This window comes from Paenibacillus sp. J22FR83, from assembly GCF_059691955.1.
On sequence record NZ_JCAUAM010000025.1, the window covers coordinates 1 to 57,671 of the forward strand.

The following is a 57,671-nucleotide window of genomic DNA, read 5'->3' on the forward strand; positions in this document are numbered from 1 at the left end:
TTTACTTTCACGTTATTTGGAACTTTGTTAACCATTCGGAACCGCCGTATGCGGACCCGCATGTACGGTGGTGTGAGAGGTCAGGGGCTAGCCGCTCCTATCTACTCGATTATTCGAAAAGATGGGGCTCTGGGAGAATCTGATGAATTCCAGTTAAGTTTCGTAAAGTGCTAGTTGTGCTTAGAAATAGATGTAGGAAATCCAGTTAATGTTCTACCTGTCTTATTGCTGCTCAGCAAGATCCGTCAACTGATGGAACGTGCTTTGTAATGTCGGATATAGACTGCGGTAAACGTTATAATATGCTTCATATTTAAGCTGGCTAGTCGGATTGGGTTCTACGCGATCTGTGACTTTAATCCAATCTTCGCATAATTTCGTAATGTCGACTTGGCGTACACCTGATGCTGCCATGATAGCTGCCCCGTAAGCGGGGCCATCAGTCGAATTAACCGTAACGACAGGGATTCCGAAAATATCCGCGATCATTTGGCGCCAGAAAGGACTTCTAGCACCGCCGCCGTTAACGCGAAGTTCGGTCACTTCAATCCCGGATTCACGAATTAATTCCATGGAATCACGAAGTCCGAAGGTGATACCTTCTAGAACAGCGCGGGTCAAATGCGCTTTCTCGTGTCGGAGATTAAGCCCGATGAAAGCCCCGCGAGCTTTAGGATCAGGATGCGGCGTGCGTTCGCCAGATAGATAAGGAAGGAATACTAAACCTTCGCTTCCGAGTGGAGCTGCAGCGGCTTCTGCTGTGAGTATTTCATACACATCTTTGCCTTCTTGCTCAGCGCGTGCGAGCTCTTCACTGGCAAAGTGGTTGCGCCACCACTGGAATGATCCGCCTGCCGCGAGCATAACGCCCATGCGGTGCCATTTGCCTGGCACGCCGTGACAGAAGGAATGAAGCCGATACGCTTCATCCACTTGGTAGGTGTCGTCGTGTACGAAGACGACACCAGAAGTGCCGAGCGCCACCGAGGCGATGCCTTGGCGGACGACGCCAACACCTACGGCGCCGCAAGCTTGGTCGCCGCCGCCGACAACGATCGGCGTGCCCGGCGCTAAGCCTGTCAGCGCTGCTGCCTCCGGCAGCAGGTGCCCGGCAATGTCGCCGGACTCATAAAGCGGCGGCAGCCACTCGAGCGGGATCTCTAACCGCTCCGCGACGGTTTGAGACCAGCTGCGGTGGGCTACATCGAGCAGCAGCGTGCCGCTGGCGTCGGCCATGTCCATGCCGAACGCACCCGTCAGGCGCAGCCTGACGTAGTCCTTCGGCAGCAGCAGATGCCGAACGCGAGCGTAGTGCTCCGGCTCATGCTGCCGGAGCCATAGAAGCTTGGGCGCGGTGAAGCCGGTCAGCGCCCGATTGCCTGTGAGGCGACCGAGCTCGGCTTCGCCGACGGTCGCTTCGATGTAGGCGCACTGCTCCGCGGTGCGCTGATCGCACCAGAGCAGCGCAGGCCGGATGACCTGCTGCGCCTCGTCAAGGAAGACCGACCCGTGCATTTGGCCGGAGAAGCCAATCCCTGCCACTGCATCGCCGGATACGCCGGTGCTGGCTAACAGCCCTTGAATGCCTTCGATTGTGGCGTTCCACCAATCTTCAGGATGCTGTTCGGCCCAACCTGGCTGGGGTTGTTGCAGTGGATATTGAGCAGAATGTGAGCCGATAACCGAACCGGCTTCATCCACTAGAATACATTTGATTGCAGAAGTACCTAAATCTAAGCCCATAAAATAAGCCATGAGATCACCCTTTTGTCATGAAATATAGTCATTACTTCGATATTCTTTGTTTGTTTATTAAATATACAAAGATAACATACTCAATGTATTCGCTTATGGTTTCGAATATCCTTCTTTTCCAGTTGAATATTCCTATGAATTTTTACTGAGACGGGAATGATTAATATATGGACTTACTCCCGCTTATAAAGGTGGTAATACTTGTCTCAAAACTTTCCCTCGGGAAAAATAATTTCAGTGGAACATAAATGTTTACCTGTAGCATAAGATGGGGTTATGTAGTATACTACATATAAATGTTTCCCTAGAACAACATTATTGGTCTTGTGAAAGAAGGGTTAAGTTATGGATATTGCCAAAAAAGAACCGATTCAGGATGGGATCGGATGGCGCAAAGATGCCTCGACGCCAAGTCTGCCTGAAGTTCATCATAGTATGAAAGTGCCGAAGAAAGCAGGGTTTTTTCGGAAGTTACTAGCTTTCGTTGGGCCTGGATATCTGGTGGCCGTTGGATATATGGATCCAGGAAACTGGGCGACTGACTTGGCAGGCGGCTCACAATTCGGATATACGCTGCTTTCAGTTATTTTAATATCGAATCTCATGGCGATTCTCTTACAGGCTTTGTCCGGCCGTCTCGGTATTGTGACAGGCCGAGATTTGGCGCAAGCGTGCCGCGATCATTATAGCAAGCCAGTTTCCTATGTGCTTTGGTTTCTGTGTGAACTTGCTATCGCTGCCTGTGATCTAGCTGAGGTTATCGGAGCTGCGATTGCTCTGCAGTTACTGTTCGGGTTGCCACTCATTTACGGCGTGATTTTGACGGCATTAGATGTCATTCTGGTACTGATGCTTCAGAAGAAAGGCTTTCGCTATATTGAGGCGATGGTTATTAGTTTAATTGCACTTATTATGGTTTGTTTTATTATGGAACTTATTTTCTCGCAGCCTGAATTTGCAGCTGTAGCAGCTGGCTTCATTCCAACGACTGAAATTGTAACGAACCCAGCTATGTTATATATTGCTCTTGGTATTCTAGGAGCAACGGTTATGCCGCATAATCTGTATTTGCACTCATCCATCGTTCAGACACGCAAAATTGAGCCTACAATTGAAGCCAAACGCGAAGCGATCAAATTCTCCACGATTGATACATCGGTTGCCTTGATGCTAGCGCTATTCGTTAACGCGGCGATTCTTATCCTTTCGGCGGCGGCGTTTCATTCAGCTGGGAAAGAGGTTGCAGAAATTCAAGATGCGTATCATCTCCTTGGACCTATGTTGGGTACAGGAGCAGCCAGTATATTGTTTGCCGTTGCGCTCTTAGCATCCGGTCAGAATTCAACACTTACGGGTACACTGGCTGGACAGATCGTCATGGAAGGCTTTCTAAACATTCGATTAACACCTTGGTTGCGTCGATTAATTACTCGATTAATTGCTATCATTCCTGCAGTCATTGTCATCGGGATTTATGGGGAGAGCGGTGCGACAGATCTGCTTATTTTAAGTCAGGTAATTTTGTCCTTGCAATTATCATTTGCTGTAATTCCGTTAGTTACTTTTACATCGGATCGTAAAAAAATGGGCGTGCTCGTGATCCCGAAATGGATGGCTGTCTTGAGTTGGTTTGTGGCTATTTTAATCGCGGGATTGAATGCTTACCTGCTGTTTACTACTTTTTTTGGATAAAAAGGAATAGATAGGAACGGATTATAGTGAATCGGGGGAGCGATCCCTCGATTTTTCATTTACCTCTTTTTCTAAAGCTTAATCAATGGTATTATAGAGAATAGTGTTGAAATGGCAAGTGGTCTACATGCACTTCATTGAAGGGGGAAAGGGCTTTTGCTAAAGAGAACTTTAATCGGATTAGTACGTAGTCATGAAACGACAGGGGAAAAAGCTAGAGATCCTTTACTTAAAACTAGATATTTTAAGCTGCCGAAGGAGCAAGTTTGGGAAGAGGTAACGGCTGTATTAAAGAAAACGCCAGGGTACAAGCTATTGCATGAGGTCCCGAACGTAGGAGAAATTCTTGCTGAGCGCAAGACGGTTACTGGAAGAACCCAAGACGTAACGTTGACTTTATTTGCTATCAATCCGGTGAAAACGGCCGTTGATATTTATTCAGCTTCACGTGGTTCAATGGGGGATCTTGGATCCAATTACCGTACGATATTAGATATTTATAAACAATTAGATCGTAAACTTGCTTCATATAAAATTGATGGATAACAAAAACAGCAGGGAAGCTTGGCCTCCTTGCTGTTTTATTTGTGTGGCTTACACTAATTTTTTGACAGCTTCTACAGCTGCTTCATAGTTCGGGTGAGCTGTCATTTCGCCAAGGTACTCAACGTATTGAACCGTGTCATTAGCGTCGATTACGAAAATGGAGCGCATATCCAATTGAATTTCTTTGATCAATACGCCGTAAGCTTCGCCAAAGGATTTTGTTTTGTAGTCAGACAAAGTGATTACTTTGTCGATGCCTGCAGCGCCGCACCAGCGAGCTTGTGCGAAAGGAAGATCAACGCTGATTGTAAGTACAGCAACATTGTCGCCTAGGCTAGCTGCTTCTTCATTGAAACGACGTGTTTGTGCATCACAAACGCCTGTATCTAAGGAAGGAACTACGGAGATCAATTTCACTTTACCTGCGTAATCGGCAAGTGATACTTGCGTCATCAAATCTTTGTTGACTTTGAAATCAGGTGCTTTGTCACCTACTTTAATTTCGGGACCTACCAAAGTGATAGGATTGCTTTTCAGGGTAGCAACACCAGTACGTTCTTGTGCCATTGAATGATTTCCTCCTTTATTATCCATGCTAAATAACAACTTACTTATTATAAGCTTTTTGCAGATAAGTTGTCCAATCGTTGCTGCCACGCTATAATCGGAGTCAAGGAAAGCGTTTTGTTTCTTCATTAAGTAGTTATGTCGGGGGATTTATTCAAGTGGAATTAAGACAATTGCAATATTTTGTGAAGGTTGCTAGGAAGCAGCATGTGACACAGGCGGCGGAAGAATTGCACGTAGCGCAGTCTGCGGTTAGTCGGCAAATTCATTTGCTGGAAGAGGAACTCGGTGTTGATTTATTTGTGCAAAAAGGACGCAATTTACATCTGACCTCTGTTGGACATTTATTTCTAAGTCGAGTAGAAGGTATTCTTACAGATTTGGAACGTGCGGTTGGTGAGATCCATGAGTTTCTTGATCCAGAGGCTGGTGAGATTCGAATTGGTTTCCCTCATAGTCTTGTCATCAATTTACTTCCTGCAGTGGTTGCGGCTTTTAAGAAAAATCACCCCAATGTGAAGTTTAGGCTGCGCCAGGGTACATATACGTCATTAATCCGTGATGTTTCGAGAGGGGAAATCGATCTCGCATTTATTTCGCCCTTCCCGGAATCCCACGAGCACGTGACAGGTGAAATTCTTTTGACAGAAGAGTTGTATGCCATCATTCCTGCAAATCATATTCTGGCAGACTATACGTCAATTCGCCTTGAGCAGTTGAGGAACGAACCTTTCGTTATGTTTAGTGAAGAATATACGCTTCGAACGATCGTAATGGATGCTTGCCAAAGTGCAGGTTTCGTTCCTAAGATCGAGTTTGAAGGTGAGGAGACAGATACGATTCGAGGCCTGGTTGCCGCGGGGATGGGAGTTAGCCTGCTTCCGGCGATGGCGTTGTTGGAAGGTGGCCAAATGCAACCGGTTAAAATTCGCGTAACGGATCCTCAAGTTACACGGACAGTAGGATTGATTTGTCGTAAAGGTGTAAAGCTGCCTCTGGTAGCTGAAGTGTTTCGGCGCTTCTTATATGAATATTTTAAATGAGAAAAGCTCTCCCATCAGGTCGAGATGAACCTGAGTGGGAGAGCTTTCGTGTTTAATCGTCGTTATTACGACCATTGAATATCATCACGTACTTCAGAAGCTCGAGGACGGAGATCAAGGCAGCGGCTACGTAAGTTAGGGCGGCAGCATTCAACACCTTAGCTACGCCGCGCTCTTCCTCATTAGAGATGAACCCGTGTGCGACCATTTCATCACGTGCTCTTGAACTAGCGTTAAATTCGACAGGCAATGTTACTAATTGAAATGCTACTGCTGCGGCGAAGAAGATGATGCCGACACCCAATAGCCATGGAATCTGCTGAAAAAAGAAACCTGCTAGAATGAGGATTGGAGCTACGCCGGAAGCGAAGTTAACTACAGGAAACATCTTGTGTCTTGCGACAAGCATAGGGTAATGGACTTGATGCTGGATTGCGTGCCCTACTTCGTGACAGGCAACAGATACGGCTGAGATGGAACTCTGGAAGTAGACGGGCTCTGACAAACGTACAGTTCGAGCTGTTGGATCGTAATGGTCTGATAACGTCCCAGGCACAGCTTCAACGGGGACATCGTAAAGGCCATTCGCGTCTAACATCCGCCTTGCAGCTTCCGCTCCTGTCATTCGTGAGTAGACAGGTACGTTCGACCATTTGTTAAATGTTCCTCGTACTCGAAACGAAGCCCACATGGAGAGGGCAAATGCAATGATAATTAGGAAATCCATTGGGTGAAAAAACATAGGGCATTCCTCCGTATTTCAATTTATGAGAACGGATTTTTACCTAAAAGGACAATAAGTGCTTCGATGCAAGCGGCAGTTGGTTGTGTCAAGATATGATACAGTTTTTTCAGCTGCTTGGGCTTTAGTTGCTGAACAAGTGGGCTGAGTTCCTTGGCTTCCTTCATTAATTGTTCTAAGTGCAATTGAAGGGATGTGAGCTTATCTGTCACAGTGTCATCGGAGGTTACTTTACTCCATTGTTGTAAGTTTACTTTGATTTCCTCTAAGGTATATTTCTCGTTCTTCATAGATTCAATACGCCTCAGCCGGTGCAAAGTTTCATCACTGTATAAACGATAATTCGTATCTGATCTTCGTTCGGGTTCGATTAAGCTCAGCTTGGTGTAGTAATCAATGGTACGAGGGCTGACATCAGCAAGCTTAGCGAGCTCTCCGATTTTATAAAGCTTCTCATTCCCCATGCTAAATTCACCTCTACTCCATTGGTTTGAATTTCTTTCTTCTATATAACCATGATACCTGAAATTAAACCGTACAGTCAAACGTGATGCTTTAGAAACCTGACATTGGATATAAGTGTAAATATGGCGTTTTGGTACTGTATATGAGCCGAAACACGAATTATGCTTGTTTCATGTCAGCTTATTTTTCGTATTTTTCAATATTTTTACGAAATTCCTATTGTCAAACGAAAATTACCTGTATATAATGACATTAAGAGTTTCATTACATGTTACTTAATATAACATTAAAGGAAGTGGTCGTATGGTTAAGAAATTGTTGTTAGCTTTCGGCGTTATGTCATTACTGTTCCCTACACTCGCATTTGCAGCGGATGAGGCGACAGCACCGCAACTTCAAAGTGCAATTGATGCAGTATGGGTTATGTTAGCAGCAATCTTAGTCATCTTCATGCAAGCTGGTTTTGCACTTTTAGAAGCGGGGTCAACTAGAATGAAAAATGCCGGTCACGTAGCCGGTAAAACGATTTTAACTTTCGGGATATGTGCTATTGCTTTCTGGGCTGTAGGTTTTGGTTTCGCCTTCGGTGATGGTAATGCATTCTTTGGAGAAACGGGCTTCTTCGTAACAGGTTTAGAGGATCAAGCTGCAGCAGCGTTTGGATCTCTTTCCTTCTCCGATGTGCCAATCGGTATTAAATTCTTGTTCCAACTAGCATTTGCAGGTGTATCCCTTGCCATTGCTTGGGGCGGTTTTGCAGAAAGAGCGAAACTTCCAGTTTACTTTATTTTCGGAATTCTTTACACAGTCATTATCTATCCAATCGTAGCGCACTGGGTATGGGGCGGCGGCTGGTTGAGCAAATTGGGTATGCAAGATTTCGCAGGTTCAACTGTCGTTCATTTACAAGGTGCAACAGCAGCGTTAGTAGCAACTATCTTGCTTAAACCGCGTATTGGCAAATATAATAAAGATAAAACACCTAACTTGATTCCAGGTCATAACCAAGTATTGTCTGTTCTAGGTGTAATCATCCTATGGATTGGTTGGTTCGGATTCAACCCAGGTAGTACGCTTAGCGCAATGGGTGATGGCTTCTTCGGTTATATCGCATTAACAACGAATATGGCTGCTGCGGCAGGTGCTGTAGCTGCATTGATTATCTCTTGGATGTACTTCGGTAAAGCAGATATTCCTAGCATGTTGAATGGTGTTCTTGCGGCGCTAGTTGCTATTACAGCTGCTTGTGCGTTCGTAGACGCTTGGGCTGCAATCGTAATTGGTGCTGTAGCGGGTATTGTAACCTTCTTCACGGCACAATGGTTCGAAAGAGCTGGAATTGACGATCCGATCTATGCATTCTCCGTACACGGTATCGCTGGTATCTGGGGTACACTTTCCACTGGTTTGTTCGCAACGCCTGAACTTTCAGCGAAGGTTGGTATCGGTGGTGCAGGATTATTCTACGGCGGTGGTTTCCACCAATTAGGGATTCAAGCACTTGGTCTTGCTGGAGCTTTGGCATTCGTACTAGTTCTTTCCTTCATTATCCTAGGAATTCTTAAAGCTACAATTGGTCTTCGTGTTACAGAAGAAGAAGAAATTATTGGTCTGGATCTTTCCGAGCATGGTTCATACGGGTATCCGGAACAAATGAAAAAAGCAGCTCAAAACGGCGTGTCCGTTTAATAACACATATACTTTCTACTAGAGCAAAGGGGATGCAACATGAATCATCTCTCAATGGAACGGATCCTGGAACGCATATATCTCTCTGAGCAGTTCGAGGAGATGCGAATCACCAGAGATCAGGTGCATGAGATGTTTCGGGAGCATCTCCTTTTTCCCTATAGATCTGAACTTGGACAGCAAATTAATCAAGTGCATGATGCGTTGATCCAAAGAACGACACAGATTGCTGAACACCTGCTTGAAGATGAAGGTTACGGAAAGCCGCCTGTTCCATATGCTTTTATCTTATTAGGCAGTGGTGGCAGAAGAGAACAAACACTGTGGAGTGACCAAGACAACGGACTCATTTATGACGATAGTGAAACACATACGCAAGACGAGTTAGATCTCTATTTTGATAAGCTGGCTTCCTATATCATTCGTGGTTTGGATGTGTTAGGTTATCCGCCTTGTGAAGGCAATGTGATCTCCAGCAATCCGCAATGGCGGAAGTCTCTGCAAGGATATACGGAGATGATGATTAGCTGGTTCATGGAACCTGATTGGGAAAATGTGCGCTATCTGCTCATATTGGCGGATATGCGTTGTATGTATGGATCAGAGGTATTGGTCAAGAAATTGAAACAAACGTTTATAGATTATGTTCAGGAACATCCGGGACTCTTGAGATACCTGTTGTCCAACACATTACATCACAAGATTTCCTTAGGTATATTTAGTCATCTGATTACAGAGCGTTACGGAGAAGATGCAGGTGGATTTGATATCAAATATGGCGCCTATATTCCGATCGTCAATGGGATTCGGCTGCTTGCTATTCAAGCAGGGATTCTAGCTACTTCTACGATTGAGCGAATTAAACAGTTGAAGGTAACGGGATTTGTGTCTGAACAGTTAGCCCATGATTGGGAGATGGCTTTTACCATCGCATTAAAGCTAAGAGATCTAACCCCTTTCCAGTTAGAGGAAGAGAAATATACAACAAGAGGTAAACTTACGGCAGAGCAACTTAACAAAGAGACTCGTTTGGAATTAAAACAATGTTTACGAACGGGCATTCAGCTGCAGAAGTATGTCAGTAAATCGATAGACTTACACATAGAGAGAGAAAAAAGGTAGATATATCGGAATCGGAAATCACGTTTCATTGCGTTGGGAGAGGTGACTCGCGTGAAGGATATGCGTCCAGCAGGTCGTATGTGGCATTTGTATAAAATGGGCGGTTTGACCCCAGCTTTAACCTCGATGTTTGATGCGCAAAGTGCGCAACAAATGGCTTTTATACGGTCGATGCTGAAAGAGCAGCGTAAAGATTCTTTGTTCGAAATTCCATTGCATGCGATGGAAATCGTGGTCTTTGATCTCGAAACGACGGGCTTCTCTCCTTATAATGGGGACGAAATTATCTCGTTCGGTGCTGTCTCCGTTATTGGCGGTGAAGTGCAAACGGGAGATACCTTCTATAAAATGGTGAATCCGAAACGCAAGATTCCAGATGAGGTCGTTAAGTTAACGGGTATTACGAATGAAATGGCCAGTGATGCACCCGACTTAATCGGAGTATTAAGTGAATTCTTAGAATTCGTACAGCAGAAAATATTAGTTGCGCATGCCATAGGGCATGATAAAAGTTTTTTGAACTCGGCTTTATGGCGTACGTCCAAAGTAAGCTTATCCCATCGTGTTTTGGATATTATGATGATCGCAAAGTGGCTCATGCCCAAACGAAAAAATCTGGGATTAGACTCACTCTTGCATGCTTATGACATTCCGGTAACAGGTAGACATCACGCATTAGAAGATGCACTCATGACAGCCAAGTTATGGTCCAGGTTCATGGAAGAAATAAGGGCAAGAAATGTAGACACATTAGGTGATTTATATGCGTTATTAAGCCATCATTGACCGATGACAAACGAAAGTTTGTGATATGCGGTTGTGGTGGTTTTTTTTAGGGAATACGCCTGAAGGTCAGGGTGCTCTTTCTGTTGCAGGGAAAGGATCCAATAAGTTGGGATGGTATGCCAAAGTGTTGTGAGGTCCTCGGTAGACGGGATTGATGCAGCAACGGGGTGAGAATGAAATATTCCGACGATTGTTCTTCGTTTGTCCGTTAGATAGGGAAGCAGTTCGATGGGATGGATGGTGAACTGTCGTGTCGGATGTGCCGCGTGATTATGAAGAGGGATAAATGTATGGATATGTAGGTTATCTGCAGATGAGGAAGAAGCATCCTGGATAAGGATGCCACATGCTTCGTTAGGAAGTGAGCGCATACTGTGAGAGAGCATATCGTCATAGGGTTGTCTAGCTAGATGTATGCTCACTTGCGCTCACTCCTCACATTCTAGGGATATGAGGTAGTATATCATGTTTGTTCTTGTAATTCAGCCTTAGGCTTGATGAAGAAAAACACCACAACTAACATTAGAAATGATAATGAGGCGACCGTGACGAAGAGTGTCTTGTGTGAGATGCTCATGAGCCAGCCGAATAGTGGGGGGCCGAAGGCGACGCCGATAAATCGTAAGCTATTATAAAGGGAAGTAATCATCCCGCGCTGCTCGCGCTCTACCGATCCGGTGATGAGCGTATTTAGGCATGGGAGCAGGAGTCCTGTTCCTATTCCGCTCAGTGACAATAAGCCAATGAACACATACAAGTTACCATTCAAAAATGTAGCCAAGCTGAGAGATACAACCATGGTGATAAGTCCGATATTCATGAGCCAACGCATGAGCTTGCCATTTTGTTTGATTTTCGCTCCAGTGGTATAGGAGGTAATGACGAGACAGAGCAGGGGGATCGCAAGGATGAGTCCTTTCCGTACGCCTTCGATGCTGTAGGGCTTCTCTTCCAAAATCTGTGAGAGATAGAAAAGTACGCCGAATAAAATGAATAAGGTGATCGAACCCGCAATGAAGGCGGGGATGAGCCAGTGGCCTTTGCTTTTCAGGATGGATTTAATTTGCTTCAGATAAAGTTTGAGAGGTTCGGCTTCTTTCTCTTTGGCGGGCTCTTTGATCATGAAAATAACTGCAAGCAAGGCTAGTAAACAAAACAGTGGAAAAGCAAAAAAAGGTGCAAACCATATGAGTAGTGCTAGAAGAGATCCTAGGATGGGGCTCACTACTTTGCCGACTCCATTGGAGGCTTCGATAAGTCCTAAAGCTTTGCTGGCTTTGGGACCTTTGTAAATATCGCCAACTAGTGCCATGGCAATAGGGGCTGTACCCGCGGCTCCAAGGCCTTGTATAGCTCTGGAAGTGATAAGTAGGGGGTAGGAGTTCCAAATGGCGCCAAGCCCCGCTAAAACCCCGGCAGAGCCATATACGATAAGTGAAGGGATAATAACTGCTTTGCGCGTGAAGCGATCAGATAAATAACCGGAAATCGGAATTATAAGGCCTGCTGTTAATGAGAACAACGTGATTATGAGTGAACTTTGGAAGCGTGAAATGGCCATTTTCTCTTGTAAGTCGGGTAAAATCGGAACCAGCATAGAATTGCCAAGGACTAGCACCAAAGGGATGGAGGCAAGTGCGAGATACTGCCAGACGCTGCCTTTCGCATTTGTATCGCTCTTTGTATTATTGGATGAGGATTCTTCTTCGTGTTCGTATATTCTCATTGGGTTGAGTGGGTTCTTACCCCTCGTTTTCGAAGCAGTCTGTTTCATTTCGGCGGTTCCTTTCATCGCAGAGAGTAGGTTTACTTTTTCCCTAATGGGATGAAACCATACTTCAGGAATGTGATGTTGGAATTTTCGCTCCTTTGGAGATAATATAGAGAGAGTGGAGGTTGATACTGTGAAGAAGAATCTCATCGTAATTGCTTTCGTCGTTCTATTGGCGGGCTTTGCGATTTATCAAAATGTACGAAATGAAGATAAACAAACCCTCATGCCAAGCGAACAAGCGGCTAAGGTGAATTTCTTAGCGCCTCCTTTTACGTTGCAAGGTTTGGATGGGAAGGACTATTCGGTTGGCGGGCCTCGTGAGAAGCCAATGTTTGTGAACTTCTGGGCTTCGTGGTGTGGTCCTTGTGAAGAAGAAGCGCCTGATCTAGTGAATTTGTATAAGAAATATGAGGGGAAATTTGATCTTTATGCGGTAAATGTGACGCCCGGGGATAAAATGGACAATATTAAAAAGTTCGTGGATACTTATCAGTATCCGTTTCCTGTATTGCTTGATAAACAGGGGGCAAATGCCGATACCTATAACGTTATCGCGATTCCTACAAGTTTTCTTATCGATAAAAATGGCGTCATCAGGGAAATTATCCATGTACTTTCCCCAAAGGAACTCGACAAAAAGATGGCGAGCCTTCTGAAGGAAGACTGATTAAAAAAGCTGCAAGAGAGCACTGAGTGCTCTTGCAGCTTTTTCGTGTACAAACTAATGATTCACTAAGCCTAATCGTTCTTGTTGCTCTTTGTTAGCTGGCTCCACGCGTTTTCTGGAAATCAGGGCATAACGTAAGCTGTCAACAAGTGCATACCAACTAGCTTCGATAATGTTGCTGGATACCCCAAGTGTATTCCATGTTGTGTTGAAATCAGTGGTTTCCATAAGCACGCGAACTTTGCCAGCAGTTGCATCTTTCTCGTCCAGTACGCGAACTTTATAATCGGAAAGATGAATATTCTTAATGTCCGGATAGTATTGAATGAGGGCTTTCCGCAAGGCGTTGTCAAGTGCATTGACAGGGCCGTTACCTTCAGCCGCGGTATAGATCGTTTCACCATGTACTTTCACTTTGACGATTGCTTCGGAGACTACAGCGTGATTGGCTGTTTTCTCAACAAGCATCTTAAAGGATTCTAAAGTGAAGATTTCTTCGAGGCCTTCAAAAGCTTCGCGCAACAGAAGTTCAAGCGTAGCATCCGCACCTTCGAATTGATAACCTTGATGTTCCATGTCTTTAATTTTCTCGATGATCTCTTTGGTTTTCTGATGTTCTTTGTTGAAATCCAAGTTAAGCTCTTGAGCTTTGACCAACACATTGCTTTGGCCAGCTAGTTCAGAAACGAGTACGCGTTGTTTATTACCGACGTATTCGGGTTTCGTATGCTCATAGGTGCTAGCATCCTTGAGTATGGCAGATACGTGAATACCGCCTTTGTGTGCGAATGCAGCGTTGCCAACATACGGTTGGTTAACCGGCATATGCATGTTCGCGATCTCGCTAATATATCTGGAAACAGATGTGAGTGATTTCAATTGATCTGCAGTGATAACGTCATAACCTAGTTTTAATTGTAAATTAGGAATGATTGAACTGAGGTTAGCGTTTCCGCAACGCTCTCCGTACCCATTGATTGTTCCTTGGACTTGTCTAGCGCCGGCTTGTACGGCAGCCAAAGAGTTGGCAACACCTAGTTCACAATCATTGTGAGCGTGAATACCTATTGGCGTGGAGACGTGTTGTGTTACTGCTGTCACGATTGCAGTGATCTCATTAGGTAGGGATCCGCCGTTCGTATCGCAAAGTGTAATCCAATCTGCGCCCGCGTCTTGCGCTTTCTTAATGGTTTGCAGCGCATAGGATGGATTATTCTTGTAGCCATCGAAGAAATGCTCGGCATCGTAAATAACTTCCATGCCGCTGCTTTTCAAAAAGAGAACGGAGTCATAAATCATGTTTAAGTTTTCTTCGAGTGTTGTTTGAATTGCTGTCGTTACATGAAAATCCCATGATTTGCCGAAAATCGTAGCGACTTGTGCGCCGGATTCTACGAGTCTATTCAGGTTAATATCATCTGAAGCAAGCGAATCTTTCCGTCTTGTGCTTCCGAATGCAGTAATTTTGGCATTGGTGAAAGTCATCGTGCGTGCACGCTCAAAGAATTCAATGTCTTTGCTGTTGCTGCCCGGCCATCCGCCTTCAATATAGTGAACCCCGAGCTCATCGAGCTTGCGGGCAATTTTGATTTTATCCTCAACGGATAGGGAGATACCTTCTCCTTGGGTTCCGTCTCGTAGGGTGGTATCGAAGATTTTGACTGATGTTGGCATGGGTTCCTCCTTCAAAAGCTAACAAAGTAACTTGGTGCATGGATATGTGGGTAGTTTCGCTTGCTTTAAAGCGCTAATGTATAATTTACGATTATAACATAAATGTAGAGCTAAAGACATCATAACGTAAAATCGTGATACCTTGAAAGATTATTTTTTTGACATCTCAGGTTGGTTGTGTTTCACTCGTGTAGACAGCTCTGAAATCTGAATCAATCATCCTGGGAGGTAATGAATATGGTGTCCGTAGAGCATCATTATCCCAAGCAAGGCAGAGTCATTTTACATATTGATATGAATGCCTTCTATTGTTCAGTTCATGAAGCTGTGGAACCTGATGTGTATAAAGGGAAGCCGCTTGCTGTTGCTGGGAGTGTTGAGCTGCGTAAAGGAATTATTGTTACTTCATCATATGCAGCGCGCAAAATAGGGATCAAGACAGGCATGCAAGTTAGGCAAGCGCTGAAAATATGTCCAGATCTCATTTTAATCAAACCTGACTTTGATCTCTATCGAAATTTCTCGCGGCGGTTTATGCAGATAGTCTATGGATATTCACCAATGGTAGAATCTATGTCGATTGATGAATGTTTTGTAGATATCACAGGCTCCAAACAGTTTGGAACGCCGCTAGATATAGCTAATACGATTCAGAAAAGAATTATGCAAGAGTTGAGTTTACCGTGTTCTATTGGTATAGCTCCGAATAAGTTGCTAGCTAAAATGGGCTCAGATATGAAGAAGCCGAATGGGATTACGGTTTTGCGACTTCGTGATGTGCCACGCGTATTCTGGGATAAGCCGTGTCAGCATTTATATGGAATTGGGAAAAAAACAGCGGAGAAATTAACGCGGCTTGGTATCTTTACATTGGGTCAGTTGGCAATAGCGGATGACGCGCTGTTAAGTAAACATTTCGGCGTCATGGGGGCGCATTTGAAGCGATCAGCTAATGGGATCGACAACTCGATTGTGAATCCGGAGCAAGAGCAGAGCAAGTCTATCGGGCACACGACGACTCTGCCGCGCGATTATACGGACCGCATTGAGATTCATCGTGTCCTGCTTAATTTAGCAGATCAAGTAGCGAGAAGGCTTCGTAAGCAAGAACTCATGACGTCGACGATTCAGATTACGATCCGAGATCCTGAGATGAGGACCATTACGCGATCGCTTACTTTGCCGACGCCGACGGAGCATATGGATGATATTTATCGAACATCTTGTCAATTGTATGATCATCAATGGGAAGATGGTAATCCTGTTCGGCTCCTCGGCATCACGCTGCAGAACCTGACAGCCAAGGAAGAGTCCTACGTTCAATTAGATTTATTCGACTATGAGAAGCAGCCGCGCAGGGAAAACCTTAATAAAGTCATGGATGGACTCCGTGATAAGTTTGGGGAAGGTGTCATTCTTACAGCGGGGATGATGAGTGATGACCCGTCGGCCTTAATTCGAAATCATAAGGTAAGAGGAACGTCCTTGCAGATGGATCATCTGCGAAATAATCCTCTTCATAAAGACTTAGGAGAGTGAGGAGTATGGCGCATTGTATAGGCTTCGCGGGTTTTTCCAATAGTGGGAAAACGACGTTAATAGCTAAGCTTCTCGTGGAAATGAAACATCGTGGTCGTCGTATTGCAGTAATGAAACACGATGCCCATGGACACTATAAGGAAGCGCAAGGTGCTGACTCCAGCATTTTTGTCGAGAGGGGTGCTGATGCTGTGGTTACACTTTCTCCGAATGGGGTACACATGTATGAGAAGCAGGAAAACCCAAGTTTGGTAGAGCAGTTAGCAGCGTATGACCATCTTGATTATATTTTTATTGAAGGGTTCAAGAAGGAAAAGCATCCAAAGATTGGCGTTTACCGTACAATAGAACAAAAAGATTTGTTAAAAGGATTGGCGCCAAGCTTAATTGCTGTTGCGACAGACCTAACAAATTTAGAGGATGATTTCTCGCTTCCGCGACTTAATTTGAACGATATCCGCGGAATTGCAGATTTCATCGAGCAGTTTTTCGTGAATTGTCAATTTTAAGGTTTGAACTTTGTCCGTATTTATATTATATTTTACAATGAGGATAATTAGAGGAGGAGTAGAAAACATGGCTAAGTATACATTTGTTGATAAAGATACGTGCATCGCTTGCGGCGCTTGCGGAGCTACAGCTCCAGATATCTATGATTATGATGATGAAGGTTTGGCAGAAGTGATTTTTGAAGGTGATGGGAACAAAGGGGTTACTGAAATTCCTGATGACCTTTTTGATGATCTACAAGATGCTCAAGATGGCTGTCCAACAGACTCCATTAAAGTTGCGGATTCACCTTTTAGCTAATCATACTATCAAAATCATTGTGTGGCATATCACAGAATGTCGAAAGAGCTCGTTTCCTGAGGGGGAACGGGCTCTTTTTTTTGATGAAATGATGGGAAATTTGTAACAATTTATTGCCAATTCACAGTTAGCATCTTACAATGAAACTAGTAAACTCGGGGAGGATTATATGGGCAAGAAGAAATGGGTTAAGTCTTTAGTAATAGGACTCTTATTGATGGTGTTTTCGACATATTTCTACACAGTGAACTCTAGTGGTTTATTTTATTTTGTTGAGGGTCCGCTACAAGATACTTTGCGTGGCGCGAAGTCGGTGGATGAGCGTCAGCCTGATGATCGGATTAAGATTGTGAAAATCGATGAGAAATCCCTTTCCGCCATCGGAAAGTTTCCGTGGGATCGAAGTACATATGCGCAAGTTATTGAGAAGTTAGAACAATCGGGTGCAGCGGCAATTGGGATCGACGTTGTGCTTGCGGAGCCATCGAAGAATCCAGCAGACGACAAAGCGTTAGCTGATGTGCTAGCGAAGTATTCCAATATTATTTTGCCCGTACAAATTAATTATCCCTCCAAACAACAGTCAGCAGGCGAACTAGTTCCTGAGAGAATCGATTATCCCTCCACAACCCTAACAACCAAAAGAGACCAAATGGCCCATATCAATGTATTTGTTGATAAAGATGGCAAAGCACGTAAACTGCCTGTCGGTTTGCCCGATGAGAAAGGTACGTACATACCTGCATTCAGCGTCGCGCTAGCGAATTTAGTTTTAGATGACAATGAAAAGGTAAAGCGTGATGGGGCAACTGGAGAATGGAAGCGCGGCGATGTAATCGTACCAACGAATGATAGAAATCAAGTGACGACTGAGTTCTTCACGCAGCCTCGACAAAAGGTTGATGCGACGACAGGTTATGAGTTGCTATCCTTTGTTGATGTACTGAACAGTACAAAACCACTTCCACTGAAGGGCAGCATTGTACTTGTGGGTCCTTTCGTAACGGCCATGCAAGATGAATACCCAACACCGATCTCCTCGGTTAAAATGTTCGGGATTGAAATTCATGCCAATATGATTCAAACGCTGCTAGAGAGTGTGTTCTTCAAAGATGTATCGAAATCAGCTGGAATTGCTATTATTGTGCTAATATCCTTGTTGGCTATATTTTTATTTGAAAAATTCAATGGGAAGACGGCATTGTTCATTTTTCTAGGTATCTTCGTTGCATATGGCCTAGTGTGGCTTGGATTCTACAGTATTGGTTCTACATTCTTACCGCTGGTGTATCCACAATTTGCACTAGTAACGATCTATGTATGGTCGCTAGTTAGCCATTATTTAGAAGAACGAAAAGAACGAAATCGGGTTACTGGGATATTCGGTCGCTTCGTTTCCAAAACCGTTGTAGACGAGTTGCTGCAGTCAGGTGAAGATGTGAAACTTGGCGGAAGTCGTAAAGACATTTCATTAATATTTGTGGATATTCGCGGATTTACACCAATGTCGGAACGACTAGAGCCTGAGCAGGTCATTCAGGTATTAAATGAATATCTAGATGTGTGTACCAAAGCTATCTTTAAGTTTAACGGTACGTTGGATAAATTCATTGGTGATGGCGTTATGGCGATGTTTGGTGCACCGATTGAGTATGAGAATCACCCTGAAATGGCCGTGCGCGCTGCGATCGAGATGAAATCTCAAGCAGATATTCTCGAGCAGAAATTAATTAAGAACTATGGTATCGGAGTGAAATTCGGATTAGGTATCAATAGTGGTCCTGCCGTTGTTGGTAATATCGGTTCCGAAGATCTGAGGTTGGATTATACAGCCATCGGAGACACGGTTAATTTATCAGCACGACTGGAATCTAACGCCAAGCCAGGGCAAATTTTGATTAGTGAACAGACATATGAACGTGTCAAAGGTCTATTCGAGATCGAGTCCATCGGTGAAATTAAAGTAAAAGGGAAAGAAAAACCGGTTGCTGTGTATGAAGTTATTGGACATATAAAGAAATAAAATTGCTGGGAGGCATGCGGAGTGGGAATGACCAAGAAATCATTTATATCAGTTTTATTAAGTCTTAGCTTAGTGTTTAGTTTAGTTTCTGTGTTGTTGGTAAAACCAGTGGATGCAAAAACGGTCCGGGTTGCCATTATTTCGGCTTTGTCTGGTGACGTCACGATTAAAAAAGGTGGCGGTTCGAAAACGTATGATGCTTATGAAAATATGAGCTTAAACCAAGGGGATACCGTTTATACAGGGGACGGCTCCTCGGTAACACTTAACTTAGCTAGTGGAGACGCTGATGTTACATTAGGTGACAACGCTGAATTGAATGTGTCTGATCTCAATTCTGCTAACGGGAATAAGAAGTCCAAACTGAAAGTTTGGGCGGGTTCCATGTGGGTCAAAGTTAAATCATTGGCCGGTGCAGATGATGAGTTTGAGGTAGAAACACCAACTGCAGTAATGGGTGTACGTGGAACACAATTCTTCGTATCTGTTGATCCTGTTTCTGGTAAAACCAAAATGGCTGTAGGTTCAGGACGAGTATCTGCTTCCACAGTAACGCCCAGCTCGGATGAGACACAAACCACAACCATTACCTATGTGAACCCAACGCAAGAAATTTCTTTGGATTCCAGAAATGAAACTAATGATCTGGACTTGAAAGTGGAGTTCTTCGACCTAGAGGATTTTATTAAAAATGCTTCACCAGAAATTATTAAAGAATTAATTCTTAATAAAGCCGACATAGATAAAGAAAACGATGAGTTCGTTGCGAAAAAGCAAAAAGAAATTGCAGATGGAACGTCTACGAATGATAAAAATTCGTTGAGCATTAAAAATCAGTCAGACCTCGATAAAGTAAAACAAAACTTAGATAATCTAATTGGTAACGTTGCTAAGCAAGCAATTGCGAGCAATAAGCTCGATCAAAAGACGGTAGACACGATAATTGCTGAGGCCAATAAAAAAATTGACTCAACGGATAAAAAACTTGATTTATCTAAAGTGAAGCCACTGGATAAAACGGCAGGTGTTGATCCTGAATTAGAGAAGAAAAAGCAAGAAGAGCTTAAGAAGCTTGAGGAAGCAAAGTTAAAGAGTAAGCTTGAGAAGGAAAAGGCAGAGGCTGCTGCTAAGCAAAAGCTTGCTGATGCTTTGAAAAAGCTAGAGGATGAAAAGAAGAAAATTGCTGAAGAGAAGAAAGCTGCAGAAGCAAAGGCAAAGGCAGAGGCAGAAGCGAAGTTGAAGGCTGGCATGACTGAGAAAGAGAAACAAGAATTTGAGACGAATAAGCAAGGAACAACGACACCAACTCAACCAGCCTCTGGTGACAACAATAATGGAAACAGTGGTGGTGGAGACACCGTCACACCGGCACCAACGCCAGTTGTCAGTATGGAAGTTGTAGATACAGTCGTTGAGCCAAATCCCAATGTAGAAGGCCCTTCGTATACACGCTTTAATTTGAATATCAATATGACTGATTTCATCGATACCTATGGTAAGGACATCTATGGCGTAGAAATTCATTTACTGTATGGTTACAATGCATTTTATAATTATCATTCAGAAGTTCCGTTTAATGCCAATTCAACGGTATTTACTAATCCACTTACAAGTGCTGATTATATCAAAGCCTATGAATTGCATGGTTCTCAGAATGAGCTTGTATATGCAGTGACCAATTTTGGAAGTGTTCCCAACATTTCATTTACAGGAACGAAAAAGCTAGTAAGCATCCCAATGGAAACTTATGGGGCTACAACTATCAGTGTTGGTAAAATTGTGATTGTTCGCAAGAAGGCAAATAGTGAAGTCGAAACTATTAATGTTCCACTTACAAGTATTCAACCGAAGACAGTGGGCACTGGGACACCTATGCCAAATATCGATTTTCCACCAGTATAGGATTCGAACTCATTAAGTTTATTAGTTGAATTAAAGGAGATTCCAATGAAACCCTTAAAACAGATATTAATTTCAAGCGTAATTGCTGCTACGTTAATAGGAGGATCATCTGCTTTAGCTGCTGGCATAGATGCGGATGGTTTGAAGTCAAGTACAGGGCAGATTCTATCAGACGTCTCGACCCTCGCGGGTATTGGTGAATTCGAAGATACAGATGGCGCTGCTCTGCAGGCAGCCTTCCGTTCACCGGGAAGTGTGCTTCAACTCACTGACGGAAGTATCCTTATTGCGGATACACGCAACCATGTCATTCGTAAATTGAAAGATGGTCAAGTGACCACATTTGCAGGACCTGCTCTTGCTGTTGTGAAAAATGCACAAGGTTTCCCCACTGGTGGACTGCTTGACGGGAAAGCGTCTGAAGCTTTCTTTAACGAGCCGACGGGTCTAGCTGTAGATGCCAAAGGCAATGTGTATGTGGCGGATGCTGGCAATCATGCTATTCGCAAAATAGACGTAAATGGAATTGTCTCTACAGTTGCAGGCAAAGGGGTACCTGGCAACAAAGACGGCAATGGTTCAGAAGCTACTTTCAATCACCCAAGTGATATTGCGGCGAGTGCTGACGGTACCCTCTATGTAGCTGACTCGCTTAATCATACTATTCGTAAAATCGCTGCAGATGGTCGCGTTACAACGCTTACAGCGCCTTCTACCCGTGTTATTCAGGTTCGTCCAGGTGAGGCCTCATTCGCAGGGGAATACCACGATGGAAGCCTCTCTACGGCGACATTCAATGAGCCTTCTGGACTAGCGCTAGATGGCAAAGGAAATCTATACGTCAGTGATACAGGTAATCAGCGTATCCGCTATATTGATTTGGCCTCCGGAAATGTATCGACAGTAGCTGGATCTACACCAACTGTTAGTGCTTCTGCAATTTATGGGAAAAACGAGTTATATGCAGCGGGTGATTATGCTGACGGAGAAGCATTGAAAGCGAAGTTCGACTTCCCTAAAGGTCTGACTGTGACCTCGGAGGGCGGCCTCCTGATCGCAGATAGTTTGAATCATTCCGTGCGTTATCTGTTAAATGGCCAAGTAACAACGATCGCAGGAACACCTCAAACCGGGGAAGAAGATGGTGTTGAGCAATCTGCAGCATTCTATAATCCATCAGATGTACTAGTGTCATCGCAAGGTAATTTGGTTGTAGCGGATGCATCCAATAACAAAATTCGCAAAATTACCCCGTATCAATTGCCTGAGGCGGTTTCTAATGATGGACAAGTGAAGGTGGTCAGCGGTAACAAGCTTATTTCCTTCGATGCGCAGCCTGAAATTCAAGACGGGCGTACTATGGTGCCAGTGCGTGCGATTAGTGAAACTTTTGGCTATAAAGTGACTTATGTCGAACAGGCTGGTAAATCAATCGTACAGCTCTCCAAAGGTGACTTGACTGTAGAGTTAACCATCGGTGAAACGGGGATCACACGCAAGCAAACAGGGCTGCCAGATTCGAAAGTAGAGACGGATGTTGCTCCTTATGTGAAGCAAGATCGTACTTACGTACCTATTCGCTTCTTCGCTGAACAGATTGGGTTGGATGTGCAGTGGCAAGCTGAGGTTCAAACGGCAATCTTACGCGTGAAATAGAATCGTTGTAAATGAGAGGCTTGGAAGGGGGGGTTCCCTGACCAAGCCTTTTTCTATTGGGACTTCAACTTTGTGCCTCGATTGCCGATAAAAACGGAGAATAGTGGAAATCGGACTGGGGGACTGAGCACTTGAAGTCAAATAATCAAAAGGATCAATTGTCGAAATTCTTCCAACATAATCCGATCGAGGATCCTCTGTATCTCAAGAAATATGTGAAAGAGCATCCCGATCATAAAATGGCGTGGTATTTACTAGGCAGAGAGTACACGGCTCAGGGGAAAACTGGTAAAGCGGCGTACTGTTTTGCACAGGCTGGGGAAATATATGAAGCATTTGAGCAGCAAAAAATAGTGTTGGAAGAGCCGTTGCCTCTTAACTTGACGAATCCGAAGTTATTAAAAGAAGCAGCAGCGGTTGAAGCTCGCCATTCCCAATCACGTAGAAAGCGGAAATGGCTGCCTTATCTTATCATGTTCGTTCTGCTGTTGCTTCCAGCAGGCATGGATCTTGCCAAATCAGACGAAATGGAACATACGTTCGATTCCGCTGGAAAACAAGCAGGTGGAGGTGAAGTTGCTACACTTACAGACATTCAGGTGGATAATCCTGGATTAAAACTGTATTTCTCAGATGGGGATTGGGGGAAAAAACTGCAACAGATCCTACAACCTCCTGTCAGAGGGACAGGGGAATCTGTCATAATGGATGCGCCCCCAAGTAAAGATGGCCAATGGAAAGAATGGCATCGATCGGTTAGTCCCTTGCTAAGCGTGGAACATACAGGCACCGGAGTGAATCAAGCTGTATTAAAGTATTATCAAGCGCAAATATGCTCTTGTGAAGTGGTAGATAGCTCAAAGCTAGTACCTATCATCCAAGCTTGGATGCATGATCGCGAAGAAGCGATTATTTTGCAAAGTGCGATACAGGCATACCAAAGCAAAACGGGTAGTTTACCGGATAAGCCGGAACAATTGACGAAGCCGTATCCGGACAACCTGTTGCCAGGACTAACACCGCAAATGAAGGAGGCGTTCCCTGCTGCGTTGCAGAAGGTAGCTGAGCTTTCGAGTGGAAAAGCACCGCAAGTACCGAATCTAACGGGAGGGAATGCTAGTGAACGCCCTTCGCAACTGAACGAAGAGAAAGTGCTAGCGGCGAGCAGTTCGCAGCCTGTTGCCTCAACCGAGCCTTTTAAAGAGCCGCTTAGAATTGTCATTGATACCGAACAGCATCAGTTGGCTGTTGTGAGTGGAGATTTCATTCTGAGGCGATATCCAGTAGGTCTTGGTGGGAATAAGACGCCGCAAGGGGAATTTATCATCAGTGAAAAAGTGCGAAATCCGAATGGGCGATCGAATGGGGAGTTCGGTAGCCGCGGAATGACATTGTCGGATACGCTCTATGCTATACATGGGACGAATAAGCCTTCGAGCATAGGCAAGGACGAGTCCCATGGATGTGTTCGTATGCTGCAGAAGGATGTGGAAGAATTATATAACATGGTTCCTGGGCAAACGAAAGTAACAATTGGGAAAGGCATGTTACCTCCCTCTGTAGGTGGCGAAGGTATTGGGGCTGGTGGTGGAATACCTCAGCAAGCGATCGGTTTGCCTTTGGAAACGAAGGATAACAATCCGAATAAGGTATACAAATGGCTTGATTAAAAAAGGAGGTGCAAGTTTATACTTGCCTCTCCTTTTTTCGGGTTTACACATAACCAGTTGACGTATGTAACTACTGCAAGTTTTATTCTTGACAATCGTCTCGAAAGCGATTACAATTCGAAATGTGAAGTTTTCAATCACTTTAACATAATCATTTGTTCAAAATGAGCAGTAAAGTCATAAGTATAATGATCACTAAGAAAATCGATCCTGTCCAGTAAATCGCTTTCAAATTAATTTCATTTTTCTGTCTGCGCGAAGCGGTCACTGGTTTGCGTTTGGCCATAAGAATCACCTTTTCCATTAGGATTAAACGAGATGATTCTATCATATCATAAGAATGCGCATACAATGAACAAGAATAATAAGCGGGTTAAAAAAAGAGTATTGACGTCCATGTCAATTTATTGTAAGATTTAATCACACGGAACACCAAAAATAATTTAATATGTAAGTTTTAATAACATGTTACCGTAAGGGCATTAGTTATTAGAAGAAATGCAAGTCTTCTTCTATAACTATGCCCTTTTTATTTTGCCCATTGCCGATTATGAAAGGGGTTGATCGCACAAACGAACAAGAGTTTAACTACCCGGGGACACGCTTCACCAATAAATAAGTAGACGAATTAAAAAAAGGGAGACGATGATCACATGAACATGAAAAAATGGTCAACAATTGGTTTGGCAACGTCAATGGCACTTGTAGCTGCAGGTTGCGGTAAATCCACCCCAGCAGAAACTACAAAACCAGCAGCATCTGTAGCTCCAACAACAACAGCGGCAGCTTCCGCGGCACCTACGGCAGCAGCATCTACTAAACTTACTGGTGATTTTGAAATCCAATACTTTGTTGGCGGTTACGGCGATAAATGGTGGAAAAAAGTTATTGCCGATTTCCAAGCGAAAAACCCTGATTTGAAAATTAAAGAAAGTGCGGGACCAAAAATCAACGAGCAAATGAAACCCCGTTGGATTGCTGGTAACCCACCTGATTTCGTATACATCGATGGACCTGAATTGTTCGACCGCCAAATGGTGACAGACGGACAACTCGAAGATTTGACGGACTGGATCAAAGACGCGAAAAACGTGGATGGCGAGAAAATCATTGATTTGCTTGCACAGAAGCCACAACAATTTGACGGCAAAACGTACAACATTCCTTTCGTAATGAGCTCATGGGGTATTTTCTACGATAAAGCTCTTTTCAAAGACAAAGGTTGGGCTGAGCCGAAAGACTTCGAAGAGTTCTTGGCTGTAAGTGAGAAAATTAAAGGCGCTGGCATTAATCCATTCATCCACACTGGTAAATATCCGTACTACATCAACGGTGGTGTATTGCTTCCAGCGATCGTATCTGCGAACAACAATGACTACAAATTGCTGCAAGACATGTCCACAAACAATCTTGAAGCTTGGAAAAACCCTGCAATTATCAAAGGTCTAAACAAAATCGTTCAAATGCGTGACAAAGGCTACATCGACAAAGCGTCCGTACAAATTAACCACACGGATTCCCAATCCTTGTTCCTGCAACACAAAGATGCGTTCATTCCGAACGGTCTATGGTTACCAAACGAGATGGCGAAAGACGTTCCAGGTGGCTTCGACTTCGGTTTCATTCCATCCATCACACAAGATAAAGGTGGAAAAGTTGTAGCTAATACATCCACAGCTACGTTCGGTATCGCGAAAAAAGCGAAAAATAAAGATGCTGCAAAAGCATTTATGCAATTCGTATTCTCCAAAACACAAGCTTCCCAATGGGCTGAGCTAAGTGGTGCTCCATCCAACGTTAAAGGTGATATTTCTTCTTCCAAAGCTCCTAACTTCGTAAAGGATGCTGCGAAATTCTTGTCTTCACCTGACACAGTTGTTGTACCAACCGTTTCTTTCGCTGCTGACGTTGACAAAGCGATGCAAGACGCAACTGTTGCTTTGACAATTGGCACAATTACTCCTGAACAATGGGTAACCCGCGTATCCGATGTTGTGGCAAAACAAAAGAAATAGGAACTGAATGAAGCAGTGCGGAGAACTTCAAGGGCAATGCTGCCTGTGGCGTTCTCCGCCATTTTAATGATAGGACGGTGACGATAGAATGAAGGCCAACTCGAAAAAATTGAAACGGAATTTGTTCATCGCTTCATTCATCATTCCGACTTTTCTTTTCTTCTGCGTATTTACGATTTATCCCGTTATACAAGCCTTACAGAAGTCTTTCTATGATTGGTCAGGAATGTCTGAAAATAGCGAGTTTATCGGTTTTGACAACTTCGTTGAACTGTTTAAAGATCCGATTGTACTTAGAGCCATTGGAAATGATTATTTCCTCGTTGTGGGTAAAGTCATAGGGATTATGATACTGGCGACGTTCTTCGCCGTGGCATTAACAAGATTTAAACTGAAGGGTTCCGGTTTCTTCCGAGCGATTTTCTTTATCCCGAATGTTATTTCAGTCGTTGTTATCGGCGTACTTTGGAATTTCATTTATAATCCGCAAATCGGATTCTTGAATGCTTTCTTGTCACTCTTTACGGAGAAAAAAGTAGATATCACTTGGCTAGGATTTCCTCAGCACACGATCTGGATGCTTCTACCACCAACAATATGGGCAGGTATTGGTTTCTACATGATCCTAATGATTGCTGCAATCGTGAATATTCCTGCTTCTTATTATGAGGCAGCTAATATAGACGGAGCTGGTCAAGGGGCGCAATTCCGCCATATTACCATGCCGCTCATCTGGGAGCAGATTAAGGTTTCCATCGTTAATATTGTAATCACAACACTTAATGGTTCCTTCGTTATCGTTCAATTAATGACTAATGGGGGACAACCAGATAATACGACGCAAGTTATGGGTTCTTATCTGTATCGGATGGCTTTTCAACAGTATCATTTCGGTTATGGAGCGGCCATTGGTGTCATGATTCTTATCGTGTCACTCATTACGACACTGATCTTGCAGCGTATCATGCGCCAAGAAACCATCGAAATGCACTAAGTCATCATAGACCAAGATACTGAAGGAGGGAACCATGTTATGACTGTCAAAAATCCATTAGCAAAAATGTTAGTGTGGATCATTCTAATCATTTGGAGTGTTGCGGTGCTCTATCCGCTCGTATGGACATTGCTCGATGCGCTCAAAAATAATGAACAATTTTTCTTAAATGCTCCGTGGGCATTGCCTAAATTCCCATTACTTTGGTCAAACTTCTCGTATGTGTGGAGTAAATATAACTTCAGTACTTACTTCCTCAATTCAATTGTAGTGACGGTAGGTAGTACGTTACTGGGTATGATCCTAGCAGCAATGACGGCATATATTCTGGCGAGATATGATTTTAAGGGGAATAAAATTCTCTTTACGATTTACATCTCTTCGATGATGATTCCGTTCGCTCTTGCCTTGATTCCCTTGTTCTTCTTGTTGAATGATATGCACCTTATTAATACTTGGCTGGGGCTTATCCTCGTCTACGCGGCACTCAACTTGCCATTCGGGATCTTCTTGCTGGTTGGGTTCTACAAATCACTGCCCAAAGAAATCGAAGAAGCTGCCATTATTGATGGAACTTCGCACTATGGCACGTTCTTCCGGGTTATGTTACCATTGTCACAGCCAGGTCTGATTACGGTTATGATCACGAACATGTTGAATAACTGGAATGAATACTTCCTTGGGGTCGTTCTTACGAATGAGCCGACGAAGTATACGCTTCCAATTGGTCTCGCTGTTATGCAAGCCGAGATGCAATATCGGGTAGAATGGGGTCCCTTATTCGCGGGATTGCTTATCACGACATTACCGACTTTGATCGTGTATATGATATACCAACGCCAGATTGCAAGTGGGATTACAGCAGGAGCTGTGAAATAACGGTATATGGCAATGCATAGAAAAAACACCTTAACCTAGAGGAATTTATCCTTTCGGGAGGGTGTTCTTTCTACTATAATGGGGATAGGTAAAAGCAAACAAGGAACGGCCAAACTTGTGGGCTATAGGTGAATCTGATGAGTGTAATGTATGCGTTTCAGAAGATGGGGAGATCGCTGATGATCCCTATTGCGGTGCTGCCGGCAGCATCCATTCTTCTTCGAATTGGTAAAATGTCTTTCGATGATCCATTCCTTGTTCATGTTGCTCAAATTTTTGAGCTAGGCGGAAGCGCAATTTTTGATAATTTGCCACTGATTTTCGCTATCGGGATTGCGATCGGATTAACTTCTGGAGAAGGCATTGCTGCTTTAGCGGCTGCTGTTGGTTATTTGGTTTTTGATAATGTTCTTAAACATTTTCAAATGGTTTCAGGCAGCTCGGAGCCTTTGGATACAGGCGTGCTTGGCGGGATGATGGTGGGGATGCTCTCTGCTACGTTCTTCAATCGATTTAGTCATATTCAGTTGCCAAAGTCGCTCGGATTCTTCGGCGGGAAACGGTTTGTTCCACTTCTAACATCCCTCGTAATGGTTTTTCTAGGTGTAGTTGTTGGGCTCATCTGGCCTCCTGTTCAGCAAGGTATAAGTGAAATAGGTTTATGGGTTGTTGATAATGGGAACATTGGGGTTTTCATCTATGGCGTCATGAATCGGTTGCTTATTCCTACAGGTCTACATCATGTGATTAATAATATCGCTTGGTTTCAAATCGGGGATTTCGTAACACCAGCAGGCAAAATGGTACATGGGGATATTTCTCGCTTCTTCGCAGGGGATCCTACAGCCGGGATGTTCACGACAGGTTTCTATCCTGTGATCATGTTCGGGCTTCCAGCAGCAGCACTTGCTGTCGTACGAAGTACTTCGTCATCTACAAGGAAATTTGTAGCCCCCGTGATGTTAACAGCTGCACTGACAAGTTTCCTGACAGGCATCACAGAGCCAATTGAATTTGCTTTTATGTTCGTAGCGCCTGGTCTTTATGTCATTCATGCTGTTCTTACGGGCTTCTCGATGCTTGTTATGAATATCCTTCAAGTGAAAATGGGCTTTGGTTTCTCTGCAGGATTTATTGATTTTGTACTAAATTGGCACTTAGCGACGAATCCATATTGGATCATACTCATTGGCGCTGTCTACTTTATTATATATTTTACTACCTTCCGCGCGTATCTACACTTCTTTCCGATGAAAGTATCAAGTAAGGATGACGTGGAGCAACATGTTGAGATAGAAGCAGTTGAAGAAAAGCGTCCTCTGGTGGATCGACCAACACGAGTTCTTACACATATCGGTGGAGCTTCCAATATTATATCCATCGATGCTTGTATTACGCGATTGCGCCTTCTCGTTAAAGATGAAGTACTTGTACAAGATAACGAGCTTAAGGAATTAGGTGCGATTGGTGTCATTCGGTTAGGAAAAGGTAATGTACACGTCGTGTTTGGGACGGAATCGGAACAACTTCGTGAAAGCATCAAACCTTTGCTAGGTACAAAATGAGAAATAATCAGGACAAGCCTAAATATACCCCACAAAGAGACGTATGCCTTCGAAGTCTATTCCGGCTGCTTTGCGGGGACCCCGAAACTGTAAATTGGGAGGTGTCTTATGATTGAACGGACGATCATACATGTGCTATCCCATAACGTGGTGATGGCGCATTTAAGCTCGGGGAAAAATTCCATTGCATTCGGTAAGGGGATTGGATTCAAGAAAACGCCAGGTATGATGATTAGTGAAGGTGAAATCACGCAAGAGTTCCTTTTGCATACATCAGAAGTATTGAAGAACTATGAACAAATCCTAAACGCCGTCGACGTGAAAATCATCGGGATTACCGAAGAAGTGATTGCTTACGCACAAAGCATGCTGGAAGGCGATTTCTCGGAAACGATCCACGCATCGCTTGTTGATCATATTAATTTTGCGGTGGAGCGGCAGAAGCGCGGAATCTTTATCACGAACCCTTTTGCCTACGAAATTGGTTACATGTACCCTGAGGAATATAAAGTTGCTAAGAAGGCTGTTGAGTTCTTGAATGAACATTTGGATGTGAAATTACCGGAGGATGAGGTTGCTTTCTTGACGATGCATTTCAACAGTGCCCGTAAGAAAGAGCAAGCATCGGATTCTCTTGCGGTTGTCAGAGTGGTCTCACAAACAATCGAATCTGCGAAGGAACTTGGCTTTAATTTCGATGATTCGTTCTCGACCCTTCGTTTTATCTCCCATTTAAAAGGTGTCATTGAACGGGTTAAGTCGAAGAAAACACTGCAAAATTCACTGCTTTCCAAAATTAAAGAAGAATACGGCGATACCTACGTGAAGGCAAAGGTATTATCCCTACTATTAAGTGATTCACTGCAATTAGAAGTACCTGACGATGAGACCGGCTACTTGACGATGCATTTGGAGCGCTTGCTGCAACGTACAGAAGTTTAAGTGAAATAAATAAGCTGAGAGTATTCCCTTGCAACCTTTGTGGAGCAGGGATTTTTTGTGTGAATAGACGGTTTAAGGTCAGCGGTGGATTGCATATTTCTACAATGTCAGCTAAACTGACTGATAGAGTACTTAGAGAACGGAGTGCATAGGACATGCTTTATAAGAAAATAGCCAAGCCCGTTTTGTTCCGAATGGATCCGGAGAAGGCGCATCATTTAACGATTGACGGACTCAGTACCCTTGGGAATCTGCCTGGTGGCAAGCAACTGCTTAAATCCATGTATGGGGTCGCAGAATCACCACAATTAACACAGGAGTTATGGGGATTGCACTTCGGCAACCCAGTTGGCCTTGCTGCAGGGTTAGATAAAAACGCGAAAGCGGTCAAAGGATTCTCACAATTGGGTTTTGGCTTTATGGAAGTCGGTACGATTACACCCAAGCCACAACCAGGTAATGAACTTCCCCGTTTGTTCCGTTTACCAGAAGACAAAGCACTTATTAATCGAATGGGTTTCAATAATGTAGGTACTGCTGAGATGGCAGACAACCTGAAGAAGACAGGAAAACGTGCGATTCCAGTTGCCGTGAATATAGGTAAAAATAAATCTACGCCGAACGAGCAGGCGGAAGAAGATTACCGTGCTTGTATCGAAGCGTTATATACATATGGAGACTTCTTTGTTGTTAACATAAGCTCACCAAATACACCTGATTTGCGTAATTTACAACATGGCGATGATTTGAAACGATTGTTGTCTACAGTTCGTGATGAGATGCAAGTACAACATAAGAAGCACGGCGGTGCCGCGAAACCGGTACTTGTCAAAATTGCACCAGATTTATCGGATGATGAGCTCGTTCTTACTGTTCAAATCATTAAGGAAAGCGGAATATCGGGTATCATCGCTACCAATACAACGCTCAGTAGAGAAGGATTGCGACATGCAAATCGCGAACAAGCTGGCGGGCTTAGTGGATTGCCACTCACCCAGCGTTCAACAGATGTAATTCGACGCGTGTATCAATTAACCGAAGGCAAGTTGCCGATTATTGGGGCTGGGGGGATTTTCACTGCGCAGGATGCGTATGACAAAATCCGTGCAGGAGCAAGCCTTGTTGAGGTATATACAGCATTAATCTACGAGGGACCGGGCTTGTTAGGCCAGATAAATAAAGGGCTGCAAGAACTGTTAAAGAGGGATGGATTCACACATATTTCCCAGGCAATAGGCGTAGATTCGCACTAGTTTCATTCAGGATGGAGGATACATGGATGGATGGACGAGACTGGAAGAAATTTTTACTGCCTTATGAGCAAGCAGTGGAAGAGTTGAAAGTAAAGTTCAAAACATTACGTGGAGAGCTCAAAAGTCGTGAAGAATACGCACCAATTGAATTTGTAACGGGACGTGTAAAGAAAATATCAAGCGTGCTTGAGAAGGCGAAGCGTTTGAGCGTACCGATGGATCAATTAGAGTCAGGCATTGAAGATATCGCTGGTATTCGTATCATGTGTCAATTCGTAGAAGATACCGAAGTACTTGCTGAACTTATACGCAACAGACAAGATATGAGTGTGGTGTATGAGAAGGATTACATTACGAATAAAAAGCCAAGCGGATATCGAAGTTTTCATATCATTATAGAATATCCCGTTCAAACAGCTCTCGGGATGAAGAAAATACTAGCGGAAGTTCAGATTCGGACTCTAGCTATGAACTTTTGGGCGACGATTGAGCATTCCCTGAATTATAAATACAAAGAGCAATTACCTGATAAAGTACGTGCACGATTAAGTAAAGCGGCAGAAGCAGCGTATCTGCTGGATCAGGAAATGTCGAGTATTCGCGGCGAGATTATGGCTTCGCAACGGATGTTTGAGGATAATTCCAATCTAGTCAACCGGGTGCTAAGCAACATTCAAGAGCTTTATTTCTATCATCGCGTACGCGAAGCTGCCCAATTCCAATTGCGTTTCAACGAAATTTGGGAGACAGAAGAAGGGCTTAGCGATTTATCTGCAGATATCGAGGCAGCCATTGCTAGGGCCAAAAAAGGAGATAATAGCTAATCTATGAGCGGATATGACCGATTGTATGTCGCTTTTCTGTACTATTTTAACGATCAGCGGGATTATTTCGAATGTCATGAAGTGATGGAAGAGCTTTGGCTGGAAGAAGGTCGAAATCCGTTATACCAAGGTCTGCTGCAAATTGCAGTAGGCCTTTATCATCATGGGAACGGCAATCCGAACGGTTCTATTAAACTTTTTAGTGCAGGGCTAGACAAGCTGGCTCCTTATCCGGATCATACACTAGGCATCGATCTTGGTTTATTAGTGAAGGAGAGCAAGATTTATCTAGGGAAGCTGTTGAATTTGAAAGAGGAACCTTTTCTCCCTTATGATTTGGATATTAAGATTGTGGATCAAGAGCTTGAAGATCTTCTAGAGGGATTGAGATTAGATCCACCGCTAAGTAGTGAGCATGAGTAAAGAGAAAGGACTTCTCACCAATGGTGAAGAAGTCCTTTTGTAAGTGAATTAATTAATGGCATTAACCTTTATACTTATTGAAAAAGGCTTTGAACACTTCAGGCGTATTGCCGGCTGTAGATCCAGCTTCAGGAACTCCGCCAACAATGCGATCTACTTCTACGCCGTTTTTGTAATAAACCAAAGTAGGTGTGGATTCGATCTTGTACTTGTTCCATCCATCTTTGAACTCTTCCAAATTGAATTGCTTAACATCAAGATTAAGCTCTTTTTGAATGGGAACTAGAACTGGCGTCGTTACTTTGCAATGTGGGCAAGTTGACGCATAATAGTATTGGAAGAAGGTTTCTTTGTTCTTTAATCTTGCATCTAAATCTGCTGGTAAAATTAAGTTCTGGTAGTTAGGATCGTTTAATTGTTTCACAGTCTCTGGATTAAGCTTGGATGCGGCAACACCATACGGATTACCTGCATTCGCTTTATCCGAAGATTTGGTAGATTGCTGATTAACAAAGTATAACCCACCGAATAAAATGACCACTATGCCTAAATAAATAAGCAACTTCTTCATGTATGCACCTCTTTATATAATGTGTACTTTCTACTATCTTCTATAAAAAGTATAGCATATCCTGTAGGATTTCGTAAAAATATTGGCTGTTTCGTGACAACTCAGCTATAATACCGTTACACTGTACAGAGAAATAACAAAAAGTCTGATCATTTGGGATTTTATATAGAAAGCGAAGATGTCGAATGGCGAAGCAGCTACCACCCCTTTTTAGGGAAAAGATGATTGATTTATTAGGTGATGAGGAGTTTGAGCAGTTTCTCGCTTCTTATGATGAGCCAAGAGTTTATGGATTACGAGTCAATACTGGTAAGGTGGAACGGGCTGAATTCATGGAGAATAGTCCATTTCAATTGACGGCGATACCTTGGGTGCCAGATGGCTTTTATTATCAAGAGGGAGAACGGCCAGGAAAGCACCCGTATTATCATGCGGGACTTTACTATATCCAAGAGCCGAGTGCGATGGCACCGGTGGAGTTGCTTGAGGTAAAACCCGGGGAGCGGGTTCTGGATTTGTGTGCAGCCCCAGGTGGGAAATCCACACAGATTGCCGCGAAGCTGCAAGGTGAAGGTGTGTTAGTTGTCAACGATATCCATTCGGATCGGGTTAAAGCCTTGGTTAAAAATCTCGAGCTGCTTGGCGTGCGAAATGCCGTTGTTTTGAACGAAAAACCGGAGCGGATGTTGACTGTTTTCCAAGGTTATTTTGATAAAATTTTGATTGATGCGCCTTGTTCGGGTGAAGGTATGTTCCGTAAGGAAGAAGAAATGATGGGACAATGGGAACGTCATTCTGTTCAAGAATTTGCTGCGATGCAGCGTGAGCTGTTAGCGCAAGCAGCAGTGATGTTGGCGCCTGGGGGCAGGATCGTGTACTCGACCTGTACGTTCTCACCGGAGGAGAATGAGGCACAGATTGCTGAGTTTTTGGACAAGCATCCTGCGTTTGATGTCGTACCTATTAAGGGATTCAGTCCTGGGCGGCCGGATTGGTTAAGAGCACCGTGGTGTGAGGCCGACGGCTATAGTAAGGAAGCGAAGAAAGCAGTGGCGGGGACGGCGAGGTTGTGGCCGCATAAGTTGCGGGGTGAGGGGCATTTTTTGGCGGTTTTGGGGAATGTGGGGGAGAGAGCAAATACAAGTGCAAGTGAGGGGGCTGCCGGGTTTGTGGCGGCAGCTGGGAAGCGTAGCGGCCGTCCCGCGCTACGGGGGAAGGGACGTGCTGAGGCACCGCCTAGCACGGGGGTGAGCTTGGAGCCGCTGGAGGCGTTCTCCGGTGAGCTGCTGCGCAGCGAGCCTTTCGCCATGAGGCGGATGGTCTGTTACGGCGAGCACGCGTATGCGTCGCCGGCGGGCTTGCCCGAGCTGCACGGACTGAAAGTCGTGCGGCCGGGTTGGTACATCGGCGCGCTGCACCGCGGCCGATTTGAACCGTCCCATGCGCTAGCCATGGGACTGCGGTTGCGCGAGGCCAAGCGAGCGCTGAGCTTGGCTTCGAGCGACGAGCGAGCCCTTCGGTACTTGAAGGGCGAGACGCTCGAAGTCGCGGAGAGCGAGATACTCCGCGATCCGAAAGAGACGAAGGCAGCCAAAGGCTACTGCCTAGTCTGCATTGACGATCATCCCGTCGGCTGGGGCAAATGGCTCGACGGGATGCTGAAGAACGAATATCCGCCCGGCTGGAGGTGGACCTAACGGTCATGAAACAAACACAACGACTCGATAAAATACTCGCCCATGTAGGCGTGGGCACACGTTCTGAACTTAAGCGCCTCGCCAAAGAAGGCGCCATTCATGTTAACGGTGTGAAGGTCAAGGACAGCGGGATGCAGGTGAATCCCGACAAGGACACCATTACCGTAAATGGTGAAGTGGTGACTTACCGTGAATTTGTTTATCTAATGATGAACAAACCACAAGGGGTTGTCTCAGCAACCGAAGATAATCGGGATCGCACGGTAGTGGATCTTTTGGACGAGGAATATGCGCCGTTCGAGGTGTTCCCTGTAGGCCGTTTGGACAAGGATACAGAGGGCTTCCTGTTGCTAACCAACGATGGCAAGCTAGCCCATAACCTGCTTTCACCTCGCAAACACGTTCCAAAAACCTACTTCGCTAAAGTGGAGTGGGAAGTGAATGATGCAGATCGCGAAGCATTTGCGCAAGGTGTAACTCTAGATGATGGATATGAGACGTTGCCTGGTGATTTGAAAATTTTAAAGTCCGGCAATGAAGTAGAGGGAATCCCTTCTGAAATTGAACTGACCATTATGGAAGGTAAGTTTCATCAGGTGAAACGCATGTTCCAGGCCGTCGACAAGCAAGTCGTTTTTCTAAAAAGAATTTCAATGGGCCCACTGGGACTAGATCCTGCTTTAGGCCTGGGTCAAGTCAGAGAATTAAGCTCTGATGAGCTCATGGCTTTACGAAATGCTAACGAGAACCAAAATTAACTATACAAATGTACTAAATTATGGTATTTTCTTGATAGTGAAATGTATTGGTGCGGAAGAACCGCCTAGTTATTGCTGATTTTTAGCAATGCTAGGCGGTTTTGCTATTTTCAGAGAAAATATGTCGAAAATAGGTAGACATTTACATTTATGAAATGAGATACTACCAATAATTGGTTATATAGAAACAGGGGGAGTTTAATATGAAAAAAACATGTATACTGCTTTCTAGTTTATTTTTATTCACAGCCTGCCAATCCTCGACCTCAGCTTCTGAGTCACCCTTACCAACCGCAAGTACAGTCACTACCATCAAATTAAAAGATGTTTCAGACCACTGGGCTATGTCTGCAATCGAAGGTGCTATAAAAAAAGGTTATATTGACGGGTATGAGGATGCAACATTTAAGCCCGAAAATAATGTTTCTCGAGCTGAGTTTGTGAAAATGGTTGTAACGGCGATTAAGGAACCTGTTAAAAGTGTGTCAACAGTGGTGGACTGGTCATCTCCTTTCCTGACTGCCGCGATAAACAAAGGAATTCTTAGAGAATCCGATTTCTCGATAAATGATATGAATGAACCCATTTCACGGTTGGAAATGTCCCGTATTTCACTGCGTGCAACTGATGTGACTTTACAGAATAAAGCGATTCAAATAGATAATGATTCGGTCATGTATAACGCAGCAAAAATAGGACTTATCCAAGGGTTAGCAAAGGGAGCCTTAGAACCAGACAACTCCACTACGCGTGCTCAATCTGTAACTATCATTGAACGAATTCTTAAAGTGAATCAAGGAGGAACGCTAGAGATTGATAAGTATGCCGTTGGAAATGCTGAATTGGCATTGAAACACACGAATATATTTACGGTTATGCCACATATTTTCGGAGGGGAACAGATTGAAAAGTGGAATCCGGCTAATCTTACACTTGAGACTGGTGATGGACAGTATAAGGGGACTATAGATCAAATCATTGCAATCGATCTCGAAGATCCAAACGATCCCAATCTAGGACTTTTAGGCGATATAAGTAATTTAAAATGGCATAATGGTATGACCGTAAAAACTAGCAAATATGTAAAAGATGGATACATGAACAGCTACGTACTTTATTTCAAGGGGCATGTAGATTACAACAAAGATCAATCCATTTATAAAGACAACCCTCAACCAACATATAGTTTTTACGGTTTTAAGAATGGTGACCCTCAACTAATGATTGATGGAGAATTAAATACTCCTACTCATTTGTTTATTAATAAATTAGGGGATATTTCAGCACTAATAATTCCTAAAAGAGGTGTTACAACTGATACATATGCTGGATTTTCATTAAGTGCTCCAGCCATTCCACCAGCACCTGATTATAACAAGACCATTTTCTATAGTCTAATACCAAAAAAATGATACACACATCTAGAAAGTGAGGTGCTGCACAATGCACCTGCAAAAAAAACGAATAAGTAAATTAATGTTATTTATACTAATAATTCAACTTGCCCCTATACAATATATAGATATTTTATGGCCTTTCGCTAATGCAGCGGCAGCAGACGAAAGTAGAGATATGACCTATTCTACAAATTCTACAATGGGGTATCAGGCCGTTTATAGTGATGCCAAGACAGCTAATACCAATCCTTTTACAATCTCAGCGCCTACCGGTAAAGTGATCAAAGAAATTTTTTTCTTTCAAGATGGTCAACTAATTAAGACAGTAGATTCAGCTGTTGGTTTATCCAGTTGGAGTACATCTGGAATAAATTTTCAAGGACAGTCCGTTGCCGTTGAATCTAAAGACAATGATTCTGCGAAAGGATATTTCGCTTGGTATCGCTATGCTCCTGGTAGCTCAGGAAAAACACTTGACTGGTATCAAGATGGTGCTCTAGGTTGTTCACCCTTCTCAGGAAGAGATTATTCAGAAAATGTTTATGGATCCATGATGCCTAAAAGTCCTAATTGTGTCGGTGCTGGTCTATCTCTTTCAGCCGATAGAAAAAAGGACTATAAAATGGTAGCAAGCGGAACCATCTTACCATCAAGTGTAGTAAACGCATCAGATATTACAGCCGATGCAGAGATTATTAATACTTCTGTGTCTGGCCCCGATGGTGTACCTGATGGTGTAACAGTTGCAGCTAAAACCCATTATATTGAAACAAAGGGTATTACTTCAGACAGATACGAAGTCTTTTACACCCAAGATCTAAACTACGAATCGGACTATACCAAACAACTCGGACTTCCCGGCGCAAAAGTCATGGTCTACTACGCCGCCTTTAAAGTCAACCTAAAATCCAACACTTACAAATACCCAGACCACATAAAAATCACCTATGAAACCTCAACAGGCCCACCTAACTTAGGCAACATCATTCTAGACGAGGACGGCCAATGTATTGAAGCAAACAAGTCAACAAATTTCCACTTTTCATTTACAAATACAGGCGGAACAGATATAACAACTCCCTTCAACGTAAAAGTTTTAATCGATGGCACAACATTCCAGACCTTTAACTACTCAGGTATCAACGCCGGTCAGCAAAAAACAGGCACTTTCATCAAATCCTTCTCAAGTACTTCCCCATACGGAATCTCTATCCTTATTGATCCTATCTCAGGTGAATCGAACACCTCCGACAACACCAAAACCCTTACAATCACACCCCAATCTTCTTGCACGGTATCCCCTCCAGCTGAAGTCATTACAGCCAATTTTAAAATCGAAAAACCCTCAATTGAATTCGGGAGTTACAACGGAGTTATAGCCGATGGAATTTCTGTTATGGGTGGCGAGGGTTGTGCCATTAAGCAAGTCGCCTATACGGTCTCGCAAAATGGAAACTCGAAAGTGTATTCAAATACCAGTGCTTTTTCTTTTAATGTTGGAGGATTACCACCTGACCCAGGTTGGATGACAATCGGAACTGTTAGTGTCTCGCTTAAAGTTACGTCCACATGTGGGGGAGAAGCTAATGCAGGGCCAAAAACATTTCAAATAGTTTCGCCAGCATCTTGTGCAGGAGCAAATAGCCCACCGGTCGTACGTGTTGGTTGGTTTAATGCTTATGACAGTGGAAGCATTATTCCCGAGAGTATGTTTGCAGTAGATGAACGCGTTTGGCTGCGAGTCATTCAGAAGCCAGCTATGCTTCCAGATGATCACGATGAGCCTTATGACCCGGACGGAGATCCATACTTTTTAACGTGGGATTTCGATGGTAGCTCTAGCGCATGGGTAAAACAACTTAAAGCCGATTATGGTTTATGGGATCACGAGCCTGACGGTTGGAAGATAAATTTTCTCGCTAATGTACTAGGAACGCACAGTATCAAGGTAACGGCAACGGATAAATGTGGTAATCAATCGCAAACTTCGGCAACTATGAACGTTGTACCTCCGAACCCAGTCCCAATCATTACATTACCGCCAAAGGTAGTTGAAGGCAGATCGTTTACGCCAGATATTAGCTGTGCGAATAGTTACACTCCTTATAAGTCAAGATCCATATCAAGTTGTGATTGGCATGGAACTAAGCTGCCTATATATCCAGATTTTGGTGATTACGACATTCAGCTGGATGTAACAGATAGCGCAGGATTACGGTCACTTAGCACAGCACATTCTATTTTGAATGTCTTAGAAGACTTACCACCTGTGGCAAAATTAGACTATAACGATATCGGAATAAGAAATGTTCCTATTTCATTTCAAGATAAGTCATTTAGCCCAGACAGCGATCCAATTGCGGAGCGCGCAATTACTTTAGCTTGCGATAACAATAATAATGGATCTTTAGCTGATGATACCCTAATTAATATTACCCCTGATGGTGGAGGGAACTTTACCTTTACACCTACTCAGGTGGCAAAAACTTGTAATGTTCACATACATTTAAAAGAAGGTCTTGGTCTTAAGAAATCAACGGATAAAGATTTTCCATTTGAAGTGGTCAACCAAATGCCCGAAGTAGATTTCTCAGCTTTTGGTGTCCAACCGGAGCCTGCCAACATAACTACTGTTACACCAACAGCCGATACAATCGTTAATTCAGCAACATGGACAGCCTCTTCTCCCTCAAGCGTAACAGCACCAAAACTGTATGATTATAATTCAAACGATAACTCAATCAGTACGAGAAATGTAACGAATTACGAGCCATACAAATCAATCACTAGTTCAAACGTGGTAACAAAATGGTTCTCGACGGATAAAGGCTATTGTGGTGATTGTGGTAATACAGGTACGCTTAATGGTTATTATGCTAGTTTTAACAAAGAAAATAGGTTCGCTAGGCACCTTTGGAGATCAGGCCAAAATTCTAGTGATGCCAATTACTTTTATAATGAAGACAATCCTTCAATTGCTTATGGATCGACGGTTGCTAACGGGCCTGTTTTTTCAAACAATGGCGGTTGGGGAGAGGAAGTAATACCGAAATTAGTTTATTCTTACAAGATGGAATCTAATTCGGATATGATATTTCAAAGACAAGGGGGTTATAACTCCTACTGGCAAAATAGTACGTATAATGAGCTTGTAACTAGAATTACGGACATCTTGAATTTCACCAAAAACCCTAACAACCAAAATATAACTCCCGCATATACGGATACCAAAACGTTAACATGTGGAACTGCATGGTCTGATTCTCCAACTTGTCCACCACCAGAACCAACTACCTATCCAGCAATGTTTAATTCTCCAAACCCTAAAGTGACAGATGGGGTACTCATGGACGCAGTGAATTGGGGCTTAGATTGGGACGGTTATGTCGTGCAGCGTGGAACCACTCAGATTAGCTCGGGTATTAATAAGGATTCGAGCGGTAACGTCTACAAGAATAAGTGTTACTGGGGCTATTATGATAATTACTCAACTTCTTGTAACTTGGTAAAATACAACAGTAGTGGAGTAGTGATTTGGGAATATAGCAATCCCATTGCAAATTTGATGCAAAACATCAGTATAGATTACATATCCGATAATGATTCTAGAATTGTTATTAGATATGGTGCAAAAAAGTATCTTTTAAATGCAAACACTGGTTCTGTTTTGTTAGATTTAGTAGGTGGTGGGAATGCTTCTGATCCCCATAATAATTTAATTTACTACTTAGGTGCTTTTAATAATCGGATTGCTTATATCAAACAGACGGTAGAGCCTGGCTATTACACCACTGTTGGTAAGAATGGTTTTTGGGATTTGATGTTCTACGACCTAGGAACGGATCAAACTACGACCATAGAACGGGTGAAAACATACGAATACTTAATTCAATATTGGCCAGATGATGGTGACATTCAATATAGAAATCCTACTCCAAAGGCTACTATATCTTCGGACGGAAAATTAATTATTGGCAACGGTGAAACGAACATCTTGGTCTACGATATGAGAACAGGTTCGAAAGAAGTGGATATACCAACTGGATTGGCTTATACAAATTACTCGGATTCAGGAAATGGAGTTAACACACATGGTATAAAGAGCATTAACCTGACAGAGGATGGCACAATCAAAGTAGTGTATCAAGGATACTATGATTACGGAAGCTCTCAGACAAGGAAAGAAACAATATTATCTGTGAAAACAGATGTAAACAACGCAGAGGAAAGTAGTAGTTACGGTTTCCTATCCAATAATGATGCTAGTTTTTATAACGGTGATATTAGTGTTAAAACCAAATTCAATCTGAATACGTATAGTGACAGCGTGACAGCAGGTATCGGATTTAGAGTGCAAAATAACAAGAATATGTACAGAGTAGAAATGACACCCAATCTCATCAAGTTGACAAAAATTGTTGATGGTGTTTCATCTACGATTATGAGCAAAACTTATAATTCGAAGATCGGGGTGTACACAGATATCAAAGCTAAGGTAAGAGCTAATCACATAATCGTCTACGCATCTGGAATTCCAATTATTGATGCTTACGATGATACATTTGCGGTTGCAGGATCCTACGGACTTTACTCAGAATCCCCGTATGTAGAACTGAAAGATTTCAATGCTATGATCTATGAGAATAGTGATACGGCAGTTGCCAATCAAGCCATTGTTGGTATGCCAATTACCTATAGCACAAGTTATTTGGATCCTGAGAACGATCCTGCTATTCCTAATCTAGCAACATGGAAATTTACGAATATGGAACCTTATAAATTTCTTAATGCAGGGGATGGCGCATCCGATCCTGTAGGAACTAATAGCTATAATGGCATTGTTATTCAATCGCCAAGTCCTAGTATTTCTAAAGTAGGGGTATTCAAGGTTGAATTCCAAGAACCGGATGATCCTGCACCAGTTGGATTTAAGTATCCATCACCTGTCTTTGCCATGTTTCAGAAAATGTCCGATCCCGCAATTCATTCAATCCTGGTTCACAGAAGACCAATAGCACAATTTACGATTGCCGAGAATGCAGATCATACGATTCAATGGACAGAAACTGGCTACGACCCCGATCGCTGGCTTAGCTCGGCAAATTATTCAACTGAAGCGACTGGGAGAAATTATCAGACGACGAGAGGTGTTTTTAACAATAGGTACAGCTATACAACACCTAGTGGTGTAACTCAGCTTGGAAAGCTTACGCGACCTACTGAAACAGGGCTATATACGGTTAGAGCTGCAGTTGCTGACGAATACGGCGCATGGTCCGAGTGGGTGGAACAAACGATCAACATTACGATTCCGTTGCCGAATCAACCACCTGTTGCAGTGCTTACATTCCCAAATGGTACCCAGGCCAATCCTAGTCACGTGAATACGGAGCAGCCTACGAATACATGGAATCAAACGGATCCCGATGCAGGGACAACGTTTGCCGCTTTCCAAGTCGTCATTAGGGATGAATTAGGAAATGTTTTTGTTGATAGTGGGATAAAACCACAAGGAACACCTGCAACTACACAGGAGTGGATAACTTCACAAGCATTAGCACAAGGACAGAAGTACCAAGTTCAAGTAAGGGTATCCGATGGAATGGCTTGGTCTGCATGGTCAAACATAGGGTGGCTTATTACAAACCGTCCACCAACTGCAACGATGTTGGATCCCGACGGTACACAAGCTGCGCCAACACGTTATACTACCTTGCGGCCAACGCTGCAATGGAATCAAACAGACCCCGATCTAGGCACAACGTTTACGTATTTTCAAATACAAATCACGAATGAAGCAAACGATACCCTGATTGTAGATTCAGGCCAGTACTACCAAGGCACATCTTCAACAACGGGTAGCTGGACAGTAAATGCCGATTTACCAGCTGGCCAAAAATTAAGAGTGCGTGTAAGGGTATTCGATGGTGTCATCTGGTCTGACTATTCACCACAAACTTGGCTTTACATCAACCGACCACCTGTCGCTAGTTTCGATTGGAATCCTAAGCCAGTTTGGGAAGGTGATGAAGTACGAAGCATGAATGCTTCGACAGATCCTGATGGCGATATGCTTACGTATTTATGGACCGTTCAGGGGCCTGATGGGGTTACAAAGACTTTTACAACATCAAATTTTGTGCAAAAGTTCACTGATCCCGGTAATTATCTCGTTACACTCACTGCTACGGATGGGTTCCTAACATCAACGGTCGTCAAAACGATTACCGCGGTGCCTTTGACTATCAGTTCTGTTGTGACTTACACGGACAATTGGTTGATTATTCATAATCAGAAAGGGCACCAAACACAAGTAAATCCGAAACAATTTTATGCTGGGGAAATATTTGTTGTGAAGAGTCAGAGTGCAGCCGCCCCAGTTGACGAAGTCATCGCTTGGATGGATACGATTGGATTGGATGGTAAGACTTTATCTGTTTCTACAAAATTAGAACCAGAGTCCAGTGATTCCACTAGATTCAGTGGCGAACTATTTAATAGCCGATTCCAATCGCTAACGGAAGGATTACCTCGAGGCGCACAGACGATTCATTTTCAAATTAGGTATGGGAATGGTGTTGTTAGAAAGGAAGATATTCCAATTGAAATCATTGGGAATGCTGGGCAATCAGTTGGAGTTCATCGGGTGCAGTAATGGAGATTGAATCTAAGGAAGTCGTTATTGTTATTGTAAAATCGATGAACTGCTATTGCACCTATGGTACAATGAGTCGATAAGACAAGAGTGAGGAGAGAATACCTTGAATTATCGATTAATCGCCCTAGACGTAGATGGCACACTGCTTAACGATCACCACGAATTAACGGATCAAACGATTGAAACGATACAGGAGGTTCATGATCAAGGTTGTCATATTGTTTTGTGCACAGGGAGAGCACCAGCAAGTACATTGCCGATCCTGGAGCAGCTGGGCCTGGAAGGAACGATGATTACCCACAATGGCGCAGTAACCGTTCATGCGGATGAGCGAGGACAATCATTGGTAAATGAGTTTTCTTTTGAAATTAGCGAAATCGAAAGTATGTTGGCTTATACTCGCCGAGAAGGGATTCACTTCGATGTGTGTACGGCTTTTAATATGTATATCGAACGTGTAGGTGAGTATGAGAAACTGATGTATCAAAAATTCCTCATCAACCCTAAACTCGTTACCTCCGTTTCAGAGCTCGGCGTGCCGATCGTTAAATTTACGCTTTTTGCGCAACCGGACGTGTTGGATCGTGTTCAATTGGACTGGGAAGATCAGAAGTTGTATGGCAATTTGAGGATGATTCGCAGTGGAGATTTGTTCATAGATGTGATGAATCCCGTGGCAAATAAGGGGAACGCTCTGAAGGCGTTGGCAGCTACTTTGGAGATTGAAGCCCCAGAAATTATGGCGATTGGCAACTACTACAATGATTTGGAAATGATGGATTTCGCAGGATTGGGAATTGCTGTTGAGAATTCACCAGATGCTGTGAAAGTGGCAGCAGATGCCGTGACATCATCCAATAATGATGAAGGTGTACATAAAGCCATACGAAAGTACTGTTTTTAATAAGAAATCGGCCAAAAAACCTCGTAAATTGAGGTTTTTTGTCGTTTAAGGGGTTTTTCGGGCATATTTCGTATGATAGAATGAGAGAAAGACTAATAGATGATGGTGGTGTGAAATCGGAATGAAGAATCAAAGTAAACGCATTACGAAGAAAGAAAAGACTGCTGCGGTAATCCTTAGTACTGCTCTACTATCAGTACCATTTTTGTTGGATGCTTCACCTGTTACCTATGCTGAGTACTCGCCCAAGCCAGACCCCGTATTAATTGATAAACTTGGAGATACTATTGTTCCACTTGTAGGTCAAACGGATGTCATTGATCTTAATTCGATTTATGGAACGAGTCCTTTCGATTATTCACAATTTATCATACATAGTAATGAGCCTGATGTTGCTGATATAGAAATAGGTTACGAGATAGAAGGGCTTTTGAAAATTAAACCTGTCGCTCCAGGTACTGCTACATTTACCGTGTTTTTTTATTCTGACGGTGTAGAATTCGAAGATACCTTCCAAGTGACAGTAGATTCAACGATTTCATCAGAGAGAAAATTTGATATCATGGATGCTGTGAAAAAAATATCTTCCTTTCCTAATGACTACACGTCACAGGATAGTGTGAAAACTGTTCTAAATAAGATTGGTCGAGCTATACCATCAGGAACAAAACTGGGGAATCATGCTCCTAGTGTAATCGGAAGAATTGATGATATAACAATTGAACTCGAAACAGAAGACTATGCATTGGGGGATTTGAATCAATTATTTACGGATACAGATGGTGATGAAATTTCGACAACGCTTGTTTGGATGTCTACCGAACAAGAAGGACCAGTTGTAAGTGCATATAACCAGAGTGAGGGTGGATCAGACTGGAGGTTACATCCCGTTTATCCAGGGGCAAGTACATTTCGAGTAGTAGCTCGTGATGGACAAGGTGGTGTAACTGAATCAGAGCCATTTACGGTTAATGTCCCGGCTAATGAAGCACCTGTATTTAATTCAGAGTTAAACCCTAGCCAAATTGCTAATTTCTTATCGGGTACGGGTCATATCTTCAACATATCAAAAGCATCTGAATTGGATTTGAATGAACTTTTCTACGATAAAACAGATCACTACCTTGATTATGAGGCCGATGTTAAATATTATGTTTCGAGTGACAACGTGGCTAGAACGGCACATGTCTATTTACCTGATAACACTTTGACATATGCAGATGTAAAAACTTTACTTGGAACAGGTATGGTAATGGGTCCAATTACTATAACGAATTTAATAGCTAAAGAAAATGAATCTTTATTTACTGAGCAGCCTGTAAATATTCAACTTTTTAATGATTTCTTAAAAGAGTCTTTACCTCATGAGATTAACTTATTCCCTTCGAATGCGGCGGGTTTAAGCAGTCTTACCATACAACCTGAAACGCAAAATTGGATTGATTTTGGGGAGAGCATTATAGACGTATCAACAACAACTTTGCCGAATACAACTCCTACTAATCCATCGATCGTGTATAATTCAGGCAATTCTAATAAAATTACATTTGTTGCTGGGACTCAGTCCGATGAATCAATGAGATTGAAGATTTATTCTGCTTATAATGAAAATAGTGATATAGTTTGGTATCAAAATGATCTAATATTTAATGTCATTGATCGACCAGCACCAATCGGTACTGCGCAATCCATCGATTTAACTAAATTGCTAGGTTATCAAGGAGTTGACGAATATTGGTCAAATTTCACGAATTATTTCAATGAGTACGTTAGCTTTCCTAGCGTTGCTCAGGTGACATACGGGTATTTGATGCATACAGGTTCTTATATAGTGACAGTAGACAATTTCTCTTCTGAAGGAGCTGCTACTAGCCTATTGTTAACAATTGACCCAGATGCAGGTAGTGTTAAGAGTGGTAGCCGATTATACATAATTCCGATTATTAAACCATAATGGAAATAATTAACCACATCATCTCCCTCATCCAAGCGAACAAACCCCAAGAAGCCGAATCGGAGCTCCTCCAAGCCATCCGCAGCAAGCCTCTCGAAGCGCAGCTCTGGGTGATGCTTGGTGAAACGCTTTTGCTACAGAAGCAAGCAGGCGCTGCGAAGCGGGTATTTGATCGCGCTTGGCTACTGGATCCCCAAGCCAAATGGGTCAACAACATCTATAAGGCGATGCAGAAGATGCCTCAAGGCGAGCCGAGACCCGACATCGAGGATCTCTTGGATGTTCCCAAGGTTACCGTAACCGCGGCGATTCTTTCGCATAACGAAGCCGCAGATATTGCGAAGTGTATCGTTGCTCTGCAAGGAGCTGTCGATGAAATCCTGCTAGTGGATTCATCGACAGATGAAACCCGCAGGATTGCTCAGCAATATCCGAAGGTGAGAGTTGTTCCGATCGTATGGGAGGACAACTTTGGAAGTGCGCGAAACATCGGCTTACAGCATGTCCAAACGGACTGGGTGATTTGGATTGATGCGGATGAGGTGCTTATTCCGGAAGATGTACAGGCAATTCGTGAGATTGCAGGTGTGTTCGACCATTTGCCCATCATTCCAGCCCTGCATGTCTGGCATTTGAATCGAATAAATGGGACCGTTCAACATGATTTCTCACAAGTGCGGATGTTTCCTGCTCAAAGAGGACTTCGGTACTATGGCCGCATTCATGAGCAAATTGCTACTGACAAAGGGGTCTACCAGCTCGATACGTATCGAAGAGCTGTTAAAATCCGACTGGATCATAACGGCTATGATCCAACTGTGATTCAAAGCAAAGGAAAGCTAGAACGGAACCTTCGTTTGCTTAAGCTTATGATTGAGGAAGAACCTGAGAATCCAGGCCACTGGCTATTTTATGGTCGGGAATCGCTAGGAATGGGGCTAGAGGAGCAAGCGGTAACTGCTCTACTTGAGGCTGAGCGCCTAGGTGCCTCAATGCCTCTATTCGGCCGAATGGCGGAAATATATCGACTCCAAATTCAAATCAATTTACATCGCAAAAACTACGGGGAAGCGGAAGCTTATTGCCACAAAGCGTTAGCACATACACCTGATTTCCCGGATGCGCATTATTTGCTCGCGCAAGTAAGAATGAGACAAGCTGATGAACTTCTGCGATTAGCAGAAGCGAGTATTAAGCAGTCTTTGTCCAGTCTGCCCAATTACCGCGGCAGCGTTAGCGCGGATTACCATATTGGCGAGTGGAAGGCTGCAACATCCCTTGGCGAGTTAGCCATGCGTTCAGGGAAGCTTGCACGGGCAAAACAGATTTTCTCGCAACTCAAGGACAAGCCAGGTGCAGCTGAGAGCCTAACTGCGAAGTTAACTGCCATTGAAACAGAGCGGCAAAGGCTTAATCAAGACGAATAGCCCCAATAAAAAAGACGATCACCATGCCTCAGTGGGCTGATGATCGTCTTTTTGCCTATCGCTTAATTAATTAAATAACGAATGCGCTAGTTATGATAACAAGAAGGATAAAAAGGACTAGAACTGCTGCTGAAGAAGTTCCTACTGCTGACATGGACATTCCCTCCTTTCGTGGTGAGTGTTATAAGATAAGATATGTAAGTTGGGGCACAAGTGTATAGACGAATATCCTGATTACTCATATTTTGGTCGATAATGGGCATGCTACAGAAGAATGACACAAGATCTGTAGAGGAGGCGACGAAGTCGTGGCCGATATTATGCTAAGACCCGACCTGAAAACAGCAGGCGGCGAAGTCTGCGATATTATGTACAATGGGGAGTTTGTCGGTACGTTAACGCTAGTCTACAGGGAATCGGATCGTCTCAAAGGCGCGATTCATCTGGAGCAGCAATCCATCACGATTGCGAATAAGCAAGCAGTCTATGATTATGCTCATTCCTATATTCAAGATGTGATTGATGCGCTTGGAATCGCCCAGTGTGAGGTTACGGTTAGCTATAGTGATTATGATTTTGTCATTGTGACCGAACATGCCGTCCAACCATCGACGCTTCAAATGGATTATGTATCGAGTGTAGATCTCTTACATGATGATGAGTTGGATTACTCATGGCGCACGGATGTTAGCATGGAGGATCAGGAATCGGAACTGTCCCCGGAACAGATGGAAATGCTGGAAGAGCGGAAGAAAGAACAGGGATATGAACTCGTTATTGTGAACGAAAATAGGAGCAGTGTCGACTATCATGTGTATGATAAAGACGCCGAATTAATAGCGGAAGCCACCCTGCATATCTATGGATCTGAAGTAATCGGAGATATTATGTGGAAATTCGATCCTTTTGATGAAGAGATGGATATTGTTACGGAACTCATGGTGGCAGATTTCAATGAAGAACAAACAGATTCGTTCGTCTTCCATATGAGTTATAATGGGGAGACTGTCGATACGGTGGAATTAACCCATATTGATATGTTGGATTTGGTGGATGAGATGCCAGCTGAAGATGAGATGTGGATACCAACAAGCGATGACTATTCCATCATTCTGGTAAGGGATGATATGGATACATTAACTTATGAGATCTATCAACAATCCTATGGCGGTTTACCGATCGGAACGGCAACGGTAGATATCAGCTCGCGGCAACTTACAGGATTTATTGATTTCCGTGAACCTGGAGATTCGGATGATCGTGAATTGATTGCCACCCTACTATTAGATGAGTTAGATAAAGAGAAGGAATACGAAACGTTCAATTTATCGATGCTGTACCGGAATAAGCTAATCGACGAAATTTTGTTTGAAACTGAACAATTTCACTAAAGCAAACAAAAAAGGCATGATCTCTCAATCAATGAGAGTCATGCCTTTCGTGTATTTTATTCGAATTAGAAAGAGTTGGAAACTGTGATTTGATCAAGGGAGAAACGGCCAGACGGACGTGCTGGCGTTGCAGCTAGACCTACAGAGATCAACATAACAGGTACATAACGCGCTGGAACATTGAATTCTTCAACAAATTTACCAGCATCGTAACCACCCATTGGGCAAGTATCGTAGCCAAGTGATTTTGCAGCAAGCATCAAGTTCATAGCTGCCAAGGAAGCGTTACGAATCGCTTCATCACGAGCAACTTGCGGGTATTGGTACGCACCTTCGATTTGTGCTACAAGTGTATCCATAACAGCTTGTGGAAGGAAGCCGCCAGCAACTGCAGGACCGAATACGCCTTGCGCATTTTTGTTTGCTTCAAGATCACCTAGAACAGCAATAACAACGGAGCTTTCAACGATTTGCTTTTGCCCGTAAGCGATTGGAAGCAATTTTTCTTTGTGTGCTTGGTCATCGATAACAAGGAACTTCCAGTGTTGCAGACCCCAAGCAGATGGAGCCAAGGAAGCGGAAGTTAAAATTTGCTCTAGATCAGCTTGCGGCAGTTTGTGCCCAGCTTGATATTGCTTAACGGAATGACGTTCTTCGATTACTTTCAATACTTCGTTTTGTACTTGTGTGCTCATTACGGATCCCTCCAAGGATAGTATAAGTTCTATATATTGTTGTTCAACCATCGAAAAACATGCCTGTATCTTGTTGGTAATCGATTGAGGAACTGTAAACAACTTTGTAACAAATTACTGTAATCATAAATGTTATAGTTGCGGATGTCAAGAGAGTCTTTCCCGTTGTCGTAAAATGTTGGATAATGGAAAAAGAAAGGGGTTGTTCCTCTTGAAATTGACGCAAAAAGAGTTGAATCACCTTGTTTTTTTGAGCGAAGTCGTATTGACAGCGAAAAAGAAGGGTCTTATGGAGGAAACTCTGCAATGCTTACTCTACATTGTGAAATCACTTGAAGAGGTTGAACTTCCTGATTCTGTTGTTGGCCAAATCGAGCGGTTAATTGCTTTAATTGAAGCAGACTTGCGTGATGAGAATGAACGGATGCAAGAAATCCGTGGACATTTAGACTGGCTGCCCAAAAAAGAGCGAAATTCTTCCATGCCATCCTAGTAAGGTGACAAACTGTCTATTTATGATATAATTTAGAGTACTGTTTTTTTTGAAAATATGAGGTGATAATAATGAGCTATGAAATCCCAAGAAATGTGCAAGAATTGGGGCGTGACATCCAAGAGAACCAATTGAAATATCACCATAAATCCGTTTTGATTTCCAAAGAATTTACGTTTGACAGTGCGCATCATCTGCATTGTTATGAGGGAAAATGTAAAAGTCTACATGGCCATACTTATAAGCTGCAAGTGATTATGCGGGGAAAAGTAGATAGCCGAGGGATCGCAATTGATTTTGGAGATATCAAACGAATTACGAAAGAACGCGTGATTGATCGCTTGGACCATCGCTATCTGAACGACGTATTGCCGCCGATGAACACGACGGCTGAGAATATGGTGGTTTGGATTTATGAAGAAATTCATCAAGCATTGCTCGATGAGAATCTCTATCCAGCCATTTCATTGGACGAGATTCGCCTCTGGGAAACGCCGACCAGCTATGCTGCCATCACACGCTCGATGATGGAGGAGGATCTGTAATGCGTGATATCCGCATTCCTATGGTTGAGATCTTCGAGACGGTTGAAGGGGAGGGAACCCGTGCCGGGTTCCCGACGATCTTCGTCCGTCTTTTTGGCTGTAACCTGCGCTGCTCGTGGTGCGACACCACGTACAGCTACCCACCGGCGGAAGCCGAGAACGTCATGACCATTGCTGAAATCATCAGCAAGGTTCAGACGTTCCGCTCCCGACATATATGCCTAACAGGTGGTGAGCCGCTCCTGTATGGCAACAAATCGCTCGCGCTGATCGAAGCGCTCGCTGAACTGGCGCAGGTCGACGACCTGCACATCGAAACGAATGGTGCGATTGACTTAGCACCATTCATCTCGCAAGTCTCATCACCGAAAGTTCGCTACGTGATGGACTTTAAGCTGCCTGATTCCGGGGAAATGGATCAGATGGTCTACAGCAATTTCGAGCTGCTGCGCGAGCAAGATGAGCTGAAGTTCGTCATCGGGAGCGATCTCGATTTTCAAACAGCAGTCAGCGTACTGCAGGAGTATCCGACCAAAGCGCTGCCGATGTTCAGCCCCGTGTGGGAAACGATGCCGCCGCGCAAGCTGGTAGACCTGATGCTAGCCGAAGGGTTATCGAAGGTGAAGCTGAACATGCAGTTGCATAAGATAATCTGGGACCCAGCGATGCGAGGCGTCTAGCCTGCAGGCATTGTACACCATGTGTACAGTGCCATTTTCAAATTATAATAAAGAGGTGCTTAACATGAGTGATAACACAAAGAGAGCCGTCATTATTCTCAGCGGTGGTTTAGATAGTACAACATGTATGGGACTAGCGAAGGAAGCGGGCTACGACTTGTTCCCGATTTCTTTTGACTATGGACAGCGTCATAAGATTGAAATTGAGAATGCCAAGCAAGTTGCTGAGCATTATGGGGTTGCGGCTCGTCACAAAATCATCAAGCTAGATTTCCTGCGGGATTTCGGTGGGAGTGCTCTGACAGACGATACGATTGCTGTTCCCAATGTGACGAATGCACCTGAGACGGAAGAAATTCCTGTAACTTATGTACCAGGACGCAATCTGTTATTTCTTTCTATTGCAACTTCATATGCAGAAGTAACGGGTTCTAGTGCTATTTATATCGGGGTGAATGCGCTAGATTACAGCGGATATCCAGATTGTCGACCTGAATTTATTCATAAAGTTGAAGAAGTTATCGCGCTAGCTACCAAAGTGGGTGTAGAAGGCAAAGGGATCACGATTGAAACGCCATTGATCAACTGGACGAAAGCGAAGATCGTAGAAGAAGGATTGAAAATCGGTGTTCCGTATGAGCTGACAACGTCTTGTTACAATGGTAAAGCTGAAGCGTGTGGTGAATGTGACAGCTGCCGATTGCGTTTGAAAGGTTTTGAAGAAGCGGGCTCTAAAGACCCAATCGCTTATTTACCATAGGAGTAAGGTTTGAGAAAGGCGGTGCCTGGATGACACGCATTATGGTTGTTGATGATGACGCGGACATCCGAGAGTTGATTCGCGTTTATTTGGCAGGAGAAGGGCTAACGGTCGTGGAAGCCAGCAATGGGCAAGAAGCGCTGAGACAGATGGAATCCGTTCCTGCTGACTTGGTCGTGCTGGATGTGATGATGCCGTTGATGGATGGCTGGGAGCTGTGCCGTGAATTGCGATCGCATTACCCAGAACTCCCTCTGTTGATGGTGACCGCGAAGAGTGAGTCTGTTCATAAAGTGAAGGGTTTCCAACTTGGTACCGACGATTATTTAGTGAAGCCTTTTGATCCCGTAGAGTTAGTCATGAGAGTCAAAGCGCTGTTAAAGCGATATCGGATACATTCCTCACAAGTCATTCTCATTGGTGGCGTGACCATCGATCGTACAACGTATGAAGTGCGTTATCAAGACCAGCGGGTTACCTTGCCGTTGAAGGAATTTGAGCTGCTTTATAAGTTTGCAAGTCATGCAGGTCAAATCTTTACGCGTACGCAGTTGATTGAACAAATTTGGGGAATCGATTATGAAGGCGATGAACGCACGGTGGATGTGCACATCAAACGTTTGCGAGAACGATTTGAGCCCTTCACGGAAGGTTTTCAAATTACAACGATACGAGGATTGGGGTACAGGCTTGAGGTGAAGGTATGATCAAATCGCTATATTTGCGCGTAGTGTTAACCTTTCTTGCCATAGTATTGACCAGTATACTTGTCGCGTTTCCATTGGCTATGTATTTTTTTACGAATATGATTTCAACGCAATTTCAATCCGAGATGCTAGCGGTTGGACGTCAAATTGTCTCGTTAAGCAATGAAGTGCAGCCAAAGAACCTGTATTCTTTTGTAGCGGGTAGCAATCGGCTGAATGAGAATTATTTGTTCACACTATTTGATTCCAGCGGTACTGCATTAGGGCGGCAGCTTCCTTTGGATACCAAAGGGAGGCCGCGGATACAAACGTCTGAGGTAGCTGATGTTTTGAAGGGGAATATCTATAAAAGCCTAGATTACACGGCTCCGTTACGCGGAATTAACGGAATTAAAGTCGGCGTGCCGCTGATCGTCGGTGATCAGAGCTACGCGTTATTCATACATACCAACATCACAGATGAAGCTCGCAGTCAGTTGCAGACCTTGATTGTATCGGTCCTTGCCATCGTCCTCCTCGTGGGGAGCATCCTTATTCTCATCGCTTCGCGCTATCTAGTGAATCCGTTAAAGAAGCTAACCCTTGCGACAGAGAAGCTTGCTCGAGGTAATTTCAATGTCAATGTGAGTGTGAATAATAAGGACGAATTAGGTAAACTCGCAGAGAGCTTCAACCATATGGCTGGGGAACTTAAGCAGCTGGAGCAGATGCGTCAAGATTTTGTTTCCAACGTGTCACATGAGATTCAATCTCCCCTGACGTCGATTCGTGGGTTCTCCAAAGCATTAAGAGAGTCGGATATCGCTGAAAACGATCGGAACAAGTATTTGGAAATCATTGAACGCGAGAGTGAACGCCTGTCTCGTCTAAGTGAAAATTTACTGAAGCTGGCATCATTGGAATCCGAGCATCACCCGTTTCATCCCTCGATCTATGATTTGGACGAGCAATTGCGTCGCATTGTCGTATTCTATGAACCGCAATGGTCATTGAAAGAGTTGGATATGGACCTGGCCTTGCCACGCGTGAAAATCTTTGCGGATAGCGATCAATTAAATCAAGTGTGGATGAATCTGATCGGTAATGCGATTAAGTTTACAGGAAATGGTGGACATATCTACATAAAGCTAGTTCCATTGCGAGACCGGGTTCAAATATGGATTCAAGATAATGGGATGGGTATTCCGATTGAAGAACAAGGGCGTATTTTCGACCGATTCTATAAGGTAGATCAGGCGAGGCAGCGTGACAGTGGCAGCGGTCTTGGACTTGCTATCGTGAGAAAAATCATTGATATGCACGATGGAACGATCGAGGTTCAGAGTGAGGTAGGCAAAGGAACACTATTTCTTATCGTCTTACCGACGACACACTCGCCAACGAAAAAGAGTTGAACAAGAAACTTGGATTGTACACCAAATGTACACCAAGTTTTTTTGATTTGTTCATATTGAGTTCATATTGAACCTGTATCTTTAACTCACAATCATTAGTTGAGGGGAGTACAGGAATGAATCGACTCACATACTTTTCGATGAAAAACGTTTCCGCGTTATTCATCATCATGATCATGCTTTTTGTAGGCGGCTTGTATTCAGCAACACAGCTGAAGGAAGAGAACATGCCGAACGTTTCCTTCCCTGTTGTGGCCGTTACAACGACCTATACAGGCGCTCCGAAGGACGTTATGGATGAAATTACCGTACCGATTGAGAAGAAATTAGCGAATCTAGAAGATTTAGATTCCATCCAATCCACTTCGAGCGATAATTTCTCCATGGTTATTATTTTATTCAAACAAAATGTCGATATCGACAAAAAGAAACTAGCTGTTCAGGACGCTTTGTCCACGGTTTCCTTACCAGCTACAGCAGGTGCGCCTAAGGCTTCTACCTTCGGTGCGGCGTCCTTCCCGTCGAATTATTTGGTCGCCTATGCGAACGAGGGAGTCAGCCAAACAGAGCTTGATAAAACGTTCAAAGATACGATTAAACCAGGTCTTGAAGGTATCAAAGGGATCGACCATATTGACATTATCGGTGCTAGAGATACCTCGCTCGATATTGAGCTAGATGCAACAGCCTTAGATGTATATGGGTTATCACCAGGCATGGTGAGCAACGCCATTAATACCGCGGCGACGAAAACACCAATCGGTTCGGTTGAAATCGATGGGAATAGCAAAATGACCCGCGTTACCGGCAATTTATCCAGCTTATATGATCTCCAAAAGGTAGAGATTACTACGCCTACGGGCGCTATTGTTACCTTGGATCAAGTATCCAAAGTCAAAGCCATTACCGAATCTGATTTCAATGGACGTCTCGATGGCAAACCAGCGATTGGTATGATTTTATATAAAGCCGGAAGTGCTAACGCCGTTGAATTCTCTGAAGCCATCGAGAAGAACATTTCGGAATGGAAAACAACTATACCGAACATAACATTCAAAAGTACCTATGATAGTGCCGATCAAATTAAAGAATCGATTTCTGGACTTGTCCGTGAAGGGATCGTCGGTGCTGTCCTTGCATCCTTAATGATCCTGGTGTTCTTACGGAATGTACGTATGACTCTCATCGTGCTTGTCTCGATTCCGCTCTCCATTTTGATCACCTTATTATTAATGTCGACGCTAGATCTCACGCTTAATACGATGACACTTGGCGGTATATTTATCGCAGTTGGGCGGGTTGTCGATGACTCGATTGTTGTTATTGAGAACATTTATGCGTCCTTGGAAAAAGCGCAGGAACGCAAAGAGTCCGTAATTGCTTTAGCAACGAAACAAGTTTCGATGGCGATTACGTCGTCTACCTTAGCTACCGTAGGGGTATTTGCTCCACTTGCTTTGGTAACAGGGGTTGTCGGTGGTTTCTTCCGACCTTTTGCCCTAACGATTGCTTGCGCACTTCTTTCATCCTTAATCGTAGCTTTAACGGTTATTCCGATGCTTTCCAAATTACTTGTGTTGCGCAGTAAGCCAGGCAAGATTCAGCATGATGAATCTAAACCTACGAAACTAACGATGTTCTATGAAAAAGCACTAACGTGGAGCTTGAAAAATAAGATCAAAACGTTACTAGTTGCACTTGTCTTGCTCATTGGGACCATGGCTGGAACGATTCCGTTCTTATCTGTAGCCTTCTTGCCTGCATCAGCTCCATCACATATCATGTATTTCCAATTAAAAATGCCTTATTCCACTTCATTTGATGCAACAGATAGCAAAACGAAAGAAATTGAAACAGTTCTACTAGACCTGAAAGATTCAAAAGGTGAGCCTGTCTTTAAATTTGTTGAAGCGCTTGTCGGTTATGCAGGCAATGATGATGAGCAGACGCCTTATGCATCCCAGATTTTCCTTGAAGTCAATGAGAATGTGGATCCTGTAAAAGTACAAGAACAAACGACGGCTTATATTTTATCGGAGCTGCCGGCTGGTTCTGAAGTTGAGCCTAAGTCCATGGAAGGTGATTTCGGGGTATCAAGTACAGACTTCGCTTATACACTCCAGGGGGATGATCAGCTTCAATTAGAGAAAGCGGCTAAAATGGTGAAAGACAAATTGAACACTTTCCCTGAGCTGGCTGAAGTTGAAGATAATCTAAGTGATGCCAAAACTGAGATTGAAATTGCCGTTGATCAGAAGAAAGCTAGAGCCTACGGCTTAAGCGCGGCATCTGTTCGAGATGCGGCACGCACATGGATTACTAAGCAGAATCTAGGCGATATGAAATTCGATAATATTGTATATACAACGACGGTTTCATTGGAAAAAACGGACAAAGATTCCCTAGAGAAGCTTGGCAATATTCCGTTGACGGCTCAGAATGGTTCGATCATTCTTCTCAAGGAAGTTGCTAATATCAATGAAACGAAAGGTGCTGCGTCTCTTTCAAGAGAGAATCAGGCACAGCTTGTGAAAGTATCAGCAAAAATTAACTCCGATAATAAAACAGCGGTAAGTGCGAAGTTAGGTACAGCTCTGAAGGAGCTTGAATTGCCAGAGGGTGT

At 43.5% G+C, this 57,671-nt stretch carries 48 protein-coding genes (1 of these 48 running past the window's edge); 37 read left to right on the forward strand and 11 right to left on the reverse strand.

Annotation, left to right across the window (positions count from 1 at the left end; genetic code table 11):
• Positions 1 to 222: 222 nt before the first annotated feature.
• Entirely contained in the window at positions 223 to 1,755 is a 1,533-nt protein-coding gene (gene xylB / locus AC58PV_RS31205; protein ID WP_497436816.1) for a xylulokinase, read from the reverse strand.
• Between the two features lie 345 nt (positions 1,756 to 2,100).
• Here xylB and AC58PV_RS31210 point away from each other — a divergent pair, with 345 nt between their 5' ends.
• Together AC58PV_RS31210 and AC58PV_RS31215 are read left to right on the forward strand one after the other, a co-directional pair.
• Positions 2,101 to 3,447 carry an Nramp family divalent metal transporter gene (locus AC58PV_RS31210; RefSeq protein WP_497436818.1) on the forward strand — a complete coding sequence of 449 codons (1,347 nt, stop codon included), beginning with the start codon at positions 2,101 to 2,103 and terminating at the stop codon, positions 3,445 to 3,447.
• Positions 3,448 to 3,603: 156 nt separating this feature from the next.
• A complete protein-coding gene (locus AC58PV_RS31215) occupies positions 3,604 to 3,993 on the forward strand; it encodes a DUF1499 domain-containing protein (RefSeq protein ID WP_056616306.1) in 390 nt (129 codons plus the stop codon).
• A 48-nt stretch (positions 3,994 to 4,041) separates the two neighbouring features.
• On the opposite strand, the gene tpx is transcribed toward AC58PV_RS31215, so the two are convergent.
• Positions 4,042 to 4,560, reverse strand: a complete 519-nt coding sequence (gene tpx, locus AC58PV_RS31220) for a thiol peroxidase (protein ID WP_497436819.1) — start codon at positions 4,558 to 4,560, stop codon at positions 4,042 to 4,044.
• A gap of 158 nt (positions 4,561 to 4,718) precedes the next feature.
• On the opposite strand from tpx, the gene gltC reads away from it, so the two are divergent.
• Positions 4,719 to 5,603 (forward strand): glutamate biosynthesis transcriptional regulator GltC, encoded by an 885-nt coding sequence (gltC, locus tag AC58PV_RS31225; protein WP_497436820.1) that lies wholly within the window; start codon positions 4,719 to 4,721, stop codon positions 5,601 to 5,603.
• Positions 5,604 to 5,655: 52 nt separating this feature from the next.
• Here gltC and AC58PV_RS31230 read toward each other — a convergent pair whose 3' ends face one another.
• Both AC58PV_RS31230 and AC58PV_RS31235 read right to left on the reverse strand, forming a co-directional pair.
• Positions 5,656 to 6,345, reverse strand: coding sequence for a zinc metallopeptidase (locus AC58PV_RS31230; protein ID WP_497436822.1), 690 nt, complete (start codon positions 6,343 to 6,345; stop codon positions 5,656 to 5,658).
• Positions 6,346 to 6,368: 23 nt separating this feature from the next.
• Positions 6,369 to 6,809, reverse strand: coding sequence for a MerR family transcriptional regulator (locus tag AC58PV_RS31235; RefSeq protein WP_068662126.1), 441 nt, complete (start codon positions 6,807 to 6,809; stop codon positions 6,369 to 6,371).
• Between the two features lie 304 nt (positions 6,810 to 7,113).
• Between AC58PV_RS31235 and AC58PV_RS31240 the strand changes: the two genes are divergently transcribed.
• From AC58PV_RS31240 to AC58PV_RS31250, 3 genes are read left to right on the forward strand one after another with little or no spacing between them, the layout of a single operon-like run.
• Entirely contained in the window at positions 7,114 to 8,499 is a 1,386-nt protein-coding gene (locus AC58PV_RS31240; RefSeq protein ID WP_497436823.1) for an ammonium transporter, read from the forward strand.
• 39 nt (positions 8,500 to 8,538) lie between these two features.
• Entirely contained in the window at positions 8,539 to 9,621 is a 1,083-nt protein-coding gene (locus tag AC58PV_RS31245; protein ID WP_497436824.1) for a DUF294 nucleotidyltransferase-like domain-containing protein, read from the forward strand.
• A 51-nt stretch (positions 9,622 to 9,672) separates the two neighbouring features.
• A complete protein-coding gene (locus AC58PV_RS31250) occupies positions 9,673 to 10,407 on the forward strand; it encodes an exonuclease domain-containing protein (protein WP_497436826.1) in 735 nt (244 codons plus the stop codon).
• Here the strand turns inward: AC58PV_RS31250 and AC58PV_RS31255 are convergent.
• A complete protein-coding gene (locus tag AC58PV_RS31255) occupies positions 10,401 to 10,829 on the reverse strand; it encodes a M67 family metallopeptidase (protein WP_497436827.1) in 429 nt (142 codons plus the stop codon). The genes AC58PV_RS31250 and AC58PV_RS31255 overlap by 7 nt on opposite strands.
• 41 nt (positions 10,830 to 10,870) lie before the next feature.
• Positions 10,871 to 12,181: an MFS transporter gene (locus AC58PV_RS31260; RefSeq protein ID WP_497436828.1), complete on the reverse strand. Its 1,311-nt coding sequence runs from the start codon at positions 12,179 to 12,181 to the stop codon at positions 10,871 to 10,873.
• Positions 12,182 to 12,311: 130 nt separating this feature from the next.
• Here AC58PV_RS31260 and AC58PV_RS31265 point away from each other — a divergent pair, with 130 nt between their 5' ends.
• A complete protein-coding gene (locus tag AC58PV_RS31265; RefSeq protein ID WP_497436830.1) occupies positions 12,312 to 12,848 on the forward strand; it encodes a TlpA disulfide reductase family protein in 537 nt (178 codons plus the stop codon).
• Positions 12,849 to 12,902: 54 nt separating this feature from the next.
• Here the strand turns inward: AC58PV_RS31265 and cimA are convergent, their stop codons facing one another.
• On the reverse strand, positions 12,903 to 14,522 hold the full coding sequence (gene cimA / locus AC58PV_RS31270) for a citramalate synthase (RefSeq protein ID WP_497436831.1): 1,620 nt from the start codon (positions 14,520 to 14,522) through the stop codon (positions 12,903 to 12,905).
• A gap of 237 nt (positions 14,523 to 14,759) precedes the next feature.
• Here cimA and AC58PV_RS31275 point away from each other — a divergent pair, with 237 nt between their 5' ends.
• The 7 genes from AC58PV_RS31275 (at position 14,760) to AC58PV_RS31305 (ending at position 24,122) form a co-directional block, all read left to right on the forward strand.
• Positions 14,760 to 16,061, forward strand: coding sequence for a DNA polymerase IV (locus tag AC58PV_RS31275; protein ID WP_497436832.1), 1,302 nt, complete (start codon positions 14,760 to 14,762; stop codon positions 16,059 to 16,061).
• Positions 16,062 to 16,066: 5 nt separating this feature from the next.
• Positions 16,067 to 16,570: a molybdopterin-guanine dinucleotide biosynthesis protein B gene (gene mobB, locus AC58PV_RS31280; RefSeq protein WP_497436833.1), complete on the forward strand. Its 504-nt coding sequence runs from the start codon at positions 16,067 to 16,069 to the stop codon at positions 16,568 to 16,570.
• 67 nt (positions 16,571 to 16,637) lie between these two features.
• On the forward strand, positions 16,638 to 16,871 hold the full coding sequence (locus tag AC58PV_RS31285) for a ferredoxin (RefSeq protein WP_068662116.1): 234 nt from the start codon (positions 16,638 to 16,640) through the stop codon (positions 16,869 to 16,871).
• Between the two features lie 169 nt (positions 16,872 to 17,040).
• On the forward strand, positions 17,041 to 18,894 hold the full coding sequence (locus AC58PV_RS31290; protein WP_497436834.1) for a CHASE2 domain-containing protein: 1,854 nt from the start codon (positions 17,041 to 17,043) through the stop codon (positions 18,892 to 18,894).
• A gap of 27 nt (positions 18,895 to 18,921) precedes the next feature.
• The gene (locus tag AC58PV_RS31295) at positions 18,922 to 20,796 is read left to right on the forward strand and encodes a FecR family protein (protein ID WP_497436915.1); all 1,875 of its coding nucleotides are present in this window, start codon (positions 18,922 to 18,924) and stop codon (positions 20,794 to 20,796) included.
• Positions 20,797 to 20,841: 45 nt separating this feature from the next.
• Positions 20,842 to 22,452, forward strand: a complete 1,611-nt coding sequence (locus AC58PV_RS31300; protein ID WP_497436836.1) for an NHL domain-containing protein — start codon at positions 20,842 to 20,844, stop codon at positions 22,450 to 22,452.
• 131 nt (positions 22,453 to 22,583) lie between these two features.
• Positions 22,584 to 24,122, forward strand: coding sequence for a L,D-transpeptidase (locus AC58PV_RS31305; protein ID WP_497436837.1), 1,539 nt, complete (start codon positions 22,584 to 22,586; stop codon positions 24,120 to 24,122).
• Between the two features lie 151 nt (positions 24,123 to 24,273).
• Here the strand turns inward: AC58PV_RS31305 and AC58PV_RS31310 are convergent, their stop codons facing one another.
• Complete coding sequence (locus tag AC58PV_RS31310) at positions 24,274 to 24,408, reverse strand: hypothetical protein (protein ID WP_497436838.1); 135 nt, start codon at positions 24,406 to 24,408, stop codon at positions 24,274 to 24,276.
• A gap of 367 nt (positions 24,409 to 24,775) precedes the next feature.
• Between AC58PV_RS31310 and AC58PV_RS31315 the strand changes: the two genes are divergently transcribed.
• From AC58PV_RS31315 to AC58PV_RS31350, 8 genes are all read left to right on the forward strand, one after another.
• Positions 24,776 to 26,137: an ABC transporter substrate-binding protein gene (locus AC58PV_RS31315; RefSeq protein ID WP_497436840.1), complete on the forward strand. Its 1,362-nt coding sequence runs from the start codon at positions 24,776 to 24,778 to the stop codon at positions 26,135 to 26,137.
• Between the two features lie 88 nt (positions 26,138 to 26,225).
• Positions 26,226 to 27,131, forward strand: coding sequence for a carbohydrate ABC transporter permease (locus AC58PV_RS31320; protein ID WP_497436842.1), 906 nt, complete (start codon positions 26,226 to 26,228; stop codon positions 27,129 to 27,131).
• A gap of 39 nt (positions 27,132 to 27,170) precedes the next feature.
• A complete protein-coding gene (locus tag AC58PV_RS31325) occupies positions 27,171 to 28,010 on the forward strand; it encodes a carbohydrate ABC transporter permease (protein ID WP_497436843.1) in 840 nt (279 codons plus the stop codon).
• 146 nt (positions 28,011 to 28,156) lie between these two features.
• Complete coding sequence (locus AC58PV_RS31330; RefSeq protein ID WP_497436916.1) at positions 28,157 to 29,575, forward strand: PTS transporter subunit EIIC; 1,419 nt, start codon at positions 28,157 to 28,159, stop codon at positions 29,573 to 29,575.
• Between the two features lie 108 nt (positions 29,576 to 29,683).
• A complete protein-coding gene (locus tag AC58PV_RS31335; protein WP_068662108.1) occupies positions 29,684 to 30,517 on the forward strand; it encodes a PRD domain-containing protein in 834 nt (277 codons plus the stop codon).
• Between the two features lie 155 nt (positions 30,518 to 30,672).
• Positions 30,673 to 31,770 carry a quinone-dependent dihydroorotate dehydrogenase gene (locus tag AC58PV_RS31340; RefSeq protein WP_497436845.1) on the forward strand — a complete coding sequence of 366 codons (1,098 nt, stop codon included), beginning with the start codon at positions 30,673 to 30,675 and terminating at the stop codon, positions 31,768 to 31,770.
• Positions 31,771 to 31,796: 26 nt separating this feature from the next.
• Entirely contained in the window at positions 31,797 to 32,594 is a 798-nt protein-coding gene (gene yjbM / locus AC58PV_RS31345; protein ID WP_497436846.1) for a GTP diphosphokinase, read from the forward strand.
• A 3-nt stretch (positions 32,595 to 32,597) separates the two neighbouring features.
• Positions 32,598 to 33,017: a DUF309 domain-containing protein gene (locus AC58PV_RS31350; protein WP_497436848.1), complete on the forward strand. Its 420-nt coding sequence runs from the start codon at positions 32,598 to 32,600 to the stop codon at positions 33,015 to 33,017.
• 61 nt (positions 33,018 to 33,078) lie between these two features.
• Here AC58PV_RS31350 and AC58PV_RS31355 read toward each other — a convergent pair whose 3' ends face one another.
• Positions 33,079 to 33,588 (reverse strand): thioredoxin family protein, encoded by a 510-nt coding sequence (locus tag AC58PV_RS31355; RefSeq protein WP_497436849.1) that lies wholly within the window; start codon positions 33,586 to 33,588, stop codon positions 33,079 to 33,081.
• Positions 33,589 to 33,773: 185 nt separating this feature from the next.
• On the opposite strand from AC58PV_RS31355, the gene AC58PV_RS31360 reads away from it, so the two are divergent.
• From AC58PV_RS31360 to AC58PV_RS31390, 7 genes are all read left to right on the forward strand, one after another.
• A complete protein-coding gene (locus AC58PV_RS31360) occupies positions 33,774 to 35,285 on the forward strand; it encodes an RsmB/NOP family class I SAM-dependent RNA methyltransferase (protein ID WP_497436850.1) in 1,512 nt (503 codons plus the stop codon).
• A 5-nt stretch (positions 35,286 to 35,290) separates the two neighbouring features.
• Positions 35,291 to 36,043 (forward strand): pseudouridine synthase, encoded by a 753-nt coding sequence (locus AC58PV_RS31365; protein WP_497436851.1) that lies wholly within the window; start codon positions 35,291 to 35,293, stop codon positions 36,041 to 36,043.
• A 203-nt stretch (positions 36,044 to 36,246) separates the two neighbouring features.
• The gene (locus tag AC58PV_RS31370) at positions 36,247 to 37,455 is read left to right on the forward strand and encodes an S-layer homology domain-containing protein (protein ID WP_497436853.1); all 1,209 of its coding nucleotides are present in this window, start codon (positions 36,247 to 36,249) and stop codon (positions 37,453 to 37,455) included.
• Positions 37,456 to 37,486: 31 nt separating this feature from the next.
• Positions 37,487 to 44,095: a PKD domain-containing protein gene (locus AC58PV_RS31375; RefSeq protein ID WP_497436854.1), complete on the forward strand. Its 6,609-nt coding sequence runs from the start codon at positions 37,487 to 37,489 to the stop codon at positions 44,093 to 44,095.
• Between the two features lie 106 nt (positions 44,096 to 44,201).
• Positions 44,202 to 45,002, forward strand: a complete 801-nt coding sequence (locus AC58PV_RS31380; RefSeq protein WP_497436855.1) for a Cof-type HAD-IIB family hydrolase — start codon at positions 44,202 to 44,204, stop codon at positions 45,000 to 45,002.
• 121 nt (positions 45,003 to 45,123) lie between these two features.
• A complete protein-coding gene (locus AC58PV_RS31385; protein ID WP_497436857.1) occupies positions 45,124 to 46,956 on the forward strand; it encodes a hypothetical protein in 1,833 nt (610 codons plus the stop codon).
• Positions 46,956 to 48,383, forward strand: coding sequence for a glycosyltransferase family 2 protein (locus AC58PV_RS31390; protein WP_497436858.1), 1,428 nt, complete (start codon positions 46,956 to 46,958; stop codon positions 48,381 to 48,383). The genes AC58PV_RS31385 and AC58PV_RS31390 overlap by 1 nt, the downstream gene beginning before the upstream one ends.
• A 70-nt stretch (positions 48,384 to 48,453) precedes the next feature.
• Here AC58PV_RS31390 and AC58PV_RS31395 read toward each other — a convergent pair whose 3' ends face one another.
• A complete protein-coding gene (locus AC58PV_RS31395) occupies positions 48,454 to 48,537 on the reverse strand; it encodes a YjcZ family sporulation protein (protein WP_420848525.1) in 84 nt (27 codons plus the stop codon).
• 154 nt (positions 48,538 to 48,691) lie between these two features.
• On the opposite strand from AC58PV_RS31395, the gene AC58PV_RS31400 reads away from it, so the two are divergent.
• Positions 48,692 to 49,774, forward strand: a complete 1,083-nt coding sequence (locus tag AC58PV_RS31400) for a hypothetical protein (RefSeq protein WP_497436859.1) — start codon at positions 48,692 to 48,694, stop codon at positions 49,772 to 49,774.
• Between the two features lie 65 nt (positions 49,775 to 49,839).
• On the opposite strand, the gene AC58PV_RS31405 is transcribed toward AC58PV_RS31400, so the two are convergent.
• Complete coding sequence (locus tag AC58PV_RS31405; RefSeq protein ID WP_497436861.1) at positions 49,840 to 50,469, reverse strand: nitroreductase family protein; 630 nt, start codon at positions 50,467 to 50,469, stop codon at positions 49,840 to 49,842.
• A 211-nt stretch (positions 50,470 to 50,680) separates the two neighbouring features.
• On the opposite strand from AC58PV_RS31405, the gene AC58PV_RS31410 reads away from it, so the two are divergent.
• The 7 genes from AC58PV_RS31410 to AC58PV_RS31440 form a co-directional block, all read left to right on the forward strand.
• Complete coding sequence (locus AC58PV_RS31410; RefSeq protein ID WP_497436862.1) at positions 50,681 to 50,962, forward strand: hypothetical protein; 282 nt, start codon at positions 50,681 to 50,683, stop codon at positions 50,960 to 50,962.
• 71 nt (positions 50,963 to 51,033) lie between these two features.
• Positions 51,034 to 51,507, forward strand: a complete 474-nt coding sequence (gene queD / locus AC58PV_RS31415; RefSeq protein ID WP_173116536.1) for a 6-carboxytetrahydropterin synthase QueD — start codon at positions 51,034 to 51,036, stop codon at positions 51,505 to 51,507.
• Entirely contained in the window at positions 51,507 to 52,187 is a 681-nt protein-coding gene (locus AC58PV_RS31420; RefSeq protein ID WP_497436864.1) for a 7-carboxy-7-deazaguanine synthase QueE, read from the forward strand. The genes queD and AC58PV_RS31420 overlap by 1 nt, the downstream gene beginning before the upstream one ends.
• A gap of 64 nt (positions 52,188 to 52,251) precedes the next feature.
• Positions 52,252 to 52,947, forward strand: coding sequence for a 7-cyano-7-deazaguanine synthase QueC (gene queC, locus AC58PV_RS31425; protein ID WP_497436865.1), 696 nt, complete (start codon positions 52,252 to 52,254; stop codon positions 52,945 to 52,947).
• Positions 52,948 to 52,976: 29 nt separating this feature from the next.
• Complete coding sequence (locus tag AC58PV_RS31430; protein WP_497436866.1) at positions 52,977 to 53,654, forward strand: response regulator transcription factor; 678 nt, start codon at positions 52,977 to 52,979, stop codon at positions 53,652 to 53,654.
• Positions 53,651 to 55,048: a sensor histidine kinase gene (locus AC58PV_RS31435; protein WP_497436868.1), complete on the forward strand. Its 1,398-nt coding sequence runs from the start codon at positions 53,651 to 53,653 to the stop codon at positions 55,046 to 55,048. Before AC58PV_RS31430 ends, AC58PV_RS31435 begins: the two co-directional genes overlap by 4 nt.
• Positions 55,049 to 55,164: 116 nt before the next feature.
• Positions 55,165 to 57,671: the 5' portion of an efflux RND transporter permease subunit gene (locus AC58PV_RS31440; RefSeq protein WP_497436869.1), read on the forward strand. It continues 607 nt past the right edge of the window; the window shows 2,507 of its 3,114 coding nt (coding positions 1-2,507); its start codon is at positions 55,165 to 55,167; its stop codon lies off the right edge, out of view.

Excerpts from the sequence above, each read along its gene's own strand:
- mobB (WP_497436833.1), top strand. The coding sequence starts at position 16,067 with ATGGCGCATTGTATAGGCTTCGCGGGTTTTTCCAATAGTGGGAAAACG.
- AC58PV_RS31330 (WP_497436916.1), top strand. The coding sequence starts at position 28,157 with ATGTATGCGTTTCAGAAGATGGGGAGATCGCTGATGATCCCTATTGCG.
- AC58PV_RS31320 (WP_497436842.1), top strand. The coding sequence starts at position 26,226 with ATGAAGGCCAACTCGAAAAAATTGAAACGGAATTTGTTCATCGCTTCA.
- AC58PV_RS31210 (WP_497436818.1), top strand. The coding sequence starts at position 2,101 with ATGGATATTGCCAAAAAAGAACCGATTCAGGATGGGATCGGATGGCGC.
- yjbM (WP_497436846.1), top strand. The coding sequence starts at position 31,797 with ATGGATGGACGAGACTGGAAGAAATTTTTACTGCCTTATGAGCAAGCA.
- AC58PV_RS31310 (WP_497436838.1), bottom strand. The coding sequence starts at position 24,408 with ATGGCCAAACGCAAACCAGTGACCGCTTCGCGCAGACAGAAAAATGAA.
- AC58PV_RS31325 (WP_497436843.1), top strand. The coding sequence starts at position 27,171 with ATGACTGTCAAAAATCCATTAGCAAAAATGTTAGTGTGGATCATTCTA.
- AC58PV_RS31355 (WP_497436849.1), bottom strand. The coding sequence starts at position 33,588 with ATGAAGAAGTTGCTTATTTATTTAGGCATAGTGGTCATTTTATTCGGT.
- xylB (WP_497436816.1), bottom strand. The coding sequence starts at position 1,755 with ATGGCTTATTTTATGGGCTTAGATTTAGGTACTTCTGCAATCAAATGT.
- AC58PV_RS31230 (WP_497436822.1), bottom strand. The coding sequence starts at position 6,345 with ATGTTTTTTCACCCAATGGATTTCCTAATTATCATTGCATTTGCCCTC.
- AC58PV_RS31245 (WP_497436824.1), top strand. The coding sequence starts at position 8,539 with ATGAATCATCTCTCAATGGAACGGATCCTGGAACGCATATATCTCTCT.
- AC58PV_RS31395 (WP_420848525.1), bottom strand. The coding sequence starts at position 48,537 with ATGTCAGCAGTAGGAACTTCTTCAGCAGCAGTTCTAGTCCTTTTTATC.
- AC58PV_RS31375 (WP_497436854.1), top strand. The coding sequence starts at position 37,487 with ATGCACCTGCAAAAAAAACGAATAAGTAAATTAATGTTATTTATACTA.
- AC58PV_RS31385 (WP_497436857.1), top strand. The coding sequence starts at position 45,124 with ATGAAGAATCAAAGTAAACGCATTACGAAGAAAGAAAAGACTGCTGCG.
- AC58PV_RS31370 (WP_497436853.1), top strand. The coding sequence starts at position 36,247 with ATGAAAAAAACATGTATACTGCTTTCTAGTTTATTTTTATTCACAGCC.
- AC58PV_RS31315 (WP_497436840.1), top strand. The coding sequence starts at position 24,776 with ATGAACATGAAAAAATGGTCAACAATTGGTTTGGCAACGTCAATGGCA.
- queC (WP_497436865.1), top strand. The coding sequence starts at position 52,252 with ATGAGTGATAACACAAAGAGAGCCGTCATTATTCTCAGCGGTGGTTTA.
- queD (WP_173116536.1), top strand. The coding sequence starts at position 51,034 with ATGAGCTATGAAATCCCAAGAAATGTGCAAGAATTGGGGCGTGACATC.
- AC58PV_RS31335 (WP_068662108.1), top strand. The coding sequence starts at position 29,684 with ATGATTGAACGGACGATCATACATGTGCTATCCCATAACGTGGTGATG.
- AC58PV_RS31300 (WP_497436836.1), top strand. The coding sequence starts at position 20,842 with ATGAAACCCTTAAAACAGATATTAATTTCAAGCGTAATTGCTGCTACG.
- tpx (WP_497436819.1), bottom strand. The coding sequence starts at position 4,560 with ATGGCACAAGAACGTACTGGTGTTGCTACCCTGAAAAGCAATCCTATC.
- AC58PV_RS31275 (WP_497436832.1), top strand. The coding sequence starts at position 14,760 with ATGGTGTCCGTAGAGCATCATTATCCCAAGCAAGGCAGAGTCATTTTA.
- AC58PV_RS31340 (WP_497436845.1), top strand. The coding sequence starts at position 30,673 with ATGCTTTATAAGAAAATAGCCAAGCCCGTTTTGTTCCGAATGGATCCG.
- AC58PV_RS31365 (WP_497436851.1), top strand. The coding sequence starts at position 35,291 with ATGAAACAAACACAACGACTCGATAAAATACTCGCCCATGTAGGCGTG.
- AC58PV_RS31295 (WP_497436915.1), top strand. The coding sequence starts at position 18,922 with ATGACCAAGAAATCATTTATATCAGTTTTATTAAGTCTTAGCTTAGTG.
- AC58PV_RS31285 (WP_068662116.1), top strand. The coding sequence starts at position 16,638 with ATGGCTAAGTATACATTTGTTGATAAAGATACGTGCATCGCTTGCGGC.
- AC58PV_RS31290 (WP_497436834.1), top strand. The coding sequence starts at position 17,041 with ATGGGCAAGAAGAAATGGGTTAAGTCTTTAGTAATAGGACTCTTATTG.
- AC58PV_RS31390 (WP_497436858.1), top strand. The coding sequence starts at position 46,956 with ATGGAAATAATTAACCACATCATCTCCCTCATCCAAGCGAACAAACCC.
- cimA (WP_497436831.1), bottom strand. The coding sequence starts at position 14,522 with ATGCCAACATCAGTCAAAATCTTCGATACCACCCTACGAGACGGAACC.
- AC58PV_RS31235 (WP_068662126.1), bottom strand. The coding sequence starts at position 6,809 with ATGGGGAATGAGAAGCTTTATAAAATCGGAGAGCTCGCTAAGCTTGCT.
- AC58PV_RS31405 (WP_497436861.1), bottom strand. The coding sequence starts at position 50,469 with ATGAGCACACAAGTACAAAACGAAGTATTGAAAGTAATCGAAGAACGT.
- AC58PV_RS31430 (WP_497436866.1), top strand. The coding sequence starts at position 52,977 with ATGACACGCATTATGGTTGTTGATGATGACGCGGACATCCGAGAGTTG.
- AC58PV_RS31420 (WP_497436864.1), top strand. The coding sequence starts at position 51,507 with ATGCGTGATATCCGCATTCCTATGGTTGAGATCTTCGAGACGGTTGAA.
- AC58PV_RS31435 (WP_497436868.1), top strand. The coding sequence starts at position 53,651 with ATGATCAAATCGCTATATTTGCGCGTAGTGTTAACCTTTCTTGCCATA.
- AC58PV_RS31240 (WP_497436823.1), top strand. The coding sequence starts at position 7,114 with ATGGTTAAGAAATTGTTGTTAGCTTTCGGCGTTATGTCATTACTGTTC.
- AC58PV_RS31360 (WP_497436850.1), top strand. The coding sequence starts at position 33,774 with ATGGCGAAGCAGCTACCACCCCTTTTTAGGGAAAAGATGATTGATTTA.
- AC58PV_RS31260 (WP_497436828.1), bottom strand. The coding sequence starts at position 12,181 with ATGAAACAGACTGCTTCGAAAACGAGGGGTAAGAACCCACTCAACCCA.
- AC58PV_RS31350 (WP_497436848.1), top strand. The coding sequence starts at position 32,598 with ATGAGCGGATATGACCGATTGTATGTCGCTTTTCTGTACTATTTTAAC.